Raw genomic sequence first — 57,671 nt, 5'->3', positions numbered from 1 at the left:
CGGCGCCGAAGATATAGAACTAATCACTCCGGAAAAGGCTGTCGAAACAGCGGGCAAAATCCGCAGCGGCCTCGATGAGCTTCTTTCAGGCTCAATAACATTTGAGCAGATTGCCCAGGCGCCTTCGGTAATAATCGCAGGTTCTGCCAATGCGGGAAAAAGCAGTCTTGTTAACGCACTTATCGCAGCGAACAGAAGCATTGTATCAGGCCAGAGCGGAACAACGCGGGACGTGCTCGAGCACTGGCTGAAATTAGACAATTGCGATTGCGTCCTGTTCGATTGTGCCGGTCTTGTTGTTGACCCGGCCGATATTATTCAAACTCTTGCCAATGCTGCGGCATTAAAGGCAATTAACGATGCCGTGGTAATAATCTTTTGCGCAGATATAACAAAGCCAGATTATTCGAACGATTTGGAAGTCCTAAAACGTCTCTCGAAGAAACCGGCCATTTACGCCGCAGCGAAATGTGACGCCCTACCGGAGGGCGAAGTAACCGCAAAATTAAAACTTCTTAAAAAACTATTTGCCACGGATTTTTTAACTACCAGTGCTAAAAATATTTTCGGTCTTGAAAAACTCAAAGAATTTATCCGGCAGAATATAATTACTCAAACATCGAATACATCGGAATCTGCCCCCAAGACCGCCCTTACCGCAAGACACAGGCAAACTGTAATTGAAGCGATTAAAAACATTGAAAACGCATCTGCCGAACTGAAAAAAGGCAGCGAAGAAATCGCGGCTTTTGTTTTACGTTCGGCTCTACAGAATCTGTCAGGCTTTGAGACAGAACATATCGACGAGGCAATTCTCGACACTATTTTTTCCCGTTTCTGCATAGGGAAATAAAAAACTTCAGCCCAAAAATTTCTTGCAATATAATTACAATCTGATAAAATGCAACTATGTTGCAGTTTAGTGAGATTTGAGAAAGTTGTAATTGTATGCCTGACAATAAGTTAGAAACAAAAGCGAAAGAATTAATAAAAGAGGCGGGCTTAAATTCAACAAAGACGCAGATTCTCGTGCTTTGCGAATTGCTTAAGGCTGACAGGCCGCTTTCAAGGGAGGATTTGCTTGAAAAACTGTCTGAATATGACCCTGACAAGGTAACGATTTACAGGATTCTCGAAAAGCTTTGCAAAATCGGCCTGGTTCACAGGGCTTATGTTCAAAAACGGGCGTGGAACTATGAGCTTGCGCATCATTGCGGTGAAAAGCAGTGCCATCCGCATTTCACCTGTAATAGCTGCGGCGATACTTTTTGTCTGACCGGTTCCACGGTACCTCTTGTAAAAGGCTTAAAAAAAGGGTTCATAATCCAAAGACAGCAGGTTAAAATCGAAGGGCTTTGTCCGGCGTGTTCATAGCAGAATATAATGATTAAATCATTGCGAAAATTTGTTCTTACTATTGTCGCGGCAACGTTTCTGCTCAGCTCGGCAAATGTTTTTCTGTATCTGCATATTGCTGAGCACCAGCACGACGAAGGCGGACACGACCACAAACATTGTCCTATCTGCCAGCAGGCCGCTATAAATAAAAACAAGGCTGTAATAACATCTATTCCGGTTTCTTTAGAACTGCCGCAAGTTGTTATTGCGAATGTTCGTGAAACCAAAAGGGCTAAGCCAAATTTCAAATTCCTCATTCCTTACCTGCGCGCACCTCCGGCGGCAGCGTAAAACTTTAATTCCATATTTTATAACAGCCATACTATGCGCCTTAGTAGTCTGCGCATAAATGAATGTGCTGGAAACTAAAAAATTAAATTAACCGGAGGTATCCTATGTTAAGGACAGGAAGTATTTGTGTAATCGTAATTTCCGTATTAACAATTTTATTATTTTCATCTTCGGCATACTGCCATGAAGACGGCGACCACGACCATATTTTTGTCGGCATTAACGCCGACGGCATAACAGGTACGGGTGATGACGCTCAACTCTGGATTTTTGGGGTTCCCGATACAATAAAAATGCTGCCGAGCGGAGACTATATCGGCGACAGGCAAATTTACATTGCCGAAATTGACTGCTGGCATTCGGCAGAAGACAGCGAATATCGGCTCGATTCAAATGACGAATTGACACAGCCCGGCTGGCTTATATCGCTGAAACGAATTAATTATTCCGACCCTGTAAATTTCTGGATGGAAGATGAAGCTACAACTTTGGAAATCCTGACTTCAGACAACTCAACTTATGCTTTTAACGAATCGCAGTGGGATGATGAAGAGAACTGGTATTTTCACAACCATACTGAATTTCTCGTTCTGGCCGACGGAGCAAGTGAAAATTTTTCTGCCGTGTTTACAGTATTTGATACCGGTTCGACGGGTTTTGCTGAATCAGCTCAATGCACACTGAATTTTGTAACCGTTCCTGAACCGGCAACACTTACACTGCTTGGTGCAGGTTTAGTTTCTGTTTTGAGACGTCGCAGGAAATAATAATGACAAGAAACCGTACAGTAAATACAGTGCGGGGCTTTACGCTGGTAGAACTGCTGGTAGTGATATCGATAATCGCTATGCTGCTGGCAGTTCTAATGCCGGCGATGAAGAAGGCAAGGCAGCAGGCGCAGAAAGTCGTATGCTCAAGTAATATGCGGCAGATGGGAGTCGCTTTGCAGTGCTATCTGCAGGACAGCGACACCCGTTTGCCGGACAGTTCCTGCCATCATCTCGACGACCCTAATCAGTATTGGCTGAAAATTTTGTCAAAATATCTTAAGCAGGATTTGCTTTTCAAATGCCCTTCCGACACCGCCAGAGATTTTATCGACTGGGACAAACCGCTTGAATCGCAGGGTGATAAAAGATGGTCAAGTTTTGCACTCAACGCCCTGCTCGATTCGAAATGTGACAGACCTGATAAATACAACAAAGGCAAATACAACAGAACAAGAATGATTCCGAAGCCGCAGTACTGCATTTATGTCAGCGAAAGTCTGTCGTCGTGGACTGCCGTCGACCATATTCATCCGGAACAGTGGTTTTACAATATAAAACTGGCGAAAGGACAAATCGCCTGGGATAGACACTCGAAAAAATCGAACTATCTTTTTGCTGACGGACACGCGGAGATGTTGAAATTTGAAGATACATATAGTTGGCCGGGAAATTGTCTCTGGTTTCCGGAATGTGCACCGGCCTGGCCGAATGATGAATAAAGGAGTTTTAAAATGTTTAAAAAAATTATATTAACCATAATCATTTCATTAACGACAGGTTGTTGTTTCGCGGATTGTCCTCTTGACCATTTTTTAATCGGCTGCAACCGGGATGGAATATCCGGTACCGACGACGATAATAAGCTGTTCGTAGATTGCACACAGAAGTACCGGCATAGCGACCCTGACAATAGCGGAGAGCCGACATGGCGGTATTGGCATTACCCATTATATTACAACGTAAGATACAACAGGTATCAGATAGGCGAACCGGGATTTGACGTAATCGGCACAAGCGACCCCAACAGGCAGCTTTGTGGAACAGCAAATATTGACTACAGAATTATTATTGAGTGTGTATCCATAAAGCCGGGATTTATAGCAAAAGAAAGTACACTGGGAATTGAATTTAATGAAGCGGGCGACTGGGTAAATCACAGCGCACTTTCTGATAAACATCTGCATCTGGAATATCGGGCGCTTGCGCCGTCCGGCGAAACAGAACTGCAATGGATTACATATATCATCTACGACGAGTTAGAAAATTATGAACTGTCCGAGCCGTTCAGTGTTGTTTTTGTAACAGACCCGCCTGCCGGCGATTTGGTTATTGACGGCAAAGTCGATATAAATGATTTGGCGGAATTTTGTTTCTATTGGCTTAAAGATAGCGGCAGCAGAGAAAATGATTATTATGAAAGAGCGGATGCAAATAAAGACGGATATGTAAATTTTAGGGATTTTGCTTTGCTTGCTTCAAACTGGCTGGTTCAGTAAATAAAAAAACCCCGGCCAAAGGCCGGGGTTTTTGGTTTTATCTTTATTTATCTTTTGCTTCGAATTCGGCGTCAATCACATCATCGCCGCCGCCTTTTCTATGGACCTCGCCTTCTCCTCCGCTCTGCGGCTGCTCTGAAGGCTTCGGGCCGCCTGCGGCCTGTTGTTTCTTGGCGGCTTCCTCATAAAGAATCTTGCCAAGTTCCTGAGCGGCGGTACTTAAATTTTCCATCGCTTTCTTTATCGCGTCGCCATCTTCGCCTTTGGCGACTTCTTTAAGATTATTAACGGCGGATTCGATTTTGCCGCGCGTATCGGCTGAAACCTTTTCGCCGTGCTCTTTAAGAGTCTTTTCAGTCGAGTAAACCAATTGGTCGGCCTGATTTTTCAGGTCAACGACCTCACGACGTTTCTTGTCTTCGTCGGCGTGAGCTTCGGCATCCTGCTGCATCTTTTTGACTTCCTCGTCGCTAAGGCCGGAACTGGACTTAATCTGAATCGACTGCTGTTTACCGGTACCGAGGTCTTTTGCCGAGACGTTCAATATGCCATTTGCATCTATATCGAATGCAACCTCAATCTGCGGAATGCCGCGAGGAGAAGGCGGAATATCAGAAAGCTGAAATCTGCCCAGCGTCCTGTTGTACTGCGCGAACTCTCGCTCGCCCTGCAGGACGTGGATATCTACAGTTGTCTGGCTGTCGGCAGCGGTCGAAAAGACTTCCTTTTTGCTGGTCGGTATCGTCGTGTTGCGGTCTATCAGTTTTGTCATAACGCCGCCGAGGGTTTCAACGCCCAGCGACAACGGCGTAACGTCCAGCAGAAGAATATCTTTTACGCCAGCATCGCCGGCGAGAACTGCGCCCTGAACGGCTGCGCCTATTGCTACAACCTCGTCAGGATTCAGGCTCTTGTTCGGCTCCTTCTTAAACAGGTCCTTTACTATTTGCTGAACCTTTGGGATTCTTGTCGAGCCGCCGACGAGCAGAACTTCTGCTATATCGGATGGATTCATTTTTGCGTCGCTCATCGCCCGGACGCACGGATTCTTGAGTCTTTCGAATATAGGCTCTGCCAAAGCTTCGAATTTGCTGCGGGTGATGGTTATCTGCAGATGTTTGGGCCCGGAGGCGTCGGCTGTGATAAACGGAAGATTTACCGTCGATTCAACCTGGCCGGACAATTCGCACTTGGCTTTTTCGGCAGCTTCTTTGAGCCGCTGATGCGCCATCGGGTCTTTGCGAAGGTCAATGCCTTCGGTCTTTTTGAATTCATCGGCGAGATAATTTATCAGCAGTTCATCGAGGTCGTCGCCGCCGAGATGAGTATCGCCGTTGGTGCTGAGCACTTCAAAAACATTATCGCCGATATCGAGAACTGAAATATCGAATGTTCCGCCGCCGAAATCGAAGACCGCTACTTTTTCGTTTCTCTTCTTTTCAACGCCGTAGGCAAGGGCCGCGGCTGTAGGCTCATTTATAATTCTGTCAACCTTCAGACCGGCTATTGTGCCGGCATCCTTGGTGGCCTGACGCTGAGCATCGTTAAAATACGCCGGAACAGTAATAACCGCCCTTTCGACTTTTTCGCCAAGATAGTCCTCAGCGGTTTTCTTCAAATCCTGGAGAATCATTGCCGAGACTTCAGGTGGGGTATACTCTTTGCCCCTTACGTTTACCTTGACGAGTTCGTTTGAACCACCGACTACCTTATATGGCACTGTTTTTTCCTCAGTGGCGACTTCATTATGCCTGCGGCCCATAAACCGCTTGATGGAGAAAACAGTGTTTTCGGGATTGGTTACCTGCTGATGCTTGGCAATCTGGCCGACAAGACGCTCACCTTTATCTGTAAAGCCTACTACAGACGGCGTAAGCCTGCTGCCGGACGAGTTGACAAGCACTTTTGGTGTTGTCCCTTCCATTACCGAAACGACCGAATTCGTCGTTCCCAAGTCTATTCCTATAATTTTTGCCATAGTTTATGTCTCCTTTTGACCAAAAAACTTTGCTCGATAGTTCTAAGTGCAAAGTATGTGCCAATAACATATAAAAACTTAACTCATTATATTTAAACAAGTTAAGAAAATCAAGTCTGCCCGGCAAAGTGCCATTTTGGCAGATTTTTTCAAAAAGCCGATTCAGGCTTAAGCATATACAAACTAACACGATTCTATTTTTTACAACAGAGAATATCCGTTAAGAACGGATAATATTTTTATTTTTAATTTCTGGTTTTTATTTTTAATTTCTTATCTTCTTATAATATAATCGCAAAATCAAGTAGGCGATGTTCCTTAATGTTATTTTTTGCGGTTTTATAAATTGAAAGGAATTTTTAGAAATGCCAAATTTTTCGACTGATTGCATGGTGCCCTCGAGAGTTTTTCTGACAAAAGGCGTCGGAAGACACAGATACCAGTTAAAATCCTTTGAGGAAGCACTTCGACAGGCGGGCGTTGCCAATCAAAATCTCGTACAGGTTTCCTCGATTCTTCCTCCAAAGTGTAAAATCATCAGCAAGGAAAACGGATTAAAAGAGCTTGTTCCCGGCTCCATTACTTTTTGTGTTATGGCCAGATGCGACACAAACGAGCATGGCAGACTCATCGCCACTTCTGTCGGAATGGCTTTGCCGAAGGACAAAAATAACTGGGGCTACCTCAGTGAAGTGCATGGCAACGGAATGAACGAAAAACAGGCCGGCGATATGGCGGAAGACCTTGCAGCCGAAATGCTCGGCACCACACTTGGTTTGGAAGTTGACCCCAATACCGCATGGAGCGAGAGGGAACAGGTTTATAAGTCAACGGGCCTTATCATAAGAACTTCAAACGTCACACAGGCTGCAAGAGGTCAAAAAGGTGTGTGGACTACCACCGTTGCAATCGCAATGTTCCTGTTTGATTAATTTGCAGGAAAAAAATGAAACAGCAAACTAATTTTGGCGACCTGCCGCAAAGATACTGTGCTTACGATAAAGCAAAAATAGTTATTCTGCCCGCCCCGTTCGATGCCACAAGCACATGGATAAAAGGCGCCGACAAAGGACCTGATGCGATTATCGAAGCCTCGGCGAATATGGAAACCTACGATATCGAAACCGATTCTGAGGTTTATAAACAGGGCATATTCACGGACAAGCCGATAAAAGAAAAAAAATCAGCTGAAAAAATGGTCGCTGAATTAAAAGCCAGGACTCTTCAGCACATCAAAAATAAAAAATATGTCGTTACGCTCGGCGGCGAACATTCCATCAGCGCAGCTTCCATTCAGGCACATGTGGAGTCTTTTGATAATGTTTCGGTTATTCAATTTGACGCTCACGCGGACCTGCGGGAAGAATATCACGGCACGAAATACAATCACGCCTGCGTAATGGCCAGGGCAAGAGAAATCGCACCGATAGTTCAGGTCGGAATCAGAAGCGGAGATATCTGCGAAAGAAGCTCAATTCGCAAAAAAAATAATGTTTTTCTGGCTCAAGATATCCACGATAACAATAAATGGTTCGATAAATGTCTGAAAAAACTTACCAAAAATGTTTATTTGACAATAGACCTTGACGCTTTCGACCCCGCCATACTGCCGGCCACCGGCACACCTGAGCCGGGCGGTCTGGGCTGGTATCAGGTTCTGGATTTTCTCAGGTTATTGATGAAAAAGAAAAATGTAGTTGGATTCGATATTGTCGAGTTGTGTCCCAATCCGAAGAATAAAGCGTCCGACTTTTTAGCGGCAAAACTGGTTTATAAACTATTAAGCTATAGATTTTGTCTTAAATAACCGATAGTTATATAAAATAGATACAATTTTATGAAAGGAATTGTTATGTGTTCAAGTTGCGGATGCAGTGCTGGTAAAAAGAAAGCTGCGAAAAAGAAAGTCGCAAAAAAGAAAGTCGCCAAAAAGAAGAAATAACATCTCTGTAGATTAAAAGCAAACGGCCTTCGGAAATCTCCAAAGGCCGTTTTTATTGACTCGGGCATTTCTTTTCTTATTTAATCAATTCAACAACCATATCTCCCTTAATAGTCATCGGTATGGTCATTCCATCCGGCATCTGCTCATTTGCTTCCATCTTTACTATGCCCGAAAAATTCATCGTCATATTACTTTTGCGGGTAAGGCCGGTCTTTTCGTCAACTTCGCTTGTTGCGTTCATTGTGCCGGCTATTTGCATAGACATCTTGTTGTTCGGGTCTATTTCGAGAAGCTTGGAACTGTCGCCCATGTCCATTTTGGCGGCAGTATCAATATAAGCAATACCATCCTTAGACTGCTTAAACATATAAGTTGTATCGACATCTATCGGCATAATGAAATTTATGCTTTTAGAGTCGTACCACGTATCGCCGACAGCCACAGGCTCTGCCGGAAAAACTCCCATCATATTTCCGGTTAGTTCCTTAATTTGCTTTTCATCGAACATTTTGTCGATAAATTTGTCCACTCCCCGCATTTCTGAACCGTTTGATATTTTTTCTTTTACTTTTGCGAGCATTTCCTTTGTGCCGCGAACATCATAAGCCTCACCCGTAGGCTTAACCTTCATCTCGAATTGACAACCTACCATAACCGAGGCCATGGCATTCATGATTTTTTCATGCGGCTTGTTTGGGTCGGCGGGTTTTGGATTTGCGGAATCAGACTCCATATGTCCCATTGGACCATCTATCGCCATTTTCATAGACTTATAGGTCATCCGGATGTCCATAACGCCGTTAGCGTCAACGCTCAGGACATCCATCCCCATAACCATTTCATGCATCTGTTTCATCTTCATTTCCGAACCGTTCATCGTCTGGGCGATGTCCTGCGTCTGGGTCATTTTCATTTCGTGAGATGCTCCTGCCTTAAGACGCAATTTCAGGTCGACTTTATCCTGCGCAGCCGGACAAACAGCCGCTGCCAGAAAAACCACACACATAACAACTGAAATCATTCTTTGAAGCTTCATTTTGGATTCTCCTTAAAAAATTGGTCTGTTTAATATTTTATCATTATAAACTTATTTTACAAGACTGCACTTCATACAGATATACCGCAAAACCGATACGAATACCGCCCAACTGCACAGCAGAATAATTATTATCAGTGTAGGACCGGGCATAAATTGGTTTTTGCCTGGCTTGATAATTAAAAATATAAATACCGACTGAAATACCGCCATCATAATAATCATCGCTATCATCGGTTTTCCGTAGAAGATTAGTCCGACAGTAAGCGCGACAGGAATCATAAATAACGGCAGGAAGAAGAAATTTACGTTGAGCATTTTAAATCCGAATTGCTGCCCTTTTAATGTCAGCACCGGCATAATCGGCTCCAGCCATGATGTTATTAACGCCACAAATGTTACAAATGCGGTAATAAGTAAGGCCGCAGCAGTACCCAAAATCAGGGCGGTCCAGAATCTTTCTCTTCGTCCGCCGCTAATCAATAAAGTTGAGTGTGTATGCAGGCTCAGGGATACTGCAGCAAAAGCCGGCATAAGGAAAATTATATTGCCGCCCTGCTGCATATAGCCGAAAACCAGCAGTATTGGCAGTAGAACGACTATGAATCGAATCCAGTCGTTTCGGCAGGACAACATAACCGCAAAGGATTTATATAACCCGCCCCAGATATACCGGCTCAAATTTTCTCCTGACTGGGAAATCCGATTGATAAAAAATTTCTCAACTTTCGGCAAAACAAATATATGAGCCTTGTCGCCTTTTTCAGCCAGAATAGTCTGCTTGTATTTGAGCAGTTTCTCCTTGTCCCATGCATCGAAAGCGCCCATCCATATCCTGCCGCAATACCGCCTTGCAATGCCGGCTCTGCCCCAATATATAAAAGCAGCTACGTTTGCGAGAATTCCTGACACGATTACCAAAAGGGCGTTTTGCATAACAATACGCCGTATTAAAATATCAATACCAAGCAAACTGCCGCCGTATATTACCAGTACGAATAATCCGACGATATTTCCCCAGCTTCTAAAACGAAAGACAAACCAGGCGCCGAACCAGTAAAAAATCGTACAAATAAAAAAGGCCGAAATGCAGATTGAAATTACCCTTGTGAAATTTTCAGCCGGATACAGCAGAAAAACGACCGACCATAAAAACGAGATTACTATGCCGATGGAAAATAAAAATTTTCTCGGGATACTGTTGTGCCTCGGCAGACAATAAGAAAAAGGTTTGGTCAGGACATCTACCGGCAGTGTAGCCATAAGAGACCCCAGGGAAAACATCCAGACCCCGACCGCCCAAAAGCAGAATTTTTCTGCCCCTGCAATCGATTTAACAATTAAAAAAATGAATAAAGCTAAAGACAGGTAGAGCAGTAAAAACCTTTTTCTTTGATATAAATGTTTAAGGTTTGTCTGTAAAGTATTCATTTTAATCAACCTTTATTTCTGGTTAACTACGATTTTATACAAATCTTCCAGCGTCAGCATTCTGACTTGAATTTCAGAATTGAGTTTTTTTGCCGCATCGCGCAATTGTTCTTCCGTATTATTCTGCACGGTTATCACCGCTTTATCATTATCTCTTTGGCAGCTTATAATATTTTCAAATGGCAAATTCGCGGGCAGCGGGCCGTTTAGGGAAGTGATTGTAAAACGTAAAAATTCTTCCTGCAGCCGGTCGAAACTGCAATCGCGAAGAATTTTACCCTGGCGCATAATCAAAGTATGGTCAATTACCTTTTCAACATCGCTTAAAATGTGCGATGAAATAATTATGGTGTGTTTTTCATCCTGGATTATCTGCAGGAGTAAATCGAGAAATTGACTTCTTGCAATCGGGTCAAGCCCGGAAGCGGGCTCATCGAGAATTAGAAGCTCCGGCTCAAAACCAATCGCGAGCAAAATCGCGAGCTGCTGCCGCTGGCCGGGCGATAGAGTTCCAACTTTGGTTTTTATGGAAATGCCGAAATCGGCGATATATTTTTCCTCAAGCTCGTGATTCCAGTTTTTATAATATGCGCTGACATAACGAATCAACTGCCCTGCCGTCATCCAGCCGAGAAGTTCGCCTTCCTGATGAACGTATCCGATTTTTCCAAGTTCGATTGGAGAAAGTTTCTCGGCGTTAGTTCCAAAAGTTTTACACTGGCCTTCATCGGCAAGATACAAACCGATTATATGCCGCAGTAATGTGCTTTTGCCGGCGCCGTTTGCGCCGAGAAGACCGATGATTTGTCCGCGGGAGATATCAAGGTCGATTTTATCGAGCGCCAGAATCTTTCCGAATTTTTTTGACAGGTCTCGAACCTGTACTATTGTATTTTCATTTTCCATTTTTATCTCCGATTTTCAGAATCGTATTCTCTATAGCATTTTTTAAAAAACTCCAAAGCCTCGTCTTCCGACATTCCGAGTTGAATAGCGGTTACCGCCGCTTTGTTTACAATGCTGTCCAGCAGTCTGTTCTTTATCTGCTCCATTTGGTCTTTTTTTACATTGACTACAAAAAGGCCGATACCTCTTTTGCGTTCGACGAGTCCTTCTGCTTCCAGAAACGAATATGCCTTGCTGACAGTCATAGGATTAACATTGAGTCTGGCCGCAAGGTCGCGAACCGTTTCGAGCTGGGCGCCTTCTGTCAGACCGCCGGTTATTATCTGCTGACGAATTTGGCGAATTACCTGCTGGTATATTGGTACGCCGCTATGATGGTCAATTTCGAGTAACATTAAATTTTAAGCCTTTCGTATTACTGTATTACTTGCTTAATATACTATACGTCGGCTTTATACAATAGAAAAATGAAAATTTTTCAAAAAATCTTAAAAATCGCTGTTTTCAGCCCAAAAACCAATAAAAAAGGCCAGTTTTAAAACCGGCCTTCGTAAACTCTATACCCTAAATCCTATACCCTGTTTTTCATATATACTCATTCAATATACTTTCGAGCAGTTCCTGTCTGCCGCTTTGGAGTTTCGGTTCGCCATTTTGAAGGGCATATTGTTCTAACTGTCCGAATGTTACTTTCCCTTTTTCGATTTTTTTACCGATACCTTTGTCCCAACCGGCATATCGAGCTTTTACCATCTTGCCTATTTTACCATCCTTAATCATCTTGGCGGCAATTCTAAGTCCACGGGCAAAAGCATCCATCGCGCCAATGTGGGCGTAGAACAAATCTTCCGGAGCAATCGACTGCCTTCGAACATGAGCGTCAAAATTCAATCCTCCGGTTGTGAGCCCCCCGCCGTTTAAAATGATATACATCGCTAAAGCCGTTTCATAAATATCCATTGGAAACTGGTCGGTATCCCAACCGAGAAGCAAATCGCCCCTGTTGGCATCGACCGAGCCGAGAATATTATTGTCAACGCAGTATTGAAGCTCGTGCTGAAAACTATGGCCGGCAAGCGTTGCGTGGTTGGCTTCGATGTTCAGTTTGAAATATTTTACAAGGTCGTACTTCTGCAGAAACGCGAAACAATTTCCCGCATCGAAATCGTACTGATGCTTTGTCGGTTCTTTCGGTTTCGGTTCGATATAGAACGGACCTTTGAATCCGATTTTCTTTTTATAATCAATCGCAAGATGGAAAAATTTCGCCAGGTGGTCAAGCTCGCGTTTCATATCCGTGTTGAGCAGCATATCGTAACCTTCTCTGCCGCCCCAGAAAACATAACCTGCCCCGCCAAGCTCTTTTGTAACTTCCATCGCTTTTTTAACCTGCGCGGCGGCATAAGCGAAAATATCGGGCGAAGGATTCGTTGCTCCCCCTGCCATAAATCTTTTGTTGCTGAATAAATTTGCTGTGCCCCACAAGGTTTTTATGCCCGTATTCTTTTGAAGCTTCTTTGCAATCTTGACAATACTATCGAGATTCTTATTGCTCTCGGAAAGACTGTCGCCTTCTGGTGCGATGTCCCTGTCGTGAAAGCACCAATACTTTACGCCGAGCTTGCTGAAAAATTCGAATGCCGCATACATCGTATTCTCAGCGATTTCCATCGGGCTGCTGCCCTGATTATAATTGCGTGAAATAGTACTTAGGCCAAACTGGTCACCGCCGAGCCCTTTGAGCGTATGCCAATAGCAAACAGCAAAACGAAGATGATGTTCCATCGTCTTGCCGAGAATTTTTTCATTTGGATTATATTGTTTAAATGAAAGCGGATTTTTTGATTTCGGTCCCTCAAATTTAATTTTACCAATCTTCGGAAAATATTCTTTAGTCATATCTGATTCCCTTCGTAATTAACAAGTTATATTTAGTTAGCGACTGATATTTTCAACTGAATTTAATCAGAGTTTACGCCGAGCATTTGTGCGATGCTGTCGAATTCATCGAGCGAATAAAACTCGATTACAATTTTACCCCGTTGGCCGCTCTTATGAGCCTGGATATTTACCTTTGTGCCGAGCCTGCTGCGGATTTTTTCTTCGAGGTCTTTTATATGCGCAGGCTTTTCAAAAATCTGTTTTTGTTTCTTCTCGTCTTTTTCACTCAGGGCAAGTCTGACAAGTCTCTCGACTTCTCTGACGCTGAGCCGCCCTGCCAATGCGCGGTGAGCGAGTTTTCTTCGCAGCTCATCTGTCGGCAGCGCAAGTATTGCTCTCGCATGTCCCATATCCAGTGAGCCGTCGACGAGCATCTGTTTTACTTCCGTCGGCAGATTCAGCAGCCGAACATAATTGGCGACAGCCGAACGGTCCTGCCCGAGTTTCTGTGCGGCCAGTTCCTGGGTCAGGCTGAAGGTCTCCATAAAATTTTGATACGCCTTTGCCTTTTCAATCGGGTTCAAATCCGCCCGCTGAATATTTTCTATCAGCGCGAGAGCCAACATTTCAGAATCATCGGTTGTTCTTACCATCGCGGGAATCTTTGTCAGCCCTGCCATCTCTGCCGCCCTAAACCGCCTTTCTCCAGCCACAATCTCGTATTTAGTCCCCTTCCGCCTGACTATTATTGGCTGGATTATTCCGTTTTCCTTAATGGAGTCGGAAAGTTCACGAAGCTGCTGGTCGTTCCAGGCTTGTCTTGGTTGATAAGGATTAGGTGCTATATCATCAAGACTTAATTCAGCAAAGTTTTTCTGTAACTCATTGTCTGGTATATAGTTAGGAACTTCCGGAGACATAGGAGTGTCTATGCTTTCCTGTGCGGCATTGGTTATAGGACCTAAAAGAGATTCAAGCCCCCTGCCGAGATGTTTTGGCTTTTCCTTGCTTTTTGGCGTCATATTCGCTCCTTCTTTTAATGGCGTTAAAGGTATCTGATAAGAACTATGGGAGAATTTTTAACAGATATATCATGGCTTTTCCATAAAAAACTTTGAAAAATAGTTTGCCAAAGCCTATTTTCATCGAAAATCTTTTAGAATCAGGAGAACTTGTCCGCCGACTCGCCAGTTTGCAGCCTTTGGCAAAAGCTGGCTGTTCCACGTGAAACAATACAGAGTTAACCGGCTTTTTCATGATAATTAAAGAAAGCAGTCTGAAAAACAGAGTAGTAAAAAATTTAGAAATAAAAGCGTGCTGTAAATTTTTATTTTCCAATTTTTTAAAAATGGGAAAACGCTAAATCGGCAACGATGCAGAAAGTGGATGTTTTACGTGAAACATTTTTTCCTATGTTGCAAAAAAATAAAAAAATGAAAGAGATAATTAAAACAAAAAAATATCCCTACAAATCTTTTTTGTTTCATTGTTTAATTTTGTTGTAATATTAACTAACAATATTGCAAAATTAAATGGCAGGGGGGTGAGCAAAAATTATTAGACCGCGAGAAAATCTTTCGTTAAACTGCTCAACGAATTATTTATTTTTATATGGAATGAAGGTTGAAAATGAAAATGACTAAAGCAGCAGCGTTTTTTTTGCTTGCGAGTTGTTGTTTTTTGAATGCAAAGGCTGCTGACTTTGTTAAGCAGGAATATCAGCAGGGGGATTTTAAACTTGTCTATAACAAAATCTCAGCAGGCATTTGTTATGATCAAAATGATTATAAGGTCGTTGAAATTTCGGCCAGTTATCTTGCTGAAGATATTAAAAATGTTACCGGCGTGATGCCCGCAGTCTGTACCGATTTGGGACAAATCAAAGGCATCGCTGTGATTGCAGGAACTATCGGGCATAACAATCTAATAGACAAGTTAATCAAAGAAGGGAAAATCAATACGGCCGGCATCGCGGGGCGATGGGAAACTTACGGTTTGGCAATTGTTGAAAAGCCTTTTCCAAATATCGATTCAGCGTTAATTATTTTCGGCAGCGATCGGCGGGGGACCGCTTACGGCATTTTTGAGTTGTCCAAGCAAATAGGAGTATCTCCCTGGTATTGGTGGGCAGATGTTCCTGTCGATAAAAAAGAAAACCTGATAATCAAAAAAGGATTTTATACCGAAGGGCCTCCTTCGGTACGGTATCGCGGAATATTTCTCAATGATGAAGATTGGGGATTGAAGCCCTGGGCATCGAAAACATTTGACCCTAATCTTGGAGACATAGGTCCCAGAACTTATGAGAAAATTTTTGAGCTTCTGTTGAGATTGAAGGCAAACCACTGCTGGCCTGCGATGCATAGCTGTACGAAACCATTTAATTATTATCCGGATAATAAAAAAGTCGCCGATGATTATGCGATCGTTATGGGTTCGGCCCATTGCGAGCCGTTGTTGTTTAATAATGCTTCAGAGTGGGATACAGCAGCGATGGGGGAGTGGCGGTATGATACGAACAAAGAAAATATCTGCAAGGCATTGGATAAGCGCGTTTCAGAAAACGGCCAATTTGAAAATTTGTACACCATCGGCATACGCGGCATTCACGATAGTGGAATTATCGGCAATCTGAGTTTGGAAGAAAAAATTGTTTTGATGGAGAAGGTCTTTGCCGATGAGAGAAAAATTTTAACCGCACACATAGACAAAAAAATTACAGAAATCCCACAGGTGTTTATTCCATATAAAGAAGTTCTGACGCTTTACGATAACGGACTTAAGGTTCCCGAAGATGTTGCGTTAATATGGGTGGATGATAATTTCGGATATATCCGTCGTTTAAGCAATCCGCTGGAGAGCAAACGCCCAGGCGGCAGCGGGGTCTATTATCATTTTTCCTATCTTGGCAACCCTCACGATTACCTGTGGCTGTTTTCAACTGCGCCTGCTCTAATGTGGGAGGAGATGACGAAAGCCTACAGTTTTGATTCTCGGCGCATATGGATAGTTAATGTCGGGGATATCAAGCCGGCCGAATATGGTACAAGCTTCTTTCTCGATTTGGCGTGGGATGTTAATATGGTGGACCACAGCAATATTTCATCGCATCTTTCGTCATGGCTGGGGTCGGTTTTCGGCAGGGAATACTCCGATGAGATGACAGCTATTATGAAAGAATTTTATGCTCTCGGATATGAGAGGAAGCCGGAGTTTATGGGGTTCGGCAGCGAATTTGGTTTTCACTCTAATGTGGCGCGATGGGAAGATACCGAATACAGCTTTATCAATTATCGTGAAGCGGAAAGACGGCTTGAGCGATTTGCAGCTATCAGCGATAAGGCGACACAGCTCTACGAAAAAATGCCGGCCCGTTTAAAGCCTGCTTGTTTTCAATTGGTCTATTATCCGGTTGTCGCAGGTAATTATATGAATCGCAAGATTCTGCTGGCCCAGAAAAACAGATGGTATGCAGGGCAGGGCAGAAGCGGCACAAATGATATTGCAGAACAGGCCAGGTACTGCTACGACAAAATCAAGGATATTACAAAACAATACAATGAACTGCTCGATGGAAAATGGAAACATATGATGGCCTGGGAGCAGACCAGAATATCTGTCTATTATAATATGCCTCCGCTTGAAACTATTGAGGTTCCCCAGGAAAGCAAGATGGGTATTTTTGTACAGAACTTTACACCGAACAGGGGAATCGACTATACTTATGTATTGCCTTGTTTTAATCCCATTAGTGACAGCAAATATTTCATCGAGATTTTTAATAAAGGGAAAACGCCATTCAACTGGAAAGCCGTGCCGGATCAGAAGTGGATTAAATTGAGCAGGTCCGAAGGAGATGTTGCGACTGAAGAGCGTATTTTCGTAAGCATTGACTGGTCCGCTGTTCCGAAGCAGGAGAATCTGAGAGGTGCAATCCGGATTCAGGGCGCAGGCAGCGAAGAAACAGTTTTCGTGAATTGCTTTAATCCCGCCTCACCGGCCAAAGAAGAATTAAAAGGTACATTCGTTGAGAACGATGGGGTCATTTCTATTTACGCTGCAAACTATAGTCGAAAAGTAGAATCAAACGGTATTTCCTGGGCAACTATCAATGGCCTCGGAGTAACCGGGAAATCGGTTACAATGCTGCCGGTAACGGCCTCTCCGATAAGCCCCCGGTCTGAGCAGTCACCGCATCTTGAATACGATATTTATATATATAATAGCGGCATCGTTGAGATACATTCCTTTGTTCTGCCTGTTTTTGCGATTAACAATTTCAGAGGGACGTTTTATGGAGTTTCCATTGACCAGGAGCCGTGTCAGGGTATAGATATCGGCCATGCTGCGAATAGCACCCAATGGGCTGAAAATGTCCGGCGAAACGTTTCTGAAAATATTACAAAACATTATATAGACAAACCGGGAAAACATACGCTGAAACTCTGGATGATTGATACCGGTATGGTATTCGATAAAATCATAATCGATTTAGGCGGACTCAAGAGGTCCTGCATTGGTCCGGAGCAAACACGGGTTCAGTGATGAATTAAAGGTAAATAATGTTTTGTTTATGACAGGGGCAAACAAAAATTATTAGACCTCTGCCCGATGTTCTGTTAAACTTTTCGGCATATTACTTTTTTTGAAATGGAGTTATTTATATGATTACTGCACTTGAACAATATGACCCTCAAATGTATGAATTGCTGCGTCAGGAAGGTGCCCGCCAAAGTGCCTGCATACGCCTGATTCCATCGGAAAACTATGTCTCTAAAGCAGTTATGGCAGCTACCGGAAGCTGTTTAACAAATAAATACGCCGAAGGTTATCCGGGCAAACGCTATTATGAAGGTCAGCAGATAACCGACCTTGTAGAGTCAATCGCCATCGAAAGGGCGAAGAAACTTTTCAAGGCCGACCATGTAAATGTTCAGTCTCATTCCGGCGCAGTCGCGAATTTCGCGGCATACAGCGCCGTTGCCGCAGTGGGTGATACGATTATGGGTCTTGCGCTTCCTTTCGGCGGTCATTTGAGTCATGGCTGGAAAGTCAACTTCACCAGCAAAGTTTTTAATTCGGTAAGTTATGAAGTTGACCCACAGACAGGGCAGTTCGATTTCAATAAAATCGAAGACCTCGCCAAAAAACACAAACCGAAAATTATCATCACCGGTGCAAGTGCGTATCCGCGAAAAATAGATTTCAAAACATTCGGCGAAATCGCAAAAAATGTCGGAGCATATCATTTAAGCGACATAGCGCACATCAGTGGCCTTGTAGTGGCAGGGCTTCATCAAAGTCCTGTGCCTTATGCCGATATTGTTTCCACGACAACCCACAAAACTTTACGCGGTCCTCGCGGCGGAATGCTTATGTGTAAAGCATCGCTGGCCGAAGCGATTGACAAAGCTGTGTTTCCGGGACTGCAGGGCGGCCCGCACATGCACACGATAAGCGCTCTTGCGGTTGCTCTTCATGAAGCCGATACCGCAGAGTTCGTCGCTTACGCAAAGCAGATTATCAAAAACGCAAAAGTTCTTTCAGAATCTCTTATGGAAAAAGGTTTCACTTTGTTCAGCGGCGGTACAGATAATCATCTTATACTTATCGACCTTCGCAGCAAAGGCATTCCCGGCAAGAAACTCGCAAAGGCTCTCGACAGGGCGAGAATAGAAACGAATTACAATACAATCCCCGGCGACCCGGCAAAACCGTTTAATCCAAATGGCCTTCGCATCGGCACACCTGCGATTACAACAAGAGGAATGAAAGAAGAGCAGATGAAAATAATCGCTTCTCTTATAACCAAAGTTGCCGAGAATATAGATAACGAAGAAGTTATCGCGCAGGTCGGCAGGGAATCGCTGCTGTTGTGTTCGCAGTTCCGTGTGCCTGAGCATTTTATTATTCCTCCGAAATCGCTATTTTAATTTGTCCGCTGATGGAACAGCTTTATATGAATACAGGCAAACTTAAAACCGCCTGCCTGGGTTTAAATGCCGGGACAGAGACTCTGCTCGAACTGGCCTGCGCGACAGGTTTGTATGAAATCGTCTCGATTGCCGACAGTAATTTAACAAACGCATCGCGGGTCTCGCAAAAATATAACTGCACGGCTTTCGACGATTACCGGCAGTTTATTCTGCAGAACCAGCCGGAGGTGCTTATCGTCGCAGAGCCTGTTTATAAATGCGTCGATTTCATCAAGGCCGCGATAAATAAAAAATGCCATATTATCAAGCTCATCCCGACAGCGTCGAATTTCGACCAGGCCGCCGAACTGATAAATCTCGCCGAAAAAAATAATGTAAATTACGTTACCGCGATACCGTCGCGTTTCGCTCCCGGTTTCGAGCGTCTTGGCGATTACCTGCGGACGATCGACCGAAAGCAGTATTACTTTATTAATATTTGCGCATCGTTCGGCAGCGATTTTTTTCAGCCCATCGCTTCCTGCACACAGGCTGACAGTAAACTTGCCGGCGGGGGAGTGCTGCTTAACGATTGTTTCGAGCTGCTCAATATTGTTATCGAAAAATTTTCTTTGCCGGAGCAGATTTACGCACTGATAACAAATCAAAGCTCGGACAAAAAGGCGAAACAATATTTCGGCGAAGATACCGTAACAGCTTCGCTTGTTTTTAAAAACGGCCTGATAGGAACGCTCCTCGCCGCAAAACAAACCGGCGTCGCGACAGTGGCGCCGCTGAGAATCTACGGCGATCAAAACAATATTGTGATAACGCCCAATCGGCTCGCCGTCTATGACAGCAGCGATACTTTAACGGCCGAACACAAATATCCGCTCAACAGCGAAAAGTGCATAACGGAAATGTTCATTGATTTCGGCAGGGCGGTTCTTGAACCGGATAAATACAAGCTGCGGAGCGGCCCCCGTCTCGACCTTGCGACGATGGCTCTTATCGAGGCGGCCTATCTAAGCGCAAAAACCGGTATGCCGGAATCGCCTGCAAGATTTTTTGAAATATCTGAAAAAGAAAGATTCCCTTTTGCCTGACACTTATGAAATATAATATAAAAATTTTTCTTCTTTATATATCAACTGCGGCGTTATTTGTCGGCGGCTGCGCCTCTATCAGGCCGCAGGCAGACAAATTGACAATCAAATGTTCCGCTCCGGTCAAAAATTATATTTTCGGCACTTCGGTTAAAGGCAAAACAATTCGATATACAAAATTCGGTGATGGTCCGAATAGCACGTTGTTAATCGCTTCAATCCACGGCGATGAACAGGCAGGGGCTTTACTGCTGAAGCGTTTCTGCGGTTATCTTAAAGAAAACAGGAATTTATTCTGCGATAAAACAATTATTATTATTCCACTTGTCAACCCGGACGGTTTTGCCAAAAAAACACGCTGCAATGCAAACAAAGTCGACCTTAACAGAAATTTTCCTTCGGCCAATAGAATTAATGACCAGACAAACGGCATCTTTGCGCTCAGCGAACCGGAAAGCTGGAGCCTCTATAAAATTATCAACACATTCAGGCCGAATAATATAATCACGTTCCACGACTCGCTGGGCTGCATTGATTACGATGGTACTGCAGAAAAATTAGCTGAACGATTGGCGTCGAAGTGCAAATTGCCTGTTCGCAAATTAGGCTCCCGGCCCGGCTCTTTCGGTTCTTATGCCGGCATTACGCTTAATATTCCGATAATCACCATTGAGCTTTCCGAGGAAGATTTAAAATTATCCTCTAAAAAACTGTGGGATGATTATAAAGATATGCTTATCGAAGCAATCAGCCTTTGATTGTTTTTTACTGACCGCCGGCTATTTTCATATCACGATGCCTCTGTACATGTTTTGCAACTTTATGAATATCTTCTGTATCGGGCAGGAAAGATATTATCTGTTCAAAAAGTCCGCGTTTCTTAATTTCTTTAAACGTAACGGCAAAATTTATGTCTGTTACCCAGCCGAGCATCACAATTAACATATCGTTGATTGATTTAATATTCTCATAGCCGACCGTGTGATTCGTGATGATTGCCTCGATAATATTTTCCGAATATCCGTCTTTTTTATAAAACCCAAAAGTAGCCATAGCCTTTTCGGGATTTTTGAGAAAATCCTCCAGCCTGCTTATTATCACATAATAGATGTCGAGTTTGTCTGTATCGCGAATTAGTTTTGCGAAAAGCTCTGTTTCGCCGCCCAGTCCGCCGGGCAAATCTTTTTCGCCGTGGAACCTGATTGCTGTTTCTATAATTTCCTTTTCTTTTTTATCGAGCCCGCCGAGAATTTTTTTATCGGCAAGAATCTTCAAACCAAGCAGGCTATGATTCTCGGTGCCGACATCATTGTACGAACGGTATTTTATAAACTGCTCGAACCTGCCGACATCGTGAAATAAAGCAATTGTTTCAGCGATTAATTTTTGCTGCTGATTCATCTCGAGTTCGTCGGCGATTATCATTGCATCGGCACAAACTCTGCGCGTATGCTCTTCCTTGAGTTTAATATTATAATTTACCAGTTCGTCATTGCCGTAAAAGGTCGCCACGTACTCGTAAAACCATTTCTTAAATTGTTCAAGCTGCTCTTTAGTCATAATTGTTATTCCAAAAAAATAATAGAACAAATAATTTACCGTAAAAATGACATTATCTCCACCGTTTAACTCAAAAATATTGCACTCTCGACTTTTTTCTTTTAATATCTGAATATCTTAGTGTCTTTGTGCCTTAGTGGCTAAGTTAAGGAGCTTCAAATGCCTACTATTAAAGATGTTATCGTCAGAAAACCAGCCGAGTCGGAAATAAAGGAATGTAAAACCTGGCCGATATGGACCTGCGGAGTGAGCACATTTGACTGGGATTATACCCAAAAAGAGACCTGCCTGATTTTAGAGGGCAAAGTTACCGTAAAAGACAGGCCCGGCTCCCGTGAGGGACGCCTTACGGCGAGCGGGGTGGTTTCATTCGGCCCCGGCGACCTTGTTATTTTCCCCAACGGCCTGAAATGTACCTGGCAGGTATCTGAGGCTGTAAAAAAACATTATAATTTTGAATAAAAAAGTCGCTTATGGCTGAGCTGGACGCGGTCACAGCACCGCCGCCCACGAGGGGCTAAACTCTGCCAAAAGCGACTGCAAAAAGTATCCAGTCTTAACAATCGCCAAATAAGAGGGATTTCTCTACAACTATCCGCCCCCAGTGCCAACAGTATGGCAGTGTAAAATAAAAAGGCCGGTTTTTGCCGGCCTTTTGAGGGTTTTTCGAATGACAGGGGCTATTTTACTTCATCGTCAATCCACTGGCAGACTTCTTTTACGTCCTGCAATGTGATATCGCCCATGTGCGCGATTCTAAAAGTCTGGTCTTTCAATTTACTGTACCCGTTGCCGAAAATGGTGTTATGTTTAGCCTGAACAGCTTTGATAACATCGCCGACAACTATGCCCCTGGTATTTTTGACTGTTGTCAGGGTATTTGAAGCGTATTTCTCTTCGCAGAACAGGTCGAAATTTTCTTTCGCCCAGCCTCTGACATAGTCAGCCATTGTTTTATGTCTTGCCCAGACGTTTTCCATTCCTTCTGCGAGGAATTTTTTGCACTGGTAGTTGATTGCCATAACGTGCGGAATCGACGGTGTCGTCGGGGTCTGGTCTTTGGCAGCACTCTTTGCGAATTCCTGGAAATCGAAATAGTATCCGCGGCCGGTAACCTTCTTGCTCTTTTCCATCGCGCGGTTGCTGACGGCAAAAACTGCCATTCCCGGCGGAATCGCGAATGCCTTCTGAACAGATGCGAACACGACGTCCCAGCCGAGTTTATCGAAATGCAAAGGCAGACCTATCATACCGCTGACGGCATCGACAAGCACAAGCACGTCCGGATATTTCTTTTTCATCATTTCGCTTATTTCATAAACCGGATTCGTAAGGCCCGTACTGGTTTCGTTATAAACAATCGTAACCGCCGAGTATTTGCCCTCGGCCAGTTTTTTATCAATCATTTCTACGGTAGTTGCCTTGCCCCAGTCAACCTTAAGCTCTTCGACTTTTCTGCTGCAGGCTCTGGCAACGTCGGCGAATTTATCGCTGAATGCGCCGCACATCGTACAAAGAACGGTTTCGTTGTGGTCAACGCAATTTCTAATACTGCCTTCCCAAACGCCTGACGCGGATGATGTGCTTAAAAAGACACTCTGCTCCGTGAACAGAACTTTCTTTAACATGTCAACAGTTTCCTTGTGCAACTGAGAATACTCTTTGCCTCTGTGGCCAAGAGTATATCTGCTCAATTGCTCCAATACGTCGGGCAGGACATGTACGGGCCCGGGTATAAACAGCCTTGGCGGATTTTTCCAGTCAACCATCTTCGTTTCTCCAAAAAATAGTTATTAAATTTTTTATTTAGCCACTGATTTCACAGATTTATTATTTACAAAACCATCCTTTTAACCTGAACAGATGGTCCGAAATTCAAAATCAAACCTACTTCTAAGCCTGAGACTTTTAAATAATTTAAAAGCTGTGCTTCAAACAACGGGACATATTTATCTGTTGCTTTTATTTCAACTATTACTTTTTTATCAACTACGATATCGGCGAAAAATTCACCGGCCATTTTGTTGTCATAATAAACATTATATTGCTTCTCAGACTCAACTTTGAGATTCTTTTTATTTAGCTCGATTACAAGTGCATTGCATTATGATATACCTTTTCAAGAAAGCCATAACCAAGAGTGTTATGTACCGTATGAGCCGCATTGATTATCTGGCCGGTTATATCTTGATATTTATATTCATCCATATTTAACTTTTAATCAGAAAAATCTGTGTTCATCTGTGGCTGAATATCAAAGTTTATTTATAGTTAATCCCGAGAAAATCTTGGGATAAAAGAATGTCGATTTCTGCGGCATTTTTTCATTCTCCGCCGCGACAGCTTTTACCTGCTCGACCTTTGTCGAATTCATAAAAAACAAAACCTGCTTTTCGCCTGAATCTATCTTTGCAATAGCCTCGTCAACAGCTTCGCCTATATCCTTAATGTACTCGATATTCGCCTCACCCGCAAGCTGTGCGTCTGTGATACCAAGCAGCCCATCGAGAATCAGCTTGTGCAGCACAACCACATCAAGCGATTTCGAAGCGTCACTCATCGCCAGCGATTTGAGAGCATCTTTATTTTTTAGAGAAATAAAGTAAAAACTTTTGCCGTCATAAATTCCAAAAGCATTTACCCCTTCCTCGAAAGCCTTGTTCATTCTCTTCTGCATCAGAGCCTGGGCTTTTTGTTTTCCTTCTTTATATTCGAACTGGGTTACTTTGAAATTCGTCTGTAATTTTTTTATTAATTCATCAGTATTATAATTTTTCAGATTCCCGACAAGTCTGTGTGTCGGTAGAACAACAAGTCCTTCGTTGTGCATATTCACAAAAGTTATCATCAGCCACTGCGCCGCCGGATTCTTCGTCAGGTTATAATAATTCAGCGCCGTTTCATAACGGTGATGACCGTCGGCAATCAGGCCTTCCTTTTGGGCCATCATTTTCACAATCAGATTTATATCCTGCGGCGAATCTATCGGGAATAATTTGTGTATTACTCCGTCATCGTCGACAAACTCGATAATACTTTTTTTACCTGCCGCTTTTTCGATAATCTTATCCGCAACCTGCTGCGGGTCGTCGTAGAGCATAAATATCTGCTCGAATTGAGCCGCGGTTGCCTGTGTGAGTTTCAGCCTGTCTGCCTTTGGGCCGTCGAGTGTTTTTTCGTGAGGCTGAACACCTGCGCCGAACTGTGCCAGTTTCGCCAGTGAGATAAAACCGCTGCGTGTGTTTTTTTTGCCGGCGATTTCAAATTTCTGGACATAAGCGTAAATAGTTTCCTTGTCATCCTGTTTCATCGCGTTTTTCTTAAACCAGTCTTTCAGATATTCCGCTGCCCGGCTGTACTGATTATTCGTTCCGTTATCGCTCGGCTCTTTTTTGCCCAGGATTATTCTTACTATATTATATGGATTCTGCTCATAGAGCTTTTCCTGCTGAACTGAATTGATAACATCATAAGGCGGGGCGATACAATCGCCGGCCTGACCGACTACATCGGGGTTGAACCTATATGCCTTAAATCCCTTTATTTCCATTTCACTTGTTCCTGAACAACTATGTTATAAGAATTTACAAGCCAATACGCGAAGTTTACCAAAATCATTTTAATACTTCAACAAGTGAATAATAAAATCACTAAAAATTTTTATATTCACATATACAGTTACAACAATATCAAAAGATATGTTCCAAATGTCGCAATAACTTGTTAGTTGGAAATGTTTTTACGGTAATAGGTGTTTTTGGAGTGCTATTCTGGCCCTTAGCCATACATCGCAGGTATGTATTGCCAGCAGGGTATATTCCCATCTCTGGCTGCCGAATTGTTCCAGTCGTTTGCTGCATTCGGTAAAGACTTTTCGAAATTCCTGGTCAATCTGGTCTTTGGGCATCGCATCGAGTATTGGCCAGAGCAGTTCGACTCCCCAGCCGCTTTTTTCGGCAGCGAAGCTGTCGGCGCATACGGCTATAATCTCAGCCAGCGAGGGGTCGAGTTTAAGTTTTGCTATTGGTTTTTTAAGTTTGAGTATTGCGCTGCTGACCGTAGTCGACCAGTCGCTCTGGGCCGAGCGGAAGAGCTTTATATATGTGCGTTCGCTGCCGATGATTCTTGCCGCCGCCAGTGCAAGCTCACGGCGAAGGACTTCGCTTTCAACGTCAGCCAGCAGATCGAATATCTGCTCCATAGCAGGCACATATTTTAGAATGCTCAATGTCGAGGCATAAGCGGTTTTAAGAGCGGGGTCCGTCTCGATTGCGAAAAGATTGAGCAGTTCAGGTGCGCTTTCGACATCGTCGAGTCTGCCAAGCGCTCGTGCGCTTCTTGCTCTTAAAATCCTATACGGTGCCGACAATTGTTTTCTCAATGCCGGTATTGCTTCTGCATCGCCGATTTGCCCAAGTGCCCATGCTGCGGTCGCACTTAGTTCTATGTCTGCGCCGCCGAGTACATCTATCAAAGCTAATACAGTTTTACGGTGGGGCTTTCTGGCCGCCATTGCCACTATGGCTTCGTAACGAACATCAAAGCTCGGGTCGTTTAGCGCTTCAATAAGTTCATCGGTATTAAACGGACTGTCCAATCGGCCAAGTCCCCGCGTCGTGGCGATTCTTTCGCTTTCTTCGCCCGACATACGGTATCGCATTATCGAACTTAATGAGCCGAACAGGCCGAATGGAACGCTTTCGAACAACTGACCTACAAATTGTGTCGTTGTCAATTCGCTGTCGGCTTTTATATTACGAATTATATAAATACCGATTGCCGGCAGTATCATATGTATCGCAAATACCGGAATATATGAATCAACCCGTATATGTCCGAATATCACGCCGACATTGTCGAGCCCGGAAAACCATTTCAGAGCGACTCCGACCGCCATTGGTCCCATGCTGGCGCACAGGCCTGTCAGGCCAAACCAGACCGCGTGATATGAAGCTTTTTTATCAGCAGGTATCGCCGTAAGAAAAAGATACCTGTCGATACCTATTAAATATGCGACGCACATAAGCCCGGCCGCAAACGATACTGCCGATGCGGCAAAATAACTTATATTTCCATGATGGCGGGGGACAAGATACCACAAAACCGGAAGAATTATATGAAACATTATACCGGTAAGAAATACGGGTTTTCCGCCGAACCTGTCGGCGGCCCAGCCCCAGAAATAAACCGCTATCAAAGTTCCCGCCGTCGTCCACATTGTCAGAAATACGACTCTGCCGCTGTTTATACCGACGATGTCTTTCATAAAAAGAGGAACAAATGACGCCACTCCCTGAACGATAAAGATGAACACTCCGATACCGGCAAGGAGCCGCACGAAATCCTTATCTTTGAAAGCTATGAGCATATTTTCTATATGTTCTCTGCCGGGGCTTTCTTTTTTTATCCTGCCTCCGCCCGGAAAAAATAAATGGCTGGTTATACTCGAAAAACCGAATATTATTCCTATGGTTATCAGGAACATAAAGCCGCCAAGCCCGCTTGACCGTTCGAGCCAGAAACCGGCGAACCACGTCCCGCTAATGACTACCAGACCGCACAGGAAAGTATTAAGCGCAATCACTTTGCTTCGGATATTTGTCGGCAAAATTTCCTGCCCCCACGGCCCCGCTGCGGTAAGACTGATTGCCAGTGATATTGAAAATATGAGCATTATAAAACCAACCCACAGAAATGCTCCGCCTGGGCCGAAATACCGGACGATTAGAGGTGTAAGCAGAAGTCCGGACAATATTCCTGTGCGAATACTGTAAAAAATCAAACACGACCGCTTGTAGCCGATTTTTTCTACCAGCGGAACGACAAAAACCGATAGTATCTGAAAAAACAGCGGCAGTGACAAAAGCACGCCTATTTTGGCCTTATCGAGCTTTAATGCGTCCAGAAACAGGATAAGTACCGGCCCGAAAATAAGCGAAATCCGGACGTTATCAAGCATCCCCGCCGCGAACCACCACGGCAGCCGTCTTATTCTTTCAGCGTTTGTTGGTACACTGGACATCTCAAATTTCCATAAACAGCTTAAATTATATAAAACAAAGTTAACTAACACAAAAAATCGGCAGTTTGCAAGCAAAAGTTAACAGCCGTTTGCCTTCGGCAAAAAATTGATTTATGTATTGACAAATTTTATTTGGAGTGAACAATAATATAAAAGCTGTTATTTTTAATTTACCGGAGGTAAAAAATGAAAAAATTTATTTTATTCCTGACCTGTTTCGTTATTTCTGCCGCAATGGCGGAAGGAACTGACAATGCCGGCAATACTCAGCCGCAGAAACCGGCTGACCCCTGCGCCATCAAGGCCGTAGTGCAAGGCTCGAAGGATTCTAATATGCTTAATCAGCAGCAAAAAGCTGCTCGCGAAAAAATGATAAAAAGCAATCAGCCCGTGAAAATGGACCAGGCCGCGGCGGAAAGGCAGATGGCCAGAAGCAAAGAGCATGTCCAGCAGCGCAAGGCCTTTGAGTCGCAGCTTTCAGAAGAATATCAGAAACACAACCGGAGAATCGCCATATTACAGCGCATACGACAGTTGGCGGAAGAAAACAATCTGACCGATAAAATTCAAAAAGTTGATGAACTGATAAAAATGGAAACCGGCAGACACAGGAAAACAATAATGCAGCTTCATCAAAAACCGGCGGCTGCCTCGCCGACATTTGACAGGAACGAAACCAAAAAATAAGCAAAAAACATTTTTAGGGAGAATAAAAATGACCAGAAAAATTCTGACAATTATATTTACAACAGTCCTGTTTATTAGTTTCGGCTGCAAAAAAACAGAAGAGTCGAAACCTGTTCAGGCTGACAAGCCTCCGCAGACAAAGGCAGAGACGCAAAAACAGGCACAGGATGATGTAACGAAAGAGAATATGGACCAGCAGCTCGACAAAATCGAAAAGGAAATCAAGGCGGACGTTAACGCGCAATAATATGTAAGCCGAATAATTCTTTTAAGGAGAATGTAAAATGCTGCGAAAAATCCTATTAGTTCTTGTTCTTATCAGTCTTACAGTCGCGTTTGGCTGTAAGAAAAAAGAGACCCAGCCGACTATGCCTGAAATGCAAAAACAGACTGAACAAGCCGGTCAGGAAGCCGCAAAGAACGCCGAAGCTGCAAAGGAACAGGCCGGCAAGGAAATGGAAAAAGCCGGTCAGGAACTCCAAAAAGAAGCTCCTGCGCAATAACGCACAAATACGACAAAAGGATGGGTTTTATCGCCTGTCCTTTTGTTTTTAATTTAGTAAAATACGATGAGCATTTCTTCGCCTGATTATTCAATAGTTATGCCCGCTTACAATGAAGCGGCATATTTAGGCAGAACTCTTAAGGCTGCCAAAGATGCGCAAAATCATTTTCCCGACCGCACCGGCGAAATCATAGTCGTCGATAATAATTCGACCGACCAGACCGCCGATATTGCAAAATCTTTCGGTGCAACAGTAATCTTTGAGCCGGTAAACCAGATTTCAAAAGCCAGAAACCGGGGCGCAAAAGCGGCGAAAGGCAAATACCTGATTTTTCTCGATGCCGATTCTATTCTTTCGGGACAACTTTTAGGGAAAACATTGGAACTTCTCGACTCCGGCAAAATAGCAGGCGGAGGCACACTGCTCGATGACTCCGGCACAAAAATTTTTAAAATTAAACTTTTGATTTGGTTCTGGAATTTTATCTCACGTTTTAGAAACCTTGCCGCCGGTTTATATTTATTTTGCCTAAGACAGACCTGGCAGGATATCGGCGGTTTCGACGAAACCGTTTACATCGCCGAGGAACTGATTTTCTCCAAACATCTCAAAACCTGGGCGAAAAAACACAACATGAAATTCTGCATTCTCGACATCCGGATACAGACCTCCTGGCGAAAATATAAATGGTTTAGTTATAAAACAATCGTATTTAGTCTCGTTCTTGGCTGGTTTTTTAAAAAGAATAAAGACAAATGCCGTCTGTGGTACGAAAGGAGCATTGTCCAAAAGCCCAATCAATAGTTGTTTAAATAATCCGGCATTTCTGTTATAATCCCACCTCGTTCTAACATCAGAAATTAGGTTTTTGGATTTGAATTAAAATGGCATTACCTGTTGTCGCAATTATTGGTCGTCCGAATGTAGGCAAAAGCTCGCTTTTTAACGCAATAGCGGGCGAAATGATAAGTATTGTCGAGCCGACCGCCGGTGTTACAAGAGACCGCGTCAGTGCGATAATCGAAAGAAATGGCCGCTATTTTGAACTTATCGACACCGGCGGCTACGGCATTGTCGATTCCGACCAGCTCAAGGAGCACATTGAAAACCAGATAAAACAGGCAATCAGCATGGCGAACCTTGTTGTTTTTGTGGTTGATATTCGCGACGGCCTGACATCGCTGGACAAGGAGATTGCCCGCTTATTGCGGAAAAATGATTTAAATATTCTTCTCGTGGCGAACAAGGCTGACGAGGCGAATATGTTTCCAGCCGCCGCCGATTTCGCAAGGCTCGGCTTTGGCCACGCTCTTTGCGTCTCGGCTACGAACAACATGAACAAGCAGCTTCTCGTTGAAAAAATAACCGAGCTGCTCAATGACAATACCGGCGAAAAACCGCAGGATGTAGAAATGCGTATCGCGATAGTCGGCAAGCGAAACGCCGGTAAAAGTACGCTCACTAATGCGATTGCCGGTCAGGAACGTGTAATCGTCAGCGAGATTCCCGGCACAACCCGTGATGCGGTGGACGTCCGATTTGAAAAGGACGGCAAAACTTTTATTGTTATCGATACGGCAGGTGTACGCAAAAAAAGCAGTCTTGCCAACAGCATAGAATTTTACAGCTACGTAAGGGCGACAAGATCCATCAGCAGGGCGGACATTGTATTTCTCCTGATTGACGCGGCCGAGCCGATATCGCAGGTCGACAAAAAACTTACCGCTTTTATTTCCTCCGAATACAAGGCCTGTATTCTCGTGGTGAACAAATGGGACCTCGCAAAGGATACGGCCTCGACCGACGATTACGTCACATATCTCGGCAAAACGCTGCCGCAGTTAAGTTATGCCCCAATAGCTTTTATCACCGCTACCGAAAGCAAAAATGTTCAATCGCTGCTCGATTTGGCTACTGAGCTTTACAAGCAGGCGACTACGAAAATTCCAACGCCGCGGCTGAACGATGCGATTGAGCAGGTAACCGCCGAGCGTCTGGGCGGAAGGACGAAATCCTCCCAGTTCCCCAAAATATTCTACGCGACGCAGGTTGCGGTAAAGCCGGCCACGATAATTTTATTTGTCAATAAAACCGAGCTCTTCGATGAAAATTACAGGCGGTTTCTCGTCGGCAGGCTCCGTGATAATCTCGGCTTTGCCGAAGTGCCGATAAGGCTTCTCGTTCGTTCCAGAAGAAAAGAGTCTGATTGAAAGGATTTTAAGAATGCAGGCGCTACTGCTGATGGTCTTATGTTTTACCGCCTATATCATAGCTTATCACACTTACGGCAAATATCTTGCCCGCAAAATTTTCAAGCTCAACCCCGACAGGCATGTCCCATCGAAAGAGTTTAGCGATGGAATGGATTATATTCCTTCGAAAAAGATAGTCATTTTCGGTCATCATTTTTCTTCAATTGCCGGCACGGGCCCGATTGTCGGCCCAGCTATCGGAATCATCTGGGGCTGGCTGCCAGCCGTTTTATGGGTGGTTTTCGGCAGTATATTTATGGGCGCCGTTCACGACCTCGGCACTTTGGTTCTTTCATTGCGAAACCAGGGCAGGAGTATCTCTGAGATTGCCGCTAAATATATAAATAAAAGAATACGATTTATTTTCTTTGTGATTATATTTCTTGTACTACTTATAGTACTTGCCATCTTCGGAGTCGTTATCGCCATAGTTTTTGCCCGTTTTCCATCGTCGGTTCTCGCTGTCTGGCTCCAGATTCCGATTGCCATGGCAACAGGCTGGGCGATTTACAAGAAAAATATCAACATCACGCTCGTGACTGTTCTGGCCGTATTTATGATGTATGCCACAATCTGGCTCGGCAGTATATTTCCTTTTTCTATGCCGAAAATATTTGAGATGCCGCCGACAGGCTCGTGGACATTAATTTTGCTGGTTTACTGTTTTTTTGCCTCGACTTTGCCGGTAAATATTCTTCTCCAGCCTCGTGATTACATCAACGCCTGGCAGCTTTTTATTATGATGGCTCTTCTCGGCGTCTCTGCCGTAGTTGCGTCATTTACTATGAATATGTCTCTTGTCGCGCCGGCCTTCAATCCATCTCCGGCCGGGGCTCCGCCGCTGATGCCTTTCCTGTTTATCACAATCGCCTGCGGCGCAATCAGCGGTTTTCACTCCCTTGTCGCCAGCGGTACAACTCCCAAGCAGATTGAAAAAGAGCCTGACGCTCTTTTCGTAGGTTTCGGCTCGATGCTTATCGAAGGTGTTCTTGCCGTGCTGGTTATTGTTTGCGTTGCCGCAGGAATTGGCCTCGGCTATAAAACAGCCAATGGCACTTTACTCCTTGGAAGAGAAGCCTGGCTTCACCATTACTCGTCATGGTCCGGTGCCGAAGGACTTGACGCCAATATTACAGCCGTAGTTGTCGGTGCCGCCAATATTATGTCCGCCCTGAAAATACCTCAGACTCTCGGTATCGCCGTGATGGGCGTTTTTATCGCTTCATTTGCCGGCACAACTCTTGACACGACCGCTCGTCTTCAGCGATACATAGTCAGCGAATTGGCCGTCAGTCTCAGGCTCCCGAAATTTTCTAATCGATATACCGCTACCACATTTGCCGTAGCCACTGCCGCTATTTTGGCTTTTGCCACAGGCGCTGACGGCAAAGGTGCCATAACGCTTTGGCCGCTGTTCGGAACTGTTAATCAGCTTCTCGCCGCACTGTCGCTGCTGGTGGTAACCGTATATCTCAAACACAAAGGCGGTGCAAAATTGCTGATTACTTTTATCCCGTGCTTACTGATGCTCGTAATTACTGTCTGGGCACTTGTTTACAAGCTCAGCGATTTCATCAAAGCGAAAAATTATCTGCTGACGGCGATAGGTTCAATAGTATTTATTTTGTCTGTCTGGATGGTAGTGGAAACGGTGATTATTCTCTTGGCTCCGGCCGACACTTCAGAATCGCGCAGGTAATATAAAACAATTATTTATTAACTATCCCAAATTTTAATCTGAAGCGCAACGCTTTAGGTTAAAATTCGCCTATATTTAATTTGAAAATTATTATGAAAAAGAACCAAAAAAGCAGAACCGCGGCAACGGGACATTTAATCAGGGTACTTTTTTATATGCTTTTATCTGTATTTTTCTGTTCCGCTTTGCTTGCAGAACCAAACACAATATCTAAAACAGCGGCCAATGCCTCTGCGGCAAGAAGGCCGGGGCGCTTGCCGCGAAACCATTGGGACGATTACAGCAAACGGCCTGGCGCCTGGTATCGAAGCCAGGAAGGAATTCGAATCGCCGACAATATTTTATCATGGCAAAGTCCGCAGGGCAGTTGGCCAAAGAATGTCAATACAACACTTCAGCCGTTCACTTCGGACCGGAATACTATTCAGGGTACTTTCGACAATGGCGCAACGACTGAAGAAATACGATTTCTTGCCAGAGCTTTTCGCGCGACTAAAACCCCGCGATATCGGCAGTCGCTTCTCAAAGGTATTGACCATATCTTCAAAGCGCAATACCCCACAGGCGGCTGGCCGCAGTATTATCCGCCGGGGAAAGAATATCCCCGCCATATCACCTTTAATGATAATTCTATGGTTCGCCTGATGAAGCTTCTTCGTGATGTCGCCTCGTCGCCGGATTTTGCCTTTGTGGATACGCATCGGCGTAAAGAGGCTCAAAAAAGTTTCGACCGCGGCGTTCAGTGTATTCTCAAATGCCAGGTCATAGTGAATGGCAAGCCTACAGTCTGGTGCGCCCAGCATGACGAATTGGATTGCAGCCCGCGTCCTGCACGAACATACGAACTTATCTCGCTGAGCGGTTCGGAAAGTGCCGGCATTCTGCAATTGCTGATGAGTCTTGATAATCCGAATCCTGAAGTGGCCGGTGCCGTCAGTGCCGGCGCCGAGTGGTTTGCGTCTTCTAAAATTACCGGCATCCGCATAATTCGAACCAGAGAAAACAGTGTCGTAAAACAGGACCCCAATGCTCCGCCTATCTGGGCGAGGTTCTATGAAATCGAAACCAACCGTCCGATTTTTTCTGGTCGCGATGGCGTGAAAAAATATAATCTTGCCGAGATTGAACTCGAACGCCGCAGAGGTTATGGCTGGTATGGCTATTGGGGCGCTCGCGTGGCCGAAGATTATGCCGCGTGGAAAGAAAAGCGGCCCGGCTCAACAACTAAAAATTAATAACTGTTGAAAAATACACTTTTTTTCTGTTTTTGACCCAAAAGTTGCCCCTGTTTTTTGTCGATAAAACCGGATAAGCCTCTCATAGGACAGGTTTACGCCCGATAATTGTGAACAATTTTTCAGGGCAAAGCATATAAGAATAGGCAAAAATGCCGAAAACAGTGTTTTTTGAATTTTGATTTGTCATTTTTATTTTTTAAATTTGGTTTTTGATATAAAATACTAAATGCCAAATATTAATAATAGACACTAAATACCAGATAATGAGGTAATTATGTTCGAACGTTTTACAGATAGAGCAAGAAAAGTAATGGCCCTGGCTAATCAGGAAGCTCAGCGGTTCAACCACGAGTATATCGGAACGGAGCACATTCTGCTCGGCCTCGTAAAGGAAGGTTCCGGCGTCGGCGCCAATGTCCTCAAGAATCTCGATGTCGATATAAAGAAGCTCCGGCTGGAAGTTGAAAAACTCGTCAAGAGCGGCCCCGATATGGTTACTATGGGAAAACTGCCGCATACGCCAAGAGCCAAAAAAGTTATAGAATTCGCAATCGAAGAGGCAAGGTCTCTCAATCATAATTACATCGGCACAGAACATCTGCTTTTAGGTCTTCTTCGCGAGACCGAAGGCGTTGCCGCTCAGGTTTTGATGAACCTCGGCCTAAAGCTCGAAGAAGTTCGTCAGGAAGTTCTTAATCTGCTCGGCGCAGGCGTTGAAAACAGTATGCCTTCGCTCGATATGAAAATGGACCCGACGATGGCGGGCAAAGGACAGCAAAAGAGCCGCACACCCGCTCTCGACAGTTTCGGCAGGGACCTTACATCTCTTGCCGCTGAAGGTGAACTCGACCCGGTCATCGGCAGAAAAACTGAAATCGAAAGACTTATCCAGATACTTTGCAGAAGAACCAAGAATAATCCGGTTCTTATCGGCGAAGCAGGCGTTGGAAAAACCGCAATCGTCGAAGGTCTTGCCCAGCGAATCACCGATAAACAGGTTCCCGAACTGCTCCGCGATAAAAGAATCGTATCATTGGACCTTGCCCTGATGGTGGCGGGCACAAAATACAGGGGCCAGTTCGAGGAAAGAATCAAGGCCGTTATCAATGAAGTCAAACGCGCCAAAAATGTCGTGCTCTTTGTCGATGAGCTTCACACTCTTGTCGGCGCAGGCGGCGCTGAAGGCGCTATCGACGCCTCCAATGTTTTAAAGCCCGCATTGAGCCGCGGAGAAGTGCAGTGCATCGGCGCCACGACATTCGATGAATACAGAAAATATGTCGAAAAAGACGCCGCTCTGGAACGCCGGTTCCAGACTATTGTTGTCGAACCTCCGAACAAGGATGAGACGCTCGAGATTCTCAAAGGTCTGCGCGACCGTTACGAGGCCCATCATCGTGTAACTTTCAGCGATGAGGCGCTCAATCAGGCCGTGGAGCTTTCCAGCAGATACATAACGGGCCGATGTCTGCCGGACAAGGCCATAGATGTTATCGACGAATCCGGCGCCTGTATCAGGCTTAAGAATATGACTGCTCCGCCGAATCTTGCGGATATAGAAAAGCAGATTGAAAATATGCAGATGGAAAAAGACGAAGCCGTCAAGAACGCCGACTATGAAAAAGCCGCGTCTCTTCGCGATGAGTGCCAGAAGCTGCTGGATAAAAAAGCCGAAGTGCAGCAGCAGTGGTACGACAAGAACAAGGAAAGCACCGGTGTCGTCGATACCGAAACTATAGCCGAGGTCGTCAGCAAGATGACCGGCGTGCCGCTTACGCGTCTTGAAAAACACGAGGCGCAAAGACTTCTCGAGCTCGAAAGCGAATTGCACAGGAGAGTTGTCAGCCAGGATGAGGCTGTCGCCGCAATCGCCAAATCCGTCCGCAGAAGCCGCAGCGGCTTAAAAGACCCGAACCGTCCGATGGGCTCGTTCATATTCATCGGCCCCAGCGGCGTTGGAAAAACGCTGCTCGCCAGGGCTCTTGCCGAATTTATGTTCGGCGACGAAGACGCCATGATTCAAATCGATATGAGCGAGTATATGGAAAAACATAACGTCAGCCGTCTCGTCGGCGCACCGCCCGGATATGTCGGATACGAAGAAGGCGGCCAACTGACCGAACGAATCAGACGCAGACCTTATGCCGTTCTGCTGCTGGACGAAATCGAAAAAGCTCATTCGGATGTCTATAATATGCTGCTGCAGATTATGGAAGAAGGCAGACTTACCGACAGCTTCGGCAGACATGTCGATTTCAAAAATGTTATTCTGATTATGACCAGTAATATCGGCGCCGACCTTATCAAGAACCAGTCAGGTTTCGGATTCGGCAAAAAAACCGCTGAAGCAAACTATGAAAAGATGAAAGATATGCTTCAGAAAGAAGTCGAACGGCACTTCAGGCCGGAATTCCTGAACAGGCTCGACGATGTTATCGTTTTCCATTCGCTTACAAAGGACGACTTGACTACGATTGTCGAATATGAACTCAACAAAGTCTTTAAGCGTCTGGTCAAGCAGGGTTATCGACTCGACATCAGCGGCCCGACCAAAGAGTTTCTTATCGAAAAGGGTTACAATCCTGAATTCGGTGCCCGTCCTCTGCGTCGCGCGATAGAAAGGTATATCGAAGACTCATTGAGTGAAAATATACTCAGGGGAGAATTCAAGGGCAAGAACGTCATTAAGATTGATGTGCTCGATGAAAACGCCCTGAAATTCGAAGGTCTCCTCGAAGAAAGACCAAAACCAGAACCTGTTGCCGCCGCACCCGGTGCGGATAATAATACCGAAGGAACGTAACAGGATTTAAAATTGAAAATTTAAACCCCGCTTTGCATAACGCAAATCGGGGTTTTTTAATAACATCAAAAATATCCTTTTACAGTTTCTAAAGTCTTTCGTATTTAATGACGGCACGGTAAAGGCCGTTGATTCGGGAGCCTTCAACAACCATCGGCGAATATTTTTCATTTCGCGGCTGGAGCCTTACTATATTATCAGCTTCAAAAAAGACACGCTTGAATGTCGTTTCGTGTGGTGTTGCCAGTCTTACGAAACAATCGTCGCCGCTTCTTACTTCAACTGCCGGCGAAAATATTACGATATCTCCCTGTAAAAATCTCGGCTCCATTGAGTCGCCGATAACTCTTACTCCGAAGGCCTGCGGGTCGTCGATGTCCGGGCATCGCACATAATCATCTGCAAAGCCGGCAGGGTACTGAAGGTCGTCGAAATCGACAGGGTAGCCGGCGGCGACACGATTTATAATCGGTATCAATCTGCCGGGTTCTGTTTTTGAAATTTTGTCGTCGATTTGTAAATCATTCTTGGCCAGCATGTCGTTGATTTCGGTGCCTTTAACTTTTTTGTCAACAAGGTTCCGCACTAATTTTCGCCACCGCTGGTTTTCTGATTCATAAGCCTCGAACTGCTGACGCACATCGGCGGGCATCCTGTCAAGATTGGCCGTGTGCCGAAGTGTACCGGGAGCGAACTGTAAAGCTTCTTCGAGTCCGCGGAGCAGCTTATCGCCGGGCGGATTTTTTACCTTGCCTGTTTCAATGGTTGAAAGATAAGGTTTTGAAAAGCCTGTTTTCGCGCTGACTTCGTCGAGGGTTATATTGAGTTCGTGCCGTCTTTTTCTGATTATCTGGCCTAAAGACATTTTTGCTCCTTTAGAAACATTATAGACAAATTTGTTCTTCAATTATATAACTTGTTATAATTATTTGCAAATCTTTTTATTATTTCAACATAAATTTTGCTAAAAACGATACTTATCTCAAAAAACTTGACAATTGGCTTATAAACAGAGTTTAATAGTCTCCGCTGTGAAAGGGCGATTAGCTCAGCTGGTTAGAGCGCACGGATCACACCCGTGAGGTCACAGGTTCGAATCCTGTATCGCCCATTTGTAATCGGATATGTTTGCGCCCGTAGCTCAATTGGATAGAGTCACGGACTTCGAATCCGAAGGTTGCAGGTTCGAGTCCTGCCGGGCGCATTTTTATAACCACAAAGGCACTAAGACACAAAGTTTTATATATTAATTATTTTTTTCTTCGTGCCTTTGTGTCTTGGGGGCTATTTTTGAAACGAAATAGATGGCAAATACCAATATCCAAATACCTCAAAATGAGATTACATTCAAGGCAAGCCGGAGTTCAGGCCCCGGCGGGCAGAATGTAAATAAACTCAATACCAAAATCAGCGCCGAAATCGACATTGCAAATTGCAGCTTTCTAACAGACCAGCAAAAAATAATATCCATGAGAAAGCTTGCCGGCAGGCTGACAAAAGATAATAAGCTGATTGCCCACAGCCAGGAGTCACGTAGCCAAAAGGCTAACCGCGATTCTGCCGTCGAGAGACTGACAGAACTTATTGAAAATTCGCTGAAAAGACCAAAAGCAAGAAGACCGACAAAACCCACAAAAACAGCCGTTGAAAAAAGACTCAAACAGAAAAAATTAAAGAGTATTGTCAAGCAGCAGAGACGGGGGAATATTTCATTTCAGTGATTTGTTATTCGGCGATTTGAACCTGTCTGACAGCGTTTGAATAAAAATTATTTTTTGTCATAAGCTCTGCCGGGCTGCCCTGCTCGATAATTTTCCCTTTTTCAAGAATGACGATGCGATCGACATTTTTGATTGTAGAAACCCTGTGTGCCACGATAAACGTAGTCCTGCCCTTCATTGTCCGGTCAATGGCAAGCTTGACTTTTTCTTCCGATTCGGCGTCGAGCGAGCTTGTCGCCTCGTCAAGGATAATAACTCTCGGGTCCCGAACAATCGCCCGCGCGATTGCCAGCCGCTGCATTTGTCCGCCTGAAAGTTTCAGCCCGTCGGCTCCGATATTCGTATAAATGCCGTTAGGAAGTTCCTCAACGAATTCATAAGCGTCGGCGGTTTTGAGCGCTTCGATTGTTTCTTCCGGCGTGATGTCCTTGTCCCCGTAGGCGACGTTTTCGTATATGCTCGCGGAAAAGAAAATCGTTTCCTGTGTTACGACTCCAACGAATTTGCGGTATGTTCTCAGGTCCATCTCCATAATATCTTTCCCGTCGATAAGCAGTTGCCCGCTGTTGGGCCGTATGAAACCGAGTACGAGTGAAAGAACCGTCGATTTGCCCGAACCGCTTTGGCCGACAAACGCCACGGACTGCCCCGGCTCGACCATGAGTGTAAAATCCTTCAGGGCGTGTCTTTTTGTATCGGGATACTGATAACTGACATTTGCGAATTGAAAATTTCCGGCGATTTTTTCGAACGGTTTTTTGCCGCTGTTTTCTTCAAGGTCGGGCGAGTCGAGCACTTCATAAATCGAGTTTATGGATTCCGACGCCTGGCTTAACTGCGGCAGCGTTCCTATTATCATAAGCATCTGCCCGGTCAGCGCAAGGAACATCGAATTGAAAAGCACAACATCGCCGATGCTTATATATCCCTTAATAGCCGCGTACGATGAGCCGGCGATAAATGTTATATGAAGTATGGACATCGCCACCCACGAGGACGAACCAAAAACTGCCGTTAGCGTATCGAAATGTTTGCCCCTTCTGAAAACAGCCGAAATTTTCGCGTCAACTTCCTTTACTTCGTATTCCTCAAGCCCGTGAGCGCGGGTAATCGGTATCATATTAAGCATATCGTTCATGGACGAACTCATCGTCTCGATGGCGTAACGATAGCTTTTGGCGCTTTTTCTGACTTTTTCCGAAAACATTTTTCGAATTATTACTGCTATCGGCACTGTAATAAGAAAGAACCACAGCGCCGTCGGCTTGCGGAGGGCTATTGCCGTAATGGCTATCGTAACCTGGCATACGAAACCGAATAATTGTTCGGCGAAAATACGCGGCGTTTGTTCGACAATCTCGATATCCCTGATAATTTTCGACTGGAGTTTGCCTATGCTCGATTTGTGGTGATACAAAAGGCTCAGACGCTGGAGCTGCCGGCAAAGTTCTTTTCGCAAATAAAGACTTATGCCGCGCATTACATCGCTTAGCATTCTCGAATATATGACATGGGTGGGAATATTCTGAAGAGTTAAAACGACCATAGAAATAAAGTAATAAAGAAGTTTTTCCGTTTTTTTAGGATCGCTTCCGGCGGCAAGGTCTATCATTATGGCGGTAACTATAGGCAGTGCCCACGCCGGACTTGCCTTTATCAGGTAGATAATGAATATGACAATCAGCCTGTGCCATCGATGCGACAGCAGCATTCTATAACTTTGCAGAAGATTTTTTTTAGGACCCGATTTCATGGCTGTTGTTAAAATGTTATCCTGAAATCCTCATAAGAAGGATTCGGCTCAATCTGTTCTATATGAACATCCCTTACCGTAAAGGTTTGTTGTAAATCCTCGATACAGTCGTCGATATCTTCTTCCGCTCCCTGCAGAAATATCTCGACCTTGCCGTCAGCGGTATTGCGCACAAAACCCGTCAGTTCATAGCGTCTGGCTATGCTGTTGGCCGTGAAGCGAAAACCTACGCCCTGGACCTGGCCGCTGAAAAATATATGTTTGGCGACATCGGACATTGCTTTTTTCCTGACTGTAAGTATAATACGAACCGTCTCTTTTGGCAATTTTATCCGCCAAAAGCGGACACGCAACATAATATTGTCAGCCTGTGGGGCAAGGCAGTCAAAAATAATATGTCTGTAATCTATTTAAAATTATTTGAAAGTGGTTATAATACCACCACTTTTAATTATTTGGAGTTATCCGCCCAGGGCGTGATTTGTGAAATAATATGAAAATTATTAAAAAACCGACAAAAAGAGAAGAACAGATTTACCAGCTTACGACACTGGTCGCAGGCGGTTTTGCGCTTGGCGATGTGCTGGATAAGCTTTCGCGCGCTGCCGTCGAAATAACCGGAGCCTCGGCCTGCTCGATAAGACTGCTCGACGATGAAACCGGAGAGCTGAAAATGCGAAGCACTTTCGGCCTCAGCGAGGAATACAGGAACAAAGGCCCCGTTACGAAAGAGGACCCTGTTATAAAAGCGGCATTTGCCGGCGAAGCGGTAATTATCGACGATATGCGGGCCGACCCGCGGATAAGATATCCCCAGGCCTCGGCCAAGGAAGGCATTGTCAGCCAGCTTACCGTTACGATGCAGTTCAAAAACAAGCCGGTCGGAGTACTGAGATTATACCGGCCCCGGCCGGGCGGATTCACCGAAGACGACATTGCGCTGGTAAGGTCGGTGGCCTCTCAATGTGCCGTCGCTATTATAAACGCAAAATATTACGCAAGGGCGATTCAGGGCGAACAGGTCGCTCAGCAGGTTAGGCTGGCCGGAATTATTCAGAGAAGAATGATACCCGAAGCTGCGCCTAAAATGCACGGACTCGATATCGCCGCTGCTTACAAACCGTGTTTCGGTGTCGGCGGAGACCTGTACGATTTTATCAAGCTCGATGGAGACAATCTTGCCATAGCCATAGCCGATGTTATCGGCAAAGGTATCCCCGCTGCGCTTATGATGAGTTCATTCAGGGGTATGATAAGAGCTTACGCTGACGGCGGGCATAAAAGGCATACTATGGCTGAAATCGTCCGCAAACTTAACAGCACCGCCTGCGATGAGTGCAGAGACGGAGAATTTATTACGCTCTTTTATGCGATTATCAATATAAAAGAGATGAGTATGACATACTGCAACTGCGGCCACGAACCCGGACTGCTCTGGCGAAGCGGTAAAATCCGCGAACTGAAAAAAGGCGGCCTTGTTCTCGGCGTTACAAAAGAAACTGAATATGAAATCGAGAAAATCGAACTCAAGCACGATGACAGAATGCTGTTTTATACCGATGGACTGATTGACGCCGTTAATTTCGATGGAAAAATGTGGGGCATAGACAATCTGTATAAAACATTCAAGCAGTGCGCGACAGGCACGGCCCGTGAAATCGTAAACAATATTTTTACCTTGCGCAGAAGATTTATCGGCCTTGCCAGCCAGACGGACGATACGAGCATTGTAGCAATCAGAGTCTCGGACAAAAATGGCTGAACTTATAATAACCATTGACGGTCCTGCCGGCAGCGGGAAAAGCTCGACGGCAAAGCTTCTTGCCGCAAGGATTGGCGCGGCGTTTCTCGACACAGGCGCGATATACCGTACTGCCACACTTGCCGCGATGCAGAACCGCTGCGACCTCGGGAATATAGCCCGGCTCGAGGAAATTATCGATAGTACCGATTTCAAATTTGAAATTAAAGACGGCAAAATGGCCGCAAAAATAAACAACAGCGATGTTACTGAAAAAATCCGCGACCCGCAGGTAACTGCCAATGTGCATTTTATCGCTTCTGTACAGTCTTTGCGGAGCAGACTTGTAAAAAAGCAGAGAGCCTTTGCCGCCGAACACGAAAAAATCGTAGCCGAAGGCAGGGACCAGGGAACTGTTGTTTTTCCAGATGCCGACTTTAAATTCTTTCTTACCGCCGATGCCGGCCAGCGCGCAAAAAGGCGGGCGAAGGAATTAACTGAAAACGGCTATAAAGTCGATTTAAACAGTCTGCAGGAAGAAATTGAAAAGCGGGACAGGCAGGACTCTACAAGAAAAGTTTCGCCGCTGACCCCCGCTGCGGACGCGATTACTGTTGATACGACCAGCCTGACGCTTCAGCAGGTTGTCGATAAAATTCTCGAACGGATAAAGAAAAATGATTAAAAGATTTCTTAAATATATCTGGTATTTCATCTGCGGCTGGCCGGTCAGATTCTTTTGTGTTATGTTTTTCAGAATACGTTTCTACGGTATCGAAAACGTTCCGAAACGCGGCGGGTTTCTTCTGCTCAGCAATCATCAAAGCTTCATCGACCCTATGCTTGTGGTTACGCCGATAAACAGGGTATGTGCCTTCGCCATAAGGGACAGCCTTTTCAAAGTACCGATATCCGGTTGGATGCTTCTTACATACACCAGCATTTCCATTAGAAGGGGTCATGCCGACCTTGCCGCGTTAAAGGAATGCATAGAAAAACTCAAGGCCGGATATGGTCTTGTTCTTTATCCCGAAGGAACCAGAACGAACGACGGCAAAATCGCAAAAATTAAACCGGGCTTCGGCCTGCTTGCCAGACGGGCGTCTGTGCCGATAATCCCTGTTATTATTGACGGCGCCTTCGAATGCTGGCCGAAACACAATATAATGTTTTCGCCGGGAAGAGTCTTTGTCCAGTATGGCAGGCCTATACAGCCGGATGAAATAATTTCTATCGGCGACAGGGAATTTGCAAAGTACCTCACCAATGTTCTCAGGGATATGCAGAAAGAGCTGAGATTAAAAATCGGCAGGGAACCTTTCGACTATCAGGACGACCTGAAATGATTAAAAGAGATATTAATTATATCTGGTACAGCTTATGGCGGGCCGCCTGTCGGGTATTTTGTAAGATATATTTTGAGCCGAAGGCTTATAACATCTCGTACATACCGGAAAAAGGCGGATTCCTGTTATTGTCCAATCATCAAAGTTTTCTTGACCCGATGATTAACGCAAATCCTTTAAGGCGTCAGTGCTGCTTTGCCGCCAGAAGTACTCTTTTTACAAAACCCGTCTTCGGCACACTTGTTCGCTCGTTTAATGCCATACCGATAAAAAGGGGTCAGGCCGACCTTACTGCGATGAGGATGTTTGTGGAAAAACTCAAAGATGGCTACGGCCTTGTTCTGTATCCCGAAGGCACACGAACGCGGGACGGCAAAATCGCCGAGATAAAACCCGGCTTCGGACTGCTTGCGCGAAAAGCCAATGTCCCAATCGTACCTTCTGTCATCGATGGCGCGTATGAGTGTTGGCCGAAGCATAAAAAAATATTCTCATCTGGAAAAGTATACGTAACTTACGGCCCGCCGATTCCGGCCCGGAAAGTCGCCGAACTGGGCGACAGGGAATTCGCAAAATACATCACTAAAATCCTCAGGGATATGCAGACGGAACTCAGGCTCAAAGTCGGCAGAAAACCTTTTAACTATTAAATAGCCACAAAGACACTAAGACACGAAATTTTTTTTAAAAAGTTTGTGGCAGAGTTAATAGTAATACTATAATTTAGTTTTTTGGTGCCTTTGTGCCTTAGCGGCTATTGAGAAAGTGGATAGATGAAAGTTATAGTTGCGCAAAGCTGCGGTTTTTGTCCAGGAGTAAGAAACGCCATAACGATGGCCGAAAAGACTCTTGCCGGAGAGAAAAACGTATATAGTCTGGGCGAAATCATTCATAATAAGGATGTGGTCAAAAAACTCTCCGCGGCGGGGCTGAAAAGTGTCGAGAAAATCGGGAAAGTAAAATCAGGCACGGTAATCATTCGTTCGCATGGCGCAACCGCCGAACAAATAAGGAAAATCAGGCAAAAAGGCTTCAAAATCGTTGACGCTACCTGTGTGCTCGTGAAAAGAGTGCAAAAAATTGCGAAACTTCTTCATAGTCAGGGCTACAAAGTGGCGATGATTGGAGACAAAGGCCATCCTGAAGTACAGGCAGTGCTTGGCTACGCACCTGATATTGCGGTTGTAGGCGGCAAAAAAGATGTTGCTAAACTTAGCAAATTCAAGAAGTTAGGGATAATATGCCAAACCACGCAAAGCCCCGAGCATTTTGCGGAAATGATTGCCGAAATAGCCCAAACCAATTTTTCAGAGCTGAAAGTGATTAACACCTTATGTAAGGAAGCTATTAAAAGGCAGAGTTGTGCCGTCGGATTGTGCAAAAAAGTCGATATAATGTTTATTCTCGGGGGTTTACATAGCGCCAACACAAGAAAACTGGCCCAGGTCTGCAAAAAATACAATAAAAAAACCTTTCATTTGCAAAACTGGAAAGAACTTGATAAAAGTATCCTTTCCGGTAATAATGTTGCCGGTATTACGGCAGGAGCTTCCACGCCGCAATGGATTATCGATGATTTTGTCGAGAATCTGCGGATGTGCGGCAGCCGAAAGAAGAAAAAATAAGAATAAAGGCATTGCAATTCAGGGATTAGATACGCATTGGCTACGTAAGGTCAATGCGTTTTTATGTCAATAAATTGTATGGCAGTTGCGTTTAAAATGTATGTGGAGGACGCATCGGCCGATTAATGTACTCCACGAACAGAAGGAAGGTTTTATGGTTGATAGAAATATTGTTAGAAAATTAGGTTTTACCCCCGAGGAGCTCGACAGCAAGGTTAACGAACTATTCAGCGCAGATGAGAACGCTCTTCTCGCGGAAGCGCTGCAAAAGAAAGTTGACGCATTAACGCCCGGCACAATTCTTAAGGGCAGAATTCTTCAGCAGATTGGCAACGATGTAATTCTCGAAATCGGTCTCAAAAGCGAAGGCGTTGTCGATGTTTCCGAATTCGATGACCCCGACGAAATACAGAGCGGCAGAGAAATTGAAGTCCTTCTCGAAGAGGTTGATTCAGGCGGGCTAATTATTCTGAGCAAGAGAAAAGCAGACCGAATCAAAGGCTGGGAAAAAATCATCACGACAAAGAAGGAAGGCGACATCGTAACAGGCAGAGTCATACGTCGAATCAAGGGCGGCCTGTTGGTGGATATCGGCGTACCGGTCTTCCTGCCTGCTTCACAGGTCGATATCAGAAAGCCGGGTGATATAAGCAGATTCATCGGTCAGGAAGTTACCTGCGAAGTTCTTAAAATTGATACAGAAAGCAAAAACATCGTCATATCGAGACGAAGAGTTATCGAACAGCAGCGTTCTGCCGGCAAGGAAAAACTGCTTGCGGAAATCGAAGTTGGTCAGCGCAGAAAAGGTATCGTCAAGAATATCGCCGATTTCGGAGTATTTGTCGACCTCGGCGGAATCGACGGCCTTTTGCATATCTCGGATTTAAGCTGGGGCAGGGTATCGCATCCGTCGGAAGTCGTCAACCTTGACCAGGAAATCGAATGTGTGGTTATCGGCGTTGACAAGGAAAACGAGAAAGTCTCTTTGGGCCTTAAACAGAAATCGGCAAGTCCGTGGGAAAACATAGACACACGTTATCCGATCGGCGCAAGAGTAAAAGGCACCGTTGTTAATGTAATGAACTACGGCATTTTTGTCAGGCTCGAAGAAGGCGTTGAAGGCCTTGTGCACATCAGCGAAATGAGCTGGACGAAAAAAATCAATCATCCAGGCGACCTTTACAAGCTCAGCGACCAGATTGAGGTCGTTATTCTCGAAATCAACAAGGACAAACAGGAAATTTCTCTCGGCGTTAAACAGCTCGAAAATAATCCATGGGCCGTTGCCTCGCAGAAATATCCGCCGGGCACTATTGTTACTGTCAAGGTCACAAGCCTGACGAACTATGGCGCTTTTGTTGAAATCGAGCCGGGCATCGACGGACTGATTCACATCTCCGATATAAGCTGGACGAAAAAATATAATCATCCGGGCGAAGCACTGCAGAAAGACGAGCAGGTCAAGTGCGTTGTTATGGAAGTCGATGAGGAAAAACAAAGAATATCTCTCGGCGTAAAACAGCTTACAGAGGACCCGTGGCTCCACGCAATCCCGGAAAAATATCTGCCGGGCCAGATTGTAAAGGGTGTTGTAACAAAGATAACCAATTTCGGCGTCTTTGTGGAACTCGAGTCCGACCTCGAAGGACTCCTGCATATATCGGAAATAGCCGACCACAAGATTGACAATCCGCAGGATGTATTAAAACCGCAGCAGGAAGTCGAAGTGAAAATCCTCAGAGTTGACAGCGACTCAAGGAAAATCGGGCTTTCAATGCGGAGAGTTAAATGGGCCGAAGAGGACCAGAAGCAATCGGTTGAGAAAACTCAAACTCCAACTCAATCGCAGCCGTCAGGGCAGACAAGAAGAGGCGGCCTTGAAGGTGACGGGCTTATGATTCCTCAGTTCGAAGAACCACAGGCAGACGAGCCGGCAGAAGAGCCCAAAGACGAAGCTGAAAAAACAGAGTAAAAAAACAGATATATAAAAGCTTCAAAAGGCCGTCCAGATTTATCAGGACGGCCTTTTTTGTTCATTAATACCCACACCAATTTCTACTATGGTTGGATATTTACAGACCAGCAAAGGTGGTTTTTGGTGTTTTGTTAGGCTTTGTCGCCACAATGTAAATTGGTGTGGGGGTTAACAGGCACTGGCTTTTAGACGATATTAGCTTTAGTAAAGATAACTACAGCCAAGGTCCCATAAAAGGAGTTAGCAAATGACTGTTTTTGATACGACAATAAAAGATTATCTGTCTGAAATTGATGAATCGCCGCTGCTTACCTGGGAACAGGAATGTGAACTGGCGGAAAGAGTAATTGAAGATGACGACCCTGAAGCGCGGGACCATCTGGTCAGGAGCAATCTGCGCCTGGTGGTCAGTATCGCAAAAAGATTTGCCACGGGCAGAATGTCCCTTGGCGACCTTATAGAGGAAGGCAACCTCGGACTCATTCGCGCGGTCGATACATTTGACCCCTCTATTGGCGTACGGTTCAGCACTTACGCGGCGTGGTGGATTAAGCAAACCATCAAACGTGCGCTTCTGCTCGACTGCGGCCCGATATCTGTGCCCACATATATGGTTGAACTGGTTAGTCAGTATAAACACGCTGTCACGGACTTACACACAAAACTCGCTGATGCGCCGACAGTCTCGCAAATAGCTGAAGAAATGAAACTGCCAGTCAAAAAAATAATTGCCATAAAGGAAATTGCCGATTCCGTTAATACCTCACTGGATGCCGAATCCGACCAGACGAATCAGGCTTTCCACGAATCAATGCCGAAAGTTTCGAATCATCTGCCGGAAGACGACCTTGCGAATTCCGAAGAACTCAAAAAGATTGTCAAAATGCTCGATAAACTGGACACCAGACAGGCTGAGGTGCTCAAACTTCGCTTCGGCATAGAAGGCAGAGAACCGTTGACTTTAAAGCAGATAGGTGCTAAACTTAACCTTACTCGTGAGAGGGTAAGGCAAATTCAGCAGGAAGCTCTTAATGCCCTCAACGAAATAATGACTGGCGATTAAACGGTATTTCTTGAGGCGAAAAGTGAATCTTGAAAAACATATTAGGTCTATCCCCGATTGGCCCAAAAAGGGCATCCTCTTTTTCGATATCACCACGCTTTTAGCGGACAAGGACGCTTTTGCCGAAGCCGTCAAAGCCATCTCGGACAAATACAGAAACAAAAAAATAGATTATGTCGCTGCCGTTGAGGCCAGAGGTTTTATTTTCGGCGCAGCCGTTGCCGCCAGTCTCGGAGCCGGCTTTGTGCCTATCCGCAAAAAAGGAAAACTCCCTTATAAAACAGAATCTGTTACTTACGACCTCGAATACGGCACAGATACGCTTGAGGTTCACATCGATGCGGTAAAAAAAGGCTCGAATATTCTGATGGTCGACGACTTGCTCGCGACCGGTGGAACTATGGCCGCCGCCTGTAAACTCATCGAAAAAATCGGCGGAAAAGTTGAAGGCATCGCTTTTCTGATTGAACTGAAAGAACTTAACGGCAGAAAAAAAATCGAAAATTATAATATCTCGGTAGAAATCGGTCTTTAGTTTCGACAAAACAAATATGCGGAAAATTGAAGTTAAAATCCCGTCTTGTCCTAAAACCAGCTACACGATAGCTGTCGGCAATGAATTCCTGTCAACTGTCCTTTCGAAAATTAAAAAACGTTTGCCCGGCAAAGAACTGTTTTTGATTACAGATGCTAACATCGCGAAAACAAAACATCTTAAAACTTTGCTCGGCAAACAAAATCTGCCGCGATTTATAATTTCTCCCGCCGGCGAAAAATCGAAACATATAAACACCGTTACGAAAATCATTGAAACGATGGAAAAAAAATCGCTCGGCAGGGATTGTGCCGTAATCGCACTTGGCGGCGGAACAGTCGGCGACATCGCCGGCTTTGTCGCGGCCATCTATAAGCGCGGTGTGCCCGTAATTCAGATACCCACAACCACAGTTGCGCAGGCCGATTCCTCCATCGGCGGAAAGACAGGCGTCGATTCATCCGTCAGCAAAAACGCCTTCGGCGTATTTAAAAATCCCGTTGCCGTTTTCATCGATGTCGGCACATTAAAAACTCTCGACAAAAAGCAATTTAATACCGGCCTCGTGGAATCCATCAAACACGCTCTCATAGCCGATAAAGATTATTTCGCTTATCTGCAAAAAAATCTCAGCGCTATTATTGCGAGAAAACATAAACCCCTTGAATATATCGCCGTCAAAAACTGCCGCATAAAAGCCGATGTCGTCGAGCAGGACCCTTACGAAAAAAACAGAAGAAGGATTTTGAATTACGGCCATACAATCGGCCACGCCGTCGAATCTGCGAGCAATTATAAAGTTCTGCACGGTCAGGCTGTCGCGATTGGAATTATCGCCGCAAATATTATCGAGCAGATGCTCGGCCTCGGCGGCGGGGACAGACTTGAAACTCTCATCCAGCTATTTGAAAGACTGAACATAAATTTAAAAATACCGAAAAATATTACCAAACGGAAAATTCTTAATATAATCAGCAAAGATAAAAAAGCCGTACAGAAATGGCCTCGCTTCGTACTCCTCGAGAAAACAGGAACAGTACTTTGCAGAAACGGCCAATACGCTCATCAGGTAGAACGTAAAATCGTTGAGGAAACGATTAATATTTTATTGAAACGAATATAAATAATCCGAAAGCCCCCAACTTTATGTTGGGGGTTCAGTACTAATTTTAGAAAGGTAAAAAAATGTTCAGAGAAAAGATTAAGGTTCTCGACTGTACCATCAGGGATGGCGGTTTGATTAATAATCATTATTTCACAGATGAATTTGTCCGCGCAACATATAAGGCGCTTTCGGAAGCGGGAATCGACTATATGGAGATGGGTTATCGTTCCAGCAGGACGCTTTCGCCAGAGGCCAGTTACGGCCCATGGAAGTACTGCGACGATGATAAAATCAGCAGAATCATCGAGGGCATCGAATCAAATACGAAAATTTCCATTATGGTCGATGCTCACCGCGTCAAGGAGCAGCAGTTCAAGCCTGTTGACCAGAGTCCTGTCGATATGATTCGTGTAGCGACTTATGTCAAGGACATCGACAAGGCTATTGCCATGCTAAAAATCGCCCACGATTTGGGTTATGAAACCACGGTAAATATAATGGCCGTCTCTGCGGAAATCGAAAAAGACCTTATTGAGGCGATTGACCAGCTCGCTGAAACTCCTGTGCAGGTCGTCTATGTCGTTGACAGCTTCGGATATTTCTACTGCGAGCAAATCGAATATATGGTTAAGCTCTACCGTCAGCACCTGCCGGCCGGCAAGGAAATCGGCATTCATTGTCATAACAATCAGCAGCTTGCGTTTGCAAATACGATTGAAGCGATTATTCACAACGCCAATTATGTTGACGCATCGCTGTACGGTATCGGCAGAGGCGCAGGCAATTGTGCCCTCGAACTTATTATGGGATTTTTGAAAAATCCAAAGTTCACCCTGACGCCGATTTTGAAAATCATAGAGGATTATATGGTTCCGATGCGCACCGAGCTTGAATGGGGATATTTAATTCCGTTTATGGTTACCGGCATACTTAACAGGCATCCGGAATCGGCTATCAGTTTTCGCAAGACTAAAGATAAAGACAAATACGCCGAGTTCTACGAGAAAATCAGAGATTCGCTCGATGCTATTTAATTGATGAGAAAATCAGCGCAACAAAAAAGGGTTCAGCTTTTGCTGGACCCTTTCCGTTTCACCGATTTTTTAAATCTTCTTCCTTTATTTTTTTCTTATCAGGGCTAATGCGCCGAGACCGAGCAGTGCCATTGTGGCAGGCTCTGGTATTGGAGTCTGTGTCAGGCAAACGCTGAAAGCGCCTGTCGTGGGAACAAGAATCCTGAAGTTAAGCAGTACTTCATCGTCTGGATTTACTACGCCGCCCGAAAAAGTAATTTTCAACCCGCCGTCGCTTATAACAGCGCTGCTGAATAAATCAGCTGAAGGGGTACCGGTAAAAGTTGGGCCTGTCGCCGAAAGAGTCAATTCGTAAGACGTCCACGCAACACCGCTCCCATTGGTAACACACTTGATTGTGCGATATATCGGGTCTTCATCTGTTTCACCGCTCATAACTACCTGGTCATTGCCCAATACAGTAAGATGCTCGGCAAGATTTAAATCATAAGTTCCGTAGTCAAAAGTCCAGGTATGGATAAGCTCATCGGGGTCATCCGGGAATGTACATAGAAATGTATCTTCTACAAAACCGGCAAATGCAAAGTTGCTTGCTGCCAAGATGAGGAACGCTGCAAATAAATTTTTCTTCATAGAACTTCCTCCTTAAAACTTATTTCTTCTTCTCACGGTACACAGTATCGCTAAAATAACTAAGGTATTATATCACATTATTCATAATTATCAAGAAAAAACGAAAAAAACGAAAAAATTTACTTATTTGGGATATTATACCTCTTGTTTTCTTGTAATTTTTTATGTTTTTTCTCTATAATGCCATTAAAAATTAACACAACTTCAATTTAATCCGCACTTTAAGCGAAATAACTCGCCCCAGCACCTATTTATGTTATGATAACAAGACACTAAAACAGTCAAAATAGTTCCGGCCGGTTTTAAAAATGCCTAATAATAGCCTAAATAGGTGTGGGGGCTTGCAAAAATGGATATTTTTCTATAGAATCAGCCGCTTACTTATATAGCCAATTTGGAACTTGGAATTTTAATAGATGTTTGATTCACTGACAGAAAAATTAAATAATGTTTTCCGCACGATAACCAACCGCGGCAGGATAACCGAAGCGAATATTTCGGACGCTATGAACGATGTCCGTAAAGCGCTTCTCGAAGCCGATGTCAATTATCACATCGCAAAGCAGTTCTGCAGGGATGTCCGCCAGGCCGCAATCGGCGCCGAGGTTCTGAAGTCTCTGCATCCCGGCCAGGTCTTTGTAAAAATCGTCAATGACGAGTTGACCAAACTTATGGGGCTGGAAGACTCGAAGATTTATTTTGTTTCGCCAGGCCCTACGGTTGTTCTCCTTGCCGGCTTACAGGGCAGTGGAAAAACCACAACGGCAGGCAAACTTGGAAAATATATTACCTCAAAAGGCAAAAAAACCCTCCTCGTTGCCGATGACCTTCAAAGACCGGCAGCTATCGACCAGCTTATAACCCTCGGCCAGCAGTTAAACATCGATGTTTACAGCGAGCAGGGCTCTAAAGATGCTGTAAAAGTTGCCAAAAACGCCTTAACTCACGCTAAAAGCAATGGTTATGACGTTGTTATTCTTGATACCGCCGGCAGATTACATATCGATGAAGATATGATGACCGAGGTCGCCGACGTCGCAAAGGCAACAAGTCCGCATCAGATTTATCTGGTTTGCGACGCGATGACAGGTCAGGATGCCGTCAACAGCGCAAAGGAATTCAACGAAAGACTCGAACTTGACGGCGTAATCCTCACAAAACTCGATGGCGACGCCAGAGGCGGAGCCGCTTTAAGCGTAAAAGCCGTTACCGGCAAACCAATTAAATTTATTGGTGTCGGCGAAAAATTAGACAAGCTCGAAGAATTTCACCCCGACCGTATGGCTGGCAGAATCCTCGGAATGGGCGATGTTGTTACCCTTGTCGAACGCGCTCAGGAGCAGTTTGACGCCGAAGAATCCGCGAAAATGCAGCAAAAAATGGCAAAAGGCACCTTTGGCTTCGACGACTTCCTAAAACAGATGCAATCTGTCCGGAAAATGGGCGGGATGGCTGATATGCTCAAAATGCTGCCGGGAATGGGCAGTAAAATGGCCGGTATGGACATCGATGACAAAGAAATGGTAAAAATAGAAGCAATAATTCACTCAATGACACTTGAGGAAAGAAAAAAACCCGATATAATCAACCCCTCGCGCAGGAGGCGCATTGCCGCAGGTTCAGGGACAGACCAGCACGATGTTTCAGGTATGATAAAGACTTTCGAGCGCAGCAGGGACATGCTTAAGGCTCTTTCGGGAGGTGCTTTAGGTGGATTTAAAACCCTTTTGAGCGGCGGGGGCATGGACACCATCGGAAGTATGATGAGCCAGGGACGCAAAATTAAACAGCGCTCAAGGCGTAAACAGAAAATCGTAAGAAAAGGTAAAATAAAATACCGATAGAATGAGCGAGACAGAGAAATACGAAATAAATTCAGTGATTACAAGTTTTGGTTATTGTAATTTTGGTACTTTGGATTTGTTTAGAATTTTAATTTTTATTTCTCTGTGTTCTCTGTGAGCTCTGTGGCTAAATTATCTCTGCAGCAGTTTCTTGAAAAAGTCGCCTTAAAGACAGACGACAGTTTCGGAAAACAGTTCAGAGGTTTTTTTGCTGATAACAAAGGCTCCGCTGAGTTAGCGATGCTCGTAAGCCCGTCGAAAGACGAAGTTGAGCAATTGCGGAAAGCCGTTGCGATAATGACGGCTGATGAAATAAAAAACGCTGTTTCGCTTACAGATGAGCAGGTGAAAAAAATATCGCACGATGCCGGGATAGATTCGGCGTTGTTTGCGATTTTTATTAACGGTTATGCATTAAATTGTAAACCTGTTTCTTCCTGACAATGTGTCGGGAGGAATATTAATTATATACAGAAAGGAAAAGTTATGGCAGTAAAATTAAGACTTATGAGAATGGGGCGAAGGCACAAGCCGTTCTTCCGCCTCAACGCCATCGAATCGCGAAACCCGCGAGATGGCAGAATCATCGAAAAGCTCGGCCACTATGACCCGATTGAAAAGGACGCGGCAAAGCAGCTTGTCCTGAACAAGGAAAGAATCGAGTACTGGATTGGCACCGGCGCCGTACCGAGTGATACCGTCGCCGAACTTATCGCAAGAATCGGTATTGTCAGCAAACACTACAAGCAAAATCAGGCCCGCAAGAAAAAGGCAAGACAGATTGCCAAGAAGAAGGGCTTGCTTTACGATAATACACAAAGAACTCAGGCCAAAAAAATCGCTGAAAAAGCCGAAGCCGAAGCGAAAGCAAAAGCAGACGCTGAAGCCAAAGCCAAAGCGGATGCCGACGCAAAGGCCAAAGCCGATGCCGCGACAGAGCCGGAAGCTTCTTAGTTTAAAGTAAGAAGTGATGAGAATAGATGTTCTTACGCTTTTTCCTGAAATGTTTGCCTCGCCGCTGAATTTTTCGATAGTCAAGCGTGCTCAGCAGCGTGGCTTGGTGCATATAGCTCTTTCAAATATAAGAGATTTCGCTAAAAACAATTATAAGAAGGTCGATGACGCCCCTTACGGCGGCGGAGCCGGGATGGTTTTGATGTGCCAGCCTGTTTTCGATTGTCTTGAAAATGTTCGACAACAGGACGCAAATCCCGGACGCGTTATAATGCTGACGCCGCAGGGCAGAAAATTCGACCAGCATCTTGCCAAAGAACTTGCGGCGGAAGAAAGAGTTATTCTCATCGCCGGCCATTATGAAGGTTTCGATGAGAGAATAAGAATCGGAACCGGTGCCGAAGAGATTTCCATCGGCGATTATGTCCTCAGCGGCGGAGAATTAGCCGCGATGGTAATAATCGATTGTATAGTAAGACTTCTGCCGGGTGCTCTTGGCGATGAAGACTCGGCCGCTAACGATTCTTTTAGTGATGGCCTTCTTGAGTATCCCCAATATACAAGGCCCGAAGAGTTTAAAGGGATGAAAGTGCCGGACGTGCTGCTCAGTGGCAATCATGCCCAGATTGATAAATGGCGAAAACAGCAGGCTCTCGAAAAAACAAAAAAACAAAGACCTGACCTGCTGAAATAAATTGAAGATTGAAAATTTAAAATTAGGAGTATAAACAAGTGAAAACTGAATTACTTGATTCGGTAGAAAAGAAAAGCCTTAAGACCCAGATTCCGTACTTTGAGATAGGCGATACGGTTGACGTACATTGTAAAATTGTTGAAGGCGAAAAAACACGTACGCAGATTTTTACAGGTGTTGTAATCGCCCGAAGCGGCCGCGGAGTAAATCAGACCTTTACCGTCAGAAGAATTGTGGACGATGAAGGCGTTGAAAGAGTTTTCCCGCTGCATTCGCCGAATGTTGTCGATGTCAAACCCGTAAGAAGCGGCAAGGCCAGAAGGGCGAAACTTTATTACCTCAGAGACCGCAGCGGAAAAGGCGTTAAACTTTCACAGAGACGAACGGAACATACATCCAGTTCATAATGAATCGTGTTTCTTTTCGGCGACAAACAGAAGAAACTTCTTTCTGTACCCCGTCTGCTTGGCAGATGGGGCCAGGAGCAGTGTGAGAAGTTTCTAAAAACCGGCGGTTATAAAACTCTGACGAAAAATTTTTCCTGCAGAACCGGCGAAATAGACCTTGTTATGGCCGCTCCCGACGGTGCGGTCGTCTTTGTCGAGGTCAAGGCAAGAGCGAACGAGGATTTCGCCGATGCCGAAGCGGCGGTTACATCTGCCAAAAAGCACAGAATGAAAGCGGCGGCAAATCTCTTCGTAAAAAAACACAAACTCGATAATCTCCCTTTGCGGTTTGACGTCGTAATAGTAATGGCCGATGAAAAAGGAAAAGCCAAGATAAGGCATTATGAAAATGCCTTTTAATGAAACAATGAATCCTGCACCTTTTTTTATTCATTTCTTTTAGATATGTGGTAATTTATTATAAATTGGATGCTGAAAAAATATCTATTAATGGCTTAAATATTTAAAAGGTGCGGGATGAACCTTATTGATACACATGCTCATCTGACTTATGAAGGATTGATACAGTCTCTTGACGATGTTCTGCAAAGAAGTTCCGCCGTCGGCGTAACAAAATGGATTTCCGTGGGAACCGACGCCGAGCATAATGAAAAAGTTATCGCCCTTGCCGATAAATATGAAAATCTTTATGCCGCACTCGGCATTCATCCTCATCACGCCTCCGAATATCAGCCGCAGGAACTGCAGAGACTCATCGAACTTGCCAAACACGGCAAAGTTGTGGCTCTCGGTGAAACGGGCCTGGATTTTCATTACAACTTTTCAAAACAGAATGCCCAGAAAGAGCTTTTTAAAAGTTTTCTTGAAATTGCCGCCCAAAAAAAACTGCCGGTCATTATTCACAGCAGAAACGCCTTTGACGAGACGATGGAAATCATTGATAACTTCGCCGACAGGGAAACGAAAATCGTTTTCCATTGCTGGTCTGGCACAATTGAGCAGACAAGAATCGTTCTCGACAGGGGGTTTTACATTTCGTTTACAGGCGTTGTTACATTCAAAAACGCTCAGGATGCAAGAGAGATTGTAAAGATTGTCCCCATTGAAAGAATGATGATTGAAACGGACTGTCCCTTTATGTCGCCTGAGCCGATGCGCAGACAGAAAATCAACGAACCGGCTCTTTTGGTTCACACCGCAGCCCGCATTGCCGAGCTGAAAGGCATCGACATGGAAACACTCGCGGAAAAACTGTCCGCCACAACAAAAGAATTTTTCAATCTCGCTTAACCTCGCAAGTCGTACTGCTTATAGTTTATATTTCACGCGGTACAGGTCTTTGCCTTTATTAGCCAGGAATTCCAAAGTTCCATCTCGAAATACTGGCCCGCCTTTAATGATTCCGCCGAACTCCGGCCCTGTTTTCCCGTCAACAACTATAAACCATCTTTTGTTTTTATTTGCTGTATAGGACAATTTTTTACCGTCGGAACTGAAAATGATGGAGCCTTTGATAATTCCGTCGAGTGTTGCCCCGGCCTGGCCGTCGATTATCATGAACCACTTATCGTCTTGTTTCGCGCCATAAGCCGCACGTTTGCCGTTGGAGCTGAAAACAGGGGTGCCTTCGAGAATCCCGTCATATTCCGGCTCTGCTTTGCCGTCAAGAACCACGAATTGTTTGCTCCCGTTCTGCGCTACGTATGCCAGCCGTTTGCCGTCGGGACTGAAAATCGGTTTATCGATACCGTCAAATTCCGTCCCGCTCTGACCGTCGACAACTATAGACCATTTATTTCCAGTCTTGGCTTTATAAGCTGTTTTTTTGCTGTCAGGGCTGAAAATGATTTGGCCGACAGTATCGAACTCCGCTCCTGTTTTGTCGTCAATAACTACGACCCATTTTTCGCCTTTTTTTGCGCCATAAGCTAATCTTTTGCCGTCATCGCTGAAAACGATAGCTTTCTTGCCGATTCCCTCGAACTCCGGCCCGGTTTGGCCGTCGGCAACTACGACCCACTTCTCGCCTTTCTTTGCGGCATAAGCCATTCTTTTGCCGTCAGCGCTGAAAACTGGAACATCGGAACCGTCGAATTCCGGTCCGACCTTATTATCAGCAACCACGCACCACTTATTGTCTTTTTTTCCTACATAAGCTGACTTTTCGCCGCCGTTGCTGAAAATCGGTGTGCTTATCCCGTCGAATTCAACCCCGGCCTGGCCGTTGGTAACAACAAGCCATTTATTGCCGTTTTTTGCTCCATAGACAATTTGTTTGCTGTCGGGGCTGAAGACCGGCTTGTCAACCGCGTCGAAAACAG

Annotated in this window: 57 protein-coding genes and 2 tRNA genes (2 of these 59 cut by a window edge); 41 read left to right on the top strand and 18 right to left on the bottom strand. The window is 44.8% G+C overall.

The features are described 5' to 3' along the window. From WC496_05420 to WC496_05395, 6 genes are all read left to right on the top strand, one after another. A protein-coding gene (locus WC496_05420) for a GTPase (protein ID MFA5292458.1) crosses the window boundary here: on the top strand, window positions 1-853 show its 3' portion. It extends 521 nt beyond the left edge of the window; 853 of the gene's 1,374 nt are visible here — the last part of the coding sequence; its start codon lies beyond the left edge, outside the window; the stop codon is at window positions 851-853. A gap of 95 nt (window positions 854-948) precedes the next feature. Next, complete coding sequence (locus tag WC496_05415) at window positions 949-1,374, top strand: transcriptional repressor (protein MFA5292457.1); 426 nt, start codon at window positions 949-951, stop codon at window positions 1,372-1,374. A gap of 9 nt (window positions 1,375-1,383) precedes the next feature. Further along, the gene (locus WC496_05410; protein ID MFA5292456.1) at window positions 1,384-1,689 is read left to right on the top strand and encodes a hypothetical protein; all 306 of its coding nucleotides are present in this window, start codon (window positions 1,384-1,386) and stop codon (window positions 1,687-1,689) included. 104 nt (window positions 1,690-1,793) lie between these two features. Beyond that, a complete protein-coding gene (locus WC496_05405) occupies window positions 1,794-2,456 on the top strand; it encodes a PEP-CTERM sorting domain-containing protein (GenBank protein MFA5292455.1) in 663 nt (220 codons plus the stop codon). Between the two features lie 2 nt (window positions 2,457-2,458). Next, window positions 2,459-3,178, top strand: a complete 720-nt coding sequence (locus WC496_05400; GenBank protein ID MFA5292454.1) for a prepilin-type N-terminal cleavage/methylation domain-containing protein — start codon at window positions 2,459-2,461, stop codon at window positions 3,176-3,178. A 12-nt stretch (window positions 3,179-3,190) separates the two neighbouring features. Next, window positions 3,191-3,955: a dockerin type I domain-containing protein gene (locus tag WC496_05395; protein MFA5292453.1), complete on the top strand. Its 765-nt coding sequence runs from the start codon at window positions 3,191-3,193 to the stop codon at window positions 3,953-3,955. Between the two features lie 43 nt (window positions 3,956-3,998). Here the strand turns inward: WC496_05395 and dnaK are convergent, their stop codons facing one another. After that, on the bottom strand, window positions 3,999-5,933 hold the full coding sequence (dnaK, locus tag WC496_05390) for a molecular chaperone DnaK (protein ID MFA5292452.1): 1,935 nt from the start codon (window positions 5,931-5,933) through the stop codon (window positions 3,999-4,001). Window positions 5,934-6,298: 365 nt separating this feature from the next. Here dnaK and WC496_05385 point away from each other — a divergent pair, with 365 nt between their 5' ends. Further along, on the top strand, window positions 6,299-6,865 hold the full coding sequence (locus WC496_05385) for an arginine decarboxylase, pyruvoyl-dependent (GenBank protein ID MFA5292451.1): 567 nt from the start codon (window positions 6,299-6,301) through the stop codon (window positions 6,863-6,865). 14 nt (window positions 6,866-6,879) lie between these two features. After that, on the top strand, window positions 6,880-7,740 hold the full coding sequence (gene speB, locus WC496_05380; protein ID MFA5292450.1) for an agmatinase: 861 nt from the start codon (window positions 6,880-6,882) through the stop codon (window positions 7,738-7,740). 211 nt (window positions 7,741-7,951) lie between these two features. Here speB and WC496_05375 read toward each other — a convergent pair whose 3' ends face one another. From WC496_05375 to WC496_05350, 6 genes are all read right to left on the bottom strand, one after another. Then, on the bottom strand, window positions 7,952-8,914 hold the full coding sequence (locus WC496_05375; GenBank protein ID MFA5292449.1) for a DUF6263 family protein: 963 nt from the start codon (window positions 8,912-8,914) through the stop codon (window positions 7,952-7,954). A 51-nt stretch (window positions 8,915-8,965) separates the two neighbouring features. After that, window positions 8,966-10,177 carry a hypothetical protein gene (locus tag WC496_05370; GenBank protein MFA5292448.1) on the bottom strand — a complete coding sequence of 404 codons (1,212 nt, stop codon included), beginning with the start codon at window positions 10,175-10,177 and terminating at the stop codon, window positions 8,966-8,968. A gap of 180 nt (window positions 10,178-10,357) precedes the next feature. Then, entirely contained in the window at window positions 10,358-11,251 is an 894-nt protein-coding gene (locus tag WC496_05365) for an ABC transporter ATP-binding protein (protein ID MFA5292447.1), read from the bottom strand. A 2-nt stretch (window positions 11,252-11,253) separates the two neighbouring features. Beyond that, a complete protein-coding gene (locus WC496_05360; protein ID MFA5292446.1) occupies window positions 11,254-11,646 on the bottom strand; it encodes a GntR family transcriptional regulator in 393 nt (130 codons plus the stop codon). 190 nt (window positions 11,647-11,836) lie between these two features. Further along, a complete protein-coding gene (gene xylA / locus WC496_05355) occupies window positions 11,837-13,150 on the bottom strand; it encodes a xylose isomerase (protein MFA5292445.1) in 1,314 nt (437 codons plus the stop codon). Window positions 13,151-13,212: 62 nt separating this feature from the next. Continuing rightward, window positions 13,213-14,154, bottom strand: a complete 942-nt coding sequence (locus WC496_05350) for a ParB/RepB/Spo0J family partition protein (protein MFA5292444.1) — start codon at window positions 14,152-14,154, stop codon at window positions 13,213-13,215. Between the two features lie 607 nt (window positions 14,155-14,761). On the opposite strand from WC496_05350, the gene WC496_05345 reads away from it, so the two are divergent. From WC496_05345 to WC496_05330, 4 genes are all read left to right on the top strand, one after another. Beyond that, window positions 14,762-17,677, top strand: a complete 2,916-nt coding sequence (locus tag WC496_05345) for a glycosyl hydrolase 115 family protein (GenBank protein ID MFA5292443.1) — start codon at window positions 14,762-14,764, stop codon at window positions 17,675-17,677. A gap of 119 nt (window positions 17,678-17,796) precedes the next feature. Further along, window positions 17,797-19,065 (top strand): serine hydroxymethyltransferase, encoded by a 1,269-nt coding sequence (gene glyA, locus WC496_05340; GenBank protein ID MFA5292442.1) that lies wholly within the window; start codon window positions 17,797-17,799, stop codon window positions 19,063-19,065. Window positions 19,066-19,091: 26 nt separating this feature from the next. Then, a complete protein-coding gene (locus tag WC496_05335) occupies window positions 19,092-20,153 on the top strand; it encodes a Gfo/Idh/MocA family oxidoreductase (protein MFA5292441.1) in 1,062 nt (353 codons plus the stop codon). Between the two features lie 5 nt (window positions 20,154-20,158). Beyond that, complete coding sequence (locus tag WC496_05330) at window positions 20,159-20,911, top strand: DUF2817 domain-containing protein (protein MFA5292440.1); 753 nt, start codon at window positions 20,159-20,161, stop codon at window positions 20,909-20,911. A 7-nt stretch (window positions 20,912-20,918) separates the two neighbouring features. On the opposite strand, the gene WC496_05325 is transcribed toward WC496_05330, so the two are convergent. Beyond that, window positions 20,919-21,713: an HD domain-containing protein gene (locus tag WC496_05325; GenBank protein ID MFA5292439.1), complete on the bottom strand. Its 795-nt coding sequence runs from the start codon at window positions 21,711-21,713 to the stop codon at window positions 20,919-20,921. 159 nt (window positions 21,714-21,872) lie between these two features. Between WC496_05325 and WC496_05320 the strand changes: the two genes are divergently transcribed. Next, the gene (locus WC496_05320; protein MFA5292438.1) at window positions 21,873-22,175 is read left to right on the top strand and encodes a cupin domain-containing protein; all 303 of its coding nucleotides are present in this window, start codon (window positions 21,873-21,875) and stop codon (window positions 22,173-22,175) included. 218 nt (window positions 22,176-22,393) lie between these two features. Here the strand turns inward: WC496_05320 and WC496_05315 are convergent, their stop codons facing one another. The 5 genes from WC496_05315 to WC496_05295 all read right to left on the bottom strand — a co-directional run bounded on the left by WC496_05315 (window position 22,394) and on the right by WC496_05295 (window position 27,735). After that, window positions 22,394-23,482, bottom strand: coding sequence for an alanine--glyoxylate aminotransferase family protein (locus WC496_05315; GenBank protein ID MFA5292437.1), 1,089 nt, complete (start codon window positions 23,480-23,482; stop codon window positions 22,394-22,396). Between the two features lie 65 nt (window positions 23,483-23,547). Further along, entirely contained in the window at window positions 23,548-23,802 is a 255-nt protein-coding gene (locus tag WC496_05310; protein MFA5292436.1) for a GxxExxY protein, read from the bottom strand. Beyond that, the gene (locus tag WC496_05305) at window positions 23,802-23,921 is read right to left on the bottom strand and encodes a GxxExxY protein (protein ID MFA5292435.1); all 120 of its coding nucleotides are present in this window, start codon (window positions 23,919-23,921) and stop codon (window positions 23,802-23,804) included. Before WC496_05305 ends, WC496_05310 begins: the two co-directional genes overlap by 1 nt. Before the next feature lie 46 nt (window positions 23,922-23,967). Continuing rightward, window positions 23,968-25,263: a DUF1015 domain-containing protein gene (locus WC496_05300; GenBank protein MFA5292434.1), complete on the bottom strand. Its 1,296-nt coding sequence runs from the start codon at window positions 25,261-25,263 to the stop codon at window positions 23,968-23,970. 189 nt (window positions 25,264-25,452) lie between these two features. Further along, window positions 25,453-27,735 carry an MFS transporter gene (locus WC496_05295; protein ID MFA5292433.1) on the bottom strand — a complete coding sequence of 761 codons (2,283 nt, stop codon included), beginning with the start codon at window positions 27,733-27,735 and terminating at the stop codon, window positions 25,453-25,455. 186 nt (window positions 27,736-27,921) lie between these two features. Between WC496_05295 and WC496_05290 the strand changes: the two genes are divergently transcribed. From WC496_05290 to WC496_05255, 8 genes are all read left to right on the top strand, one after another. Further along, complete coding sequence (locus tag WC496_05290; GenBank protein MFA5292432.1) at window positions 27,922-28,422, top strand: hypothetical protein; 501 nt, start codon at window positions 27,922-27,924, stop codon at window positions 28,420-28,422. A gap of 28 nt (window positions 28,423-28,450) precedes the next feature. Next, complete coding sequence (locus tag WC496_05285; protein ID MFA5292431.1) at window positions 28,451-28,669, top strand: hypothetical protein; 219 nt, start codon at window positions 28,451-28,453, stop codon at window positions 28,667-28,669. Between the two features lie 37 nt (window positions 28,670-28,706). Then, entirely contained in the window at window positions 28,707-28,925 is a 219-nt protein-coding gene (locus tag WC496_05280) for a hypothetical protein (protein MFA5292430.1), read from the top strand. A 66-nt stretch (window positions 28,926-28,991) separates the two neighbouring features. Beyond that, a complete protein-coding gene (locus WC496_05275; GenBank protein ID MFA5292429.1) occupies window positions 28,992-29,732 on the top strand; it encodes a glycosyltransferase in 741 nt (246 codons plus the stop codon). A gap of 80 nt (window positions 29,733-29,812) precedes the next feature. Beyond that, on the top strand, window positions 29,813-31,138 hold the full coding sequence (der, locus tag WC496_05270; protein ID MFA5292428.1) for a ribosome biogenesis GTPase Der: 1,326 nt from the start codon (window positions 29,813-29,815) through the stop codon (window positions 31,136-31,138). A 13-nt stretch (window positions 31,139-31,151) separates the two neighbouring features. Next, complete coding sequence (locus WC496_05265; GenBank protein ID MFA5292427.1) at window positions 31,152-32,879, top strand: carbon starvation protein A; 1,728 nt, start codon at window positions 31,152-31,154, stop codon at window positions 32,877-32,879. Window positions 32,880-32,971: 92 nt separating this feature from the next. Further along, a complete protein-coding gene (gene pelA / locus WC496_05260; protein ID MFA5292426.1) occupies window positions 32,972-34,114 on the top strand; it encodes a pectate lyase in 1,143 nt (380 codons plus the stop codon). 277 nt (window positions 34,115-34,391) lie between these two features. Further along, window positions 34,392-36,920 (top strand): ATP-dependent Clp protease ATP-binding subunit, encoded by a 2,529-nt coding sequence (locus WC496_05255; protein MFA5292425.1) that lies wholly within the window; start codon window positions 34,392-34,394, stop codon window positions 36,918-36,920. A gap of 88 nt (window positions 36,921-37,008) precedes the next feature. Here WC496_05255 and WC496_05250 read toward each other — a convergent pair whose 3' ends face one another. Next, a complete protein-coding gene (locus tag WC496_05250; protein MFA5292424.1) occupies window positions 37,009-37,785 on the bottom strand; it encodes a S24 family peptidase in 777 nt (258 codons plus the stop codon). Between the two features lie 172 nt (window positions 37,786-37,957). Between WC496_05250 and WC496_05245 the strand changes: the two genes are divergently transcribed. The 3 genes from WC496_05245 (at window position 37,958) to arfB (ending at window position 38,641) form a co-directional block, all read left to right on the top strand. Then, a tRNA-Val gene (locus tag WC496_05245) sits at window positions 37,958-38,031 on the top strand. Between the two features lie 19 nt (window positions 38,032-38,050). Next, a tRNA-Arg gene (locus tag WC496_05240) sits at window positions 38,051-38,124 on the top strand. A 100-nt stretch (window positions 38,125-38,224) separates the two neighbouring features. Further along, complete coding sequence (arfB, locus tag WC496_05235; protein ID MFA5292423.1) at window positions 38,225-38,641, top strand: alternative ribosome rescue aminoacyl-tRNA hydrolase ArfB; 417 nt, start codon at window positions 38,225-38,227, stop codon at window positions 38,639-38,641. Between the two features lie 4 nt (window positions 38,642-38,645). Here arfB and WC496_05230 read toward each other — a convergent pair whose 3' ends face one another. Beyond that, window positions 38,646-40,394: an ABC transporter ATP-binding protein gene (locus WC496_05230; protein ID MFA5292422.1), complete on the bottom strand. Its 1,749-nt coding sequence runs from the start codon at window positions 40,392-40,394 to the stop codon at window positions 38,646-38,648. 8 nt (window positions 40,395-40,402) lie between these two features. After that, window positions 40,403-40,720 (bottom strand): acylphosphatase, encoded by a 318-nt coding sequence (locus WC496_05225; protein ID MFA5292421.1) that lies wholly within the window; start codon window positions 40,718-40,720, stop codon window positions 40,403-40,405. Between the two features lie 167 nt (window positions 40,721-40,887). Between WC496_05225 and WC496_05220 the strand changes: the two genes are divergently transcribed. The 10 genes from WC496_05220 (at window position 40,888) to WC496_05175 (ending at window position 50,818) form a co-directional block, all read left to right on the top strand. Next, window positions 40,888-42,156 (top strand): GAF domain-containing SpoIIE family protein phosphatase, encoded by a 1,269-nt coding sequence (locus WC496_05220; protein ID MFA5292420.1) that lies wholly within the window; start codon window positions 40,888-40,890, stop codon window positions 42,154-42,156. Next, window positions 42,149-42,820, top strand: coding sequence for a (d)CMP kinase (gene cmk, locus WC496_05215; GenBank protein ID MFA5292419.1), 672 nt, complete (start codon window positions 42,149-42,151; stop codon window positions 42,818-42,820). The genes WC496_05220 and cmk overlap by 8 nt, the downstream gene beginning before the upstream one ends. Next, window positions 42,813-43,481: a lysophospholipid acyltransferase family protein gene (locus tag WC496_05210; protein MFA5292418.1), complete on the top strand. Its 669-nt coding sequence runs from the start codon at window positions 42,813-42,815 to the stop codon at window positions 43,479-43,481. The genes cmk and WC496_05210 overlap by 8 nt, the downstream gene beginning before the upstream one ends. Beyond that, window positions 43,478-44,131, top strand: coding sequence for a lysophospholipid acyltransferase family protein (locus WC496_05205; protein MFA5292417.1), 654 nt, complete (start codon window positions 43,478-43,480; stop codon window positions 44,129-44,131). Before WC496_05210 ends, WC496_05205 begins: the two co-directional genes overlap by 4 nt. Before the next feature lie 123 nt (window positions 44,132-44,254). Beyond that, window positions 44,255-45,106: a 4-hydroxy-3-methylbut-2-enyl diphosphate reductase gene (ispH, locus tag WC496_05200; protein MFA5292416.1), complete on the top strand. Its 852-nt coding sequence runs from the start codon at window positions 44,255-44,257 to the stop codon at window positions 45,104-45,106. Window positions 45,107-45,260: 154 nt separating this feature from the next. Continuing rightward, window positions 45,261-47,078: a 30S ribosomal protein S1 gene (locus WC496_05195; GenBank protein MFA5292415.1), complete on the top strand. Its 1,818-nt coding sequence runs from the start codon at window positions 45,261-45,263 to the stop codon at window positions 47,076-47,078. Between the two features lie 250 nt (window positions 47,079-47,328). Further along, complete coding sequence (locus WC496_05190) at window positions 47,329-48,144, top strand: sigma-70 family RNA polymerase sigma factor (GenBank protein MFA5292414.1); 816 nt, start codon at window positions 47,329-47,331, stop codon at window positions 48,142-48,144. 22 nt (window positions 48,145-48,166) lie between these two features. Beyond that, on the top strand, window positions 48,167-48,679 hold the full coding sequence (locus WC496_05185) for an adenine phosphoribosyltransferase (GenBank protein MFA5292413.1): 513 nt from the start codon (window positions 48,167-48,169) through the stop codon (window positions 48,677-48,679). Window positions 48,680-48,695: 16 nt separating this feature from the next. Further along, window positions 48,696-49,802, top strand: coding sequence for a 3-dehydroquinate synthase (gene aroB / locus WC496_05180; protein MFA5292412.1), 1,107 nt, complete (start codon window positions 48,696-48,698; stop codon window positions 49,800-49,802). 62 nt (window positions 49,803-49,864) lie between these two features. Further along, on the top strand, window positions 49,865-50,818 hold the full coding sequence (locus tag WC496_05175) for an aldolase catalytic domain-containing protein (GenBank protein ID MFA5292411.1): 954 nt from the start codon (window positions 49,865-49,867) through the stop codon (window positions 50,816-50,818). Window positions 50,819-50,902: 84 nt separating this feature from the next. Here WC496_05175 and WC496_05170 read toward each other — a convergent pair whose 3' ends face one another. Further along, window positions 50,903-51,451, bottom strand: a complete 549-nt coding sequence (locus WC496_05170) for a PEP-CTERM sorting domain-containing protein (GenBank protein MFA5292410.1) — start codon at window positions 51,449-51,451, stop codon at window positions 50,903-50,905. Between the two features lie 416 nt (window positions 51,452-51,867). Between WC496_05170 and ffh the strand changes: the two genes are divergently transcribed. From ffh to WC496_05135, 7 genes are all read left to right on the top strand, one after another. Then, window positions 51,868-53,295 (top strand): signal recognition particle protein, encoded by a 1,428-nt coding sequence (ffh, locus tag WC496_05165; protein MFA5292409.1) that lies wholly within the window; start codon window positions 51,868-51,870, stop codon window positions 53,293-53,295. A gap of 123 nt (window positions 53,296-53,418) precedes the next feature. Beyond that, window positions 53,419-53,736, top strand: a complete 318-nt coding sequence (locus tag WC496_05160; GenBank protein ID MFA5292408.1) for a hypothetical protein — start codon at window positions 53,419-53,421, stop codon at window positions 53,734-53,736. Between the two features lie 45 nt (window positions 53,737-53,781). Further along, window positions 53,782-54,249 carry a 30S ribosomal protein S16 gene (gene rpsP, locus WC496_05155; GenBank protein MFA5292407.1) on the top strand — a complete coding sequence of 156 codons (468 nt, stop codon included), beginning with the start codon at window positions 53,782-53,784 and terminating at the stop codon, window positions 54,247-54,249. Between the two features lie 16 nt (window positions 54,250-54,265). Continuing rightward, window positions 54,266-54,943 (top strand): tRNA (guanosine(37)-N1)-methyltransferase TrmD, encoded by a 678-nt coding sequence (gene trmD, locus WC496_05150; protein MFA5292406.1) that lies wholly within the window; start codon window positions 54,266-54,268, stop codon window positions 54,941-54,943. Window positions 54,944-54,981: 38 nt separating this feature from the next. Further along, a complete protein-coding gene (rplS, locus tag WC496_05145; GenBank protein ID MFA5292405.1) occupies window positions 54,982-55,350 on the top strand; it encodes a 50S ribosomal protein L19 in 369 nt (122 codons plus the stop codon). Between the two features lie 6 nt (window positions 55,351-55,356). Continuing rightward, window positions 55,357-55,749 carry a YraN family protein gene (locus WC496_05140; protein MFA5292404.1) on the top strand — a complete coding sequence of 131 codons (393 nt, stop codon included), beginning with the start codon at window positions 55,357-55,359 and terminating at the stop codon, window positions 55,747-55,749. 117 nt (window positions 55,750-55,866) lie between these two features. Further along, window positions 55,867-56,640, top strand: a complete 774-nt coding sequence (locus WC496_05135; protein ID MFA5292403.1) for a TatD family hydrolase — start codon at window positions 55,867-55,869, stop codon at window positions 56,638-56,640. A gap of 18 nt (window positions 56,641-56,658) precedes the next feature. On the opposite strand, the gene WC496_05130 is transcribed toward WC496_05135, so the two are convergent. Continuing rightward, window positions 56,659-57,671: the 3' portion of a hypothetical protein gene (locus tag WC496_05130; protein MFA5292402.1), read on the bottom strand. The gene runs 472 nt beyond the window's last position; the window shows 1,013 of its 1,485 coding nt (coding positions 473-1,485); the start codon falls outside the window, past its right edge; its stop codon occupies window positions 56,659-56,661.

This window comes from Phycisphaerae bacterium (assembly GCA_041652575.1).
Taxonomy (GTDB): Bacteria; Planctomycetota; Phycisphaerae; order Sedimentisphaerales; family UBA12454; genus UBA12454.
This window is presented reverse-complemented; position numbering and strand designations above follow the sequence as displayed.

Coding starts and splice junctions, on each gene's coding strand:
- WC496_05415 (MFA5292457.1), top strand. CDS start 949: ATGCCTGACAATAAGTTAGAAACAAAAGCGAAAGAATTAATAAAAGAG.
- WC496_05410 (MFA5292456.1), top strand. CDS start 1,384: ATGATTAAATCATTGCGAAAATTTGTTCTTACTATTGTCGCGGCAACG.
- WC496_05405 (MFA5292455.1), top strand. CDS start 1,794: ATGTTAAGGACAGGAAGTATTTGTGTAATCGTAATTTCCGTATTAACA.
- WC496_05400 (MFA5292454.1), top strand. CDS start 2,459: ATGACAAGAAACCGTACAGTAAATACAGTGCGGGGCTTTACGCTGGTA.
- WC496_05395 (MFA5292453.1), top strand. CDS start 3,191: ATGTTTAAAAAAATTATATTAACCATAATCATTTCATTAACGACAGGT.
- dnaK (MFA5292452.1), bottom strand. CDS start 5,933: ATGGCAAAAATTATAGGAATAGACTTGGGAACGACGAATTCGGTCGTT.
- WC496_05385 (MFA5292451.1), top strand. CDS start 6,299: ATGCCAAATTTTTCGACTGATTGCATGGTGCCCTCGAGAGTTTTTCTG.
- speB (MFA5292450.1), top strand. CDS start 6,880: ATGAAACAGCAAACTAATTTTGGCGACCTGCCGCAAAGATACTGTGCT.
- WC496_05375 (MFA5292449.1), bottom strand. CDS start 8,914: ATGAAGCTTCAAAGAATGATTTCAGTTGTTATGTGTGTGGTTTTTCTG.
- WC496_05370 (MFA5292448.1), bottom strand. CDS start 10,177: ATGGCTACACTGCCGGTAGATGTCCTGACCAAACCTTTTTCTTATTGT.
- WC496_05365 (MFA5292447.1), bottom strand. CDS start 11,251: ATGGAAAATGAAAATACAATAGTACAGGTTCGAGACCTGTCAAAAAAA.
- WC496_05360 (MFA5292446.1), bottom strand. CDS start 11,646: ATGTTACTCGAAATTGACCATCATAGCGGCGTACCAATATACCAGCAG.
- xylA (MFA5292445.1), bottom strand. CDS start 13,150: ATGACTAAAGAATATTTTCCGAAGATTGGTAAAATTAAATTTGAGGGA.
- WC496_05350 (MFA5292444.1), bottom strand. CDS start 14,154: ATGACGCCAAAAAGCAAGGAAAAGCCAAAACATCTCGGCAGGGGGCTT.
- WC496_05345 (MFA5292443.1), top strand. CDS start 14,762: ATGAAAATGACTAAAGCAGCAGCGTTTTTTTTGCTTGCGAGTTGTTGT.
- glyA (MFA5292442.1), top strand. CDS start 17,797: ATGATTACTGCACTTGAACAATATGACCCTCAAATGTATGAATTGCTG.
- WC496_05335 (MFA5292441.1), top strand. CDS start 19,092: ATGAATACAGGCAAACTTAAAACCGCCTGCCTGGGTTTAAATGCCGGG.
- WC496_05330 (MFA5292440.1), top strand. CDS start 20,159: ATGAAATATAATATAAAAATTTTTCTTCTTTATATATCAACTGCGGCG.
- WC496_05325 (MFA5292439.1), bottom strand. CDS start 21,713: ATGACTAAAGAGCAGCTTGAACAATTTAAGAAATGGTTTTACGAGTAC.
- WC496_05320 (MFA5292438.1), top strand. CDS start 21,873: ATGCCTACTATTAAAGATGTTATCGTCAGAAAACCAGCCGAGTCGGAA.
- WC496_05315 (MFA5292437.1), bottom strand. CDS start 23,482: ATGGTTGACTGGAAAAATCCGCCAAGGCTGTTTATACCCGGGCCCGTA.
- WC496_05305 (MFA5292435.1), bottom strand. CDS start 23,921: ATGGATGAATATAAATATCAAGATATAACCGGCCAGATAATCAATGCG.
- WC496_05300 (MFA5292434.1), bottom strand. CDS start 25,263: ATGGAAATAAAGGGATTTAAGGCATATAGGTTCAACCCCGATGTAGTC.
- WC496_05295 (MFA5292433.1), bottom strand. CDS start 27,735: ATGTCCAGTGTACCAACAAACGCTGAAAGAATAAGACGGCTGCCGTGG.
- WC496_05290 (MFA5292432.1), top strand. CDS start 27,922: ATGAAAAAATTTATTTTATTCCTGACCTGTTTCGTTATTTCTGCCGCA.
- WC496_05285 (MFA5292431.1), top strand. CDS start 28,451: ATGACCAGAAAAATTCTGACAATTATATTTACAACAGTCCTGTTTATT.
- WC496_05280 (MFA5292430.1), top strand. CDS start 28,707: ATGCTGCGAAAAATCCTATTAGTTCTTGTTCTTATCAGTCTTACAGTC.
- WC496_05275 (MFA5292429.1), top strand. CDS start 28,992: ATGAGCATTTCTTCGCCTGATTATTCAATAGTTATGCCCGCTTACAAT.
- der (MFA5292428.1), top strand. CDS start 29,813: ATGGCATTACCTGTTGTCGCAATTATTGGTCGTCCGAATGTAGGCAAA.
- WC496_05265 (MFA5292427.1), top strand. CDS start 31,152: ATGCAGGCGCTACTGCTGATGGTCTTATGTTTTACCGCCTATATCATA.
- pelA (MFA5292426.1), top strand. CDS start 32,972: ATGAAAAAGAACCAAAAAAGCAGAACCGCGGCAACGGGACATTTAATC.
- WC496_05255 (MFA5292425.1), top strand. CDS start 34,392: ATGTTCGAACGTTTTACAGATAGAGCAAGAAAAGTAATGGCCCTGGCT.
- WC496_05250 (MFA5292424.1), bottom strand. CDS start 37,785: ATGTCTTTAGGCCAGATAATCAGAAAAAGACGGCACGAACTCAATATA.
- arfB (MFA5292423.1), top strand. CDS start 38,225: ATGGCAAATACCAATATCCAAATACCTCAAAATGAGATTACATTCAAG.
- WC496_05230 (MFA5292422.1), bottom strand. CDS start 40,394: ATGAAATCGGGTCCTAAAAAAAATCTTCTGCAAAGTTATAGAATGCTG.
- WC496_05220 (MFA5292420.1), top strand. CDS start 40,888: ATGAAAATTATTAAAAAACCGACAAAAAGAGAAGAACAGATTTACCAG.
- cmk (MFA5292419.1), top strand. CDS start 42,149: ATGGCTGAACTTATAATAACCATTGACGGTCCTGCCGGCAGCGGGAAA.
- WC496_05210 (MFA5292418.1), top strand. CDS start 42,813: ATGATTAAAAGATTTCTTAAATATATCTGGTATTTCATCTGCGGCTGG.
- WC496_05205 (MFA5292417.1), top strand. CDS start 43,478: ATGATTAAAAGAGATATTAATTATATCTGGTACAGCTTATGGCGGGCC.
- ispH (MFA5292416.1), top strand. CDS start 44,255: ATGAAAGTTATAGTTGCGCAAAGCTGCGGTTTTTGTCCAGGAGTAAGA.
- WC496_05195 (MFA5292415.1), top strand. CDS start 45,261: ATGGTTGATAGAAATATTGTTAGAAAATTAGGTTTTACCCCCGAGGAG.
- WC496_05190 (MFA5292414.1), top strand. CDS start 47,329: ATGACTGTTTTTGATACGACAATAAAAGATTATCTGTCTGAAATTGAT.
- aroB (MFA5292412.1), top strand. CDS start 48,696: ATGCGGAAAATTGAAGTTAAAATCCCGTCTTGTCCTAAAACCAGCTAC.
- WC496_05175 (MFA5292411.1), top strand. CDS start 49,865: ATGTTCAGAGAAAAGATTAAGGTTCTCGACTGTACCATCAGGGATGGC.
- WC496_05170 (MFA5292410.1), bottom strand. CDS start 51,451: ATGAAGAAAAATTTATTTGCAGCGTTCCTCATCTTGGCAGCAAGCAAC.
- ffh (MFA5292409.1), top strand. CDS start 51,868: ATGTTTGATTCACTGACAGAAAAATTAAATAATGTTTTCCGCACGATA.
- rpsP (MFA5292407.1), top strand. CDS start 53,782: ATGGCAGTAAAATTAAGACTTATGAGAATGGGGCGAAGGCACAAGCCG.
- trmD (MFA5292406.1), top strand. CDS start 54,266: ATGAGAATAGATGTTCTTACGCTTTTTCCTGAAATGTTTGCCTCGCCG.
- WC496_05135 (MFA5292403.1), top strand. CDS start 55,867: ATGAACCTTATTGATACACATGCTCATCTGACTTATGAAGGATTGATA.